The sequence below is a fragment of the Agrobacterium sp. RAC06 genome, assembly GCF_001713475.1.
Classification (GTDB): Bacteria; Pseudomonadota; Alphaproteobacteria; order Rhizobiales; family Rhizobiaceae; genus Allorhizobium.
In genome coordinates, this window is record NZ_CP016499.1 from 171,260 (window position 1) to 228,613 (window position 57,354).

A 57,354-nucleotide genomic window follows, 5' to 3' on the forward strand; every position below is an offset into this window, starting at 1 on the left:
AGCCTCGACGTTCCGACGCTGTTCTACGAATATGGTCTCGCCGAGATCTGGGATGAGGCCTATACGGAAGTCGGCGTGAAGTGGCTTTCGGCCGGGGCCTGGGATCCGTGCAACTTCGCCACCAACAAGCCGATCACCAAGCTCGATGATCTCAAGGGCCTGCGCGTCTTCACCTTCCCGACGGCCGGCCAGTTCCTGTCGCAGTTCGGCGTCGTGCCGGTCACCATTCCGTTCGAAGACGTACCGGTTGCCATGCAGACGGGCGAAATCGACGCGATCGCCTGGTCGGGGATCACGGAAGTCTTCACCTCGGGCTGGGTTGATGTCACCAAGTACTTCCTGACCAACAATGTCTCCGGCGGCTGGGCGGGCTCGTTCTTTGCCAATGCCGACCGCTGGAATGAGGTCCCGCCTCACCTGCAGACACTGTGGCAGATGTGCATGGATAGTTCCCACTACAAGCGCCTGCACTGGTACTGGGGCGGCGAAGCCCGTCTGCGTGCCGAGGGCGGTCGTCTCGAGCTCACCAGCATTCCGGATGCCGAATGGAAGACGGTTGAGGATGCGGCTCGCGTGTTCTGGGAAGAGGTTGCCAAGCAGACACCGCGCACCGGCAAGGTCGTCGAAATCCTGAAGAAGTATAATGGCGATATGGAAAAGGCCGGCAAGCCCTACCGTTACGGCTGATTGAACCGACATGGCGATCCGGCTTCGGCCGGGTCGCCTCCACAAAACAAGACGGCATAAGCCAATCGCTGCCCTGGGAACACCGAGATGACCACGTACACATTCGAAGAGTTGAAAAAAGACGTCGCAGAAGGGCGCATCGACACGGTTCTGGCGTGTCAGGTGGACATGCAGGGTCGTTTGATGGGCAAGCGCTTCCAGGCGGAGTTCTTCGTCGAAAGCGCCTGGAAGGAAACGCATAGCTGCAACTATCTGCTCGCCACCGACATGGAGATGGAAACCGTCTCCGGTTACAAGGCGACGAGCTGGGAGAAAGGCTACGGCGACTACACCATGAAGCCCGATCTTTCGACGCTGCGTCGGATCCCCTGGCTCGAAGGTACGGCTCTCGTTCTCTGCGACATGCTTGACCACGCCACCCATGCCGAAGTGCCGCATTCGCCGCGCGCCATCCTGAAGAAGCAGGTCGCCCGGCTTGAGGCCATGGGCATGAAGGCCTTCATGGCGACCGAACTCGAATTCTTCCTCTTCGACCAGACCTATGACGAGGCTCGGCTTTCGGGCTATCGCGACCTGAAAATGGTCTCGGGCTATAACGAGGACTATCACATCTTCCAGACGACCAAGGAAGAAGGCGTGATGCGCGCGATCCGCAAGGGTCTGCAGGGGGCGGGCATCCCTGTTGAGAATTCCAAGGGCGAGGCATCCGCCGGCCAGGAAGAGATCAATGTCCGTTATGCGGACGTGCTCACCATGGCCGACCGCCACGTGATCATCAAGAACGGCTGCAAAGAGATCGCCTGGTCGAAGGGCAAGGCCATCACCTTCCTTGCGAAGTGGCATTACAATGCCGCAGGCTCCTCATCGCATATCCATCAGTCGCTGTGGTCCGCCGACGGCAAGACGCCGCTGTTCTTCGACAAGGACGGCGAATACGGCATGTCCGAGACGATGCGCCACTACATGGCCGGGCTTCTCGCCCATGCCAGCGACTTCACCTATTTCCTCGCGCCCTATATCAACTCCTACAAGCGCTTTGTCGCCGGCACGTTTGCGCCGACCAAGGCGATCTGGTCGAAGGACAATCGCACCGCCGGCTACCGCTTGTGCGGCGAGGCGAGCAAGGGCATCCGCGTCGAGTGCCGCGTCGGTGGTTCCGACCTCAATCCCTATCTCGCCATGGCGGCTCTGCTCGCAGCTGGTATCGACGGGATCGAGAAAAAGATGGCGCTCGAACCGGAATTCTCGGGCGATGCCTATGGGGCAAAAGAGGCTCGTGAAATCCCGAGGACGCTGCGGGCGGCTGCGGAAACGCTTCGCGGCTCGGCCATGCTGCGGGCTGCTTTCGGCGATGACGTCGTCGATCACTACGTTCGCGCAGCGGAGTGGGAACAAGAGGAATACGATCGCCGGATCACGGATTGGGAGGTGGCTCGCGGTTTCGAGCGGGCGTGACCAAAGGCGGCCTTGAGCCCGCCACGATCCCCGGCGTATGGGTGGAAACAAGGACAGCGGCTGCGGCCGCTGTCATCTCGTTCTAGAACAACAGGAAGACGATCATGACCATGATCCAATGCATTTCGCCGATCGACGGATCGGTTTACGCGGAACGTCCGGCCATGTCGCTGGAAGCGGCGTCCGAGGCTGTCGGTCGTGCGCGCAAGGCGCAGAAGGCCTGGGCGCGCCGGCCGCTTGAGGACCGCGTTCAGCTGGTGCTGAAGGGCGTTGCCCGCCTCAACGAGATGGCGGACGAAGTGGTGCCGGAACTGGCCCATATGATGGGCCGTCCGGTGCGCTACGGCGGCGAATACAAGGGCTTCAACGAGCGCTCCAACTATGTCGCGGCGATTGCTGCCGACTCGCTTGCGCCACTGGTCGTGGAAGCAAGTGACACGTTCGAGCGTCGCATCGAGCGCGAGCCGCATGGCGTGGTCTTCGTCATCGCGCCGTGGAACTATCCTTACATGACCGCGATCAACACGATCGCGCCGGCGCTGATGGCGGGCAACACCGTCGTCATCAAGCATGCGACCCAGACGCTGCTGGTCGGCGAGCGCATGGTGCGCGCCTTTGTCGAGGCGGGTGTTCCCGATGATGTCTTCATCAACCTCTTCCTCGACCACGCTACGACCTCGGCGCTGATCGCGGCTGGCAATTTCAACTTCATCAACTTCACCGGTTCGGTCGAAGGCGGGCGTTCCATCGAACGGGCCGCTGCCGGCACCTTTGCCGGTCTCGGCCTGGAGCTCGGCGGCAAGGACCCCGGTTATGTCATGGAAGACGCCGACCTCGACGCTGCCGTCGATACGCTGATGGATGGCGCGACCTACAATTCCGGCCAGTGCTGCTGCGGCATCGAGCGCATCTATGTGCATGAGAGCCTCTACGACGCCTTCGTCGAGAAGTCGGTTGCCTGGGTGTCGAACTACAAGCTCGGCAATCCGCTGGATGCCGAAACAACGCTCGGGCCGATGGCCAACAAGCGCTTCGCCAAGGTGGTGCGCGAGCAGATCGCCGATGCCGTGTCGAAGGGTGCCAAGGCGATGGTCGATCCAAAGCTTTTCCCGGCCGATGACGGCGGCGCCTATATCATGCCGCAGATCCTCGTGAACGTTGATCATTCCATGGCCTTCATGAAGGACGAGACCTTTGGTCCGGCCGTCGGCATCATGAAGGTGAAGAGCGACGACGAGGCCCTCGGTCTGATGAACGACAGCCCCTATGGTCTGACCGCCTCGCTCTGGACGCAGGATCCGGAGCGCGCCGCCCGCATCGGCCGCGAGATCGAGACCGGCACCGTGTTCATGAACCGCGCCGATTACCTCGACCCGGCGCTTTGCTGGACCGGCGTCAAGGAAACCGGCAAGGGCGGCTCGCTCTCCGTGCTCGGCTTCCAGAACCTTACCCGTCCGAAATCCTACCACCTGAAGAAAGTCACGAAATGAACATCGTCGCCAATTGGAGCTATCCCACCGCCATCAAGATGGGACGTGGCCGCATCAAGGAACTGGCGGACGCCTGCAAATCGCTCGGCATGAAGAAGCCGTTGCTGATCACCGACCGGGGCCTCGCACCGATGGCGATCACCCAGACTGCGCTCGACGTGCTGGAAGAAGCCGGCCTCGGTCGCGCGCTCTTTGCCGATGTCGATCCGAACCCGAATGAGAAGAATCTCGAAGCCGGCATCAAGGCTTACAAGGATGGCGGTCACGACGGCGTTGTCGCCTTTGGCGGCGGCTCGGGCCTCGACCTTGGCAAGTGCGTGGCCTTCATGGCCGGCCAGACACGGCCGGTCTGGGACTTCGAGGATATCGGCGACTGGTGGACCCGTGCGAATTCCGATGCGATCGCCCCGATCGTCGCCGTGCCGACCACGGCCGGCACCGGTTCGGAAGTCGGTCGTGCCTCGGTCATCACCAATTCAGTGACGCATGTGAAGAAGATCATCTTCCATCCGAAGTTCCTGCCCGGCGTCGTCATCTGCGACCCGGAACTGACCGTCGGCATGCCGAAGATGATCACGGCCGGCACCGGCATGGACGCATTCGCGCATTGCCTGGAAGCCTATTCCTCGCCCTTCTATCATCCGATGAGCCAGGGCATCGCGCTCGAAGGCATGCGTCTGGTCAAGGAATTCCTGCCGCGTGCCTACAAGGACGGCACTGACCTCGAAGCCCGAACCAACATGATGTCGGCGGCTGCCATGGGCGCCGTCGCCTTCCAGAAGGGGCTCGGCGCAATCCATGCGCTGTCGCATCCGATCGGGGCCGTCTACAACACCCATCACGGAATGACGAACGCCGTTGTCATGCCGCCGGTCCTGAAGTTCAACCGTCACGTCATTGAGGAGCGGATTGAGCGGGCGGCTGCCTATCTCGGCATTGCGGGAGGGTTTGATGGCTTCTACGACTATGTGCTCGCCCTGCGCGCCGAACTCAACGTCCCGGCCAACCTGACGGCCATGGGCATTGCCAATGACCGGATCGATGAGCTCTCGGCCATGGCGATCGAGGATCCCAGCGCCGGCGGCAATCCGGTCAAGATGACGCTCGAAAACACCAAGCAGCTCTTCGCCGACTGCTTCTGATCTCACGCGTCGCTCGCTTGAAAGGCCCCGGCATGTCGTGCCGGGGCCTCTGCAGCCATGCTGTCGGGCCGAGCTTCTGCCTGCCCATTCCTATCAGCGAATATACTAGGCATTTCCGTCGCTTCTCCCCAATAAGGGGGAGGGGGAGCTCGCGCGCGTTTCCAGTTTGTTAACCATGTTTGCGCCATGATGACAGCATGTGGCACCGATGACGCAGGTTGCCAAAGAGCGATGAGCCGCTCGGATCTGACCTCCCAAGGAAACAGCATGCCAGTCATTTCTTTTGCCAATGCCAAGGGTGGTGCCGGCAAGACCACCGCAGCCCTTCTTCTCGCCACCGAACTGGCCCATCAGGGATACCGCGTCGCCATCCTTGATGCCGATCCGCAGCGCTGGATCACCCAGTGGCACGAGATCTCGGGTCCGCAGCGCAACATCGAGGTGGTCTCCGAGGTTACGGTCGCTTCCGTGCAAGGACATATCCGCGAGTTGTCGCGCAGCAACGACTACATCATCATGGATCTTGCCGGTGCGCGCGACGCCATGGTGACGACTGCGATCGGTCTCTCCGATCACGTGATGATCCCTGTCCAGGGTTGCGCCATGGACGCCAAGGGCGGCGCGCAGATCCTCGACCTCATCAAGCTGATGCAGGATGCCGGCAACCTCGTCATTCCACATTCGGTCGTGCTCACGCGCGTCACCTCGATGGTGACCACGCGCGCACTTCTGACGATCAAGGGGCTTCTGGCGGCTCGTGGCGTGAACGTCATCAACACGCCGATTGCCGAACGTAGCGCTTACCGCGAGATCTTCGACTGTGGTGGCACGCTGTATTCGATGGATACGGCGAAGATCAGCAATCTCGACAAGGCTCAGGACAATGCCAAGGCCTTCGCTTCCGAGGTCATGCGCCTGTTGCCGGTCAAGGTGATCCGCTCCAGCGAGCCGCGTCGCCTGTTCCGTCTGGTGCGCTCAGCCGCCTGATAACCCCAAATTCGACACTACAACCCGCGTTTGGCAAGCCAAGCGCGGGTTAACATTATGTCGCCACCTTCAGGGTCAAAGCCATGGCTGCATGCCAGCTCGTGCCATTCGACCGCAGCACCGGCGGCCCTCAGCTGGTCGACAAGCCCGACTGCGTCTAATCGTTCGCGCCTTTCGTCATCTTCTCCCGATACGAGAAGGAATGGTGTTCCGGCAAGATCGGGAAAGCAGTTCTGGGTGAAGGGCTTTTCTGGGCGAAGCAATACGGCGCCTGACACCAAGGCCGTGTGACGTGCAGTCAGGGCTGCTGCCATTATCGCGCCGCTCGAAAAGCCGATCAGCAGGGCCGGCTCTCCATGCCTCTGCCCGATGATCAAGAGCAGTTGCGACAGTTCTGCAGCCCTGTCGGTAAGGTTCACCTCATCAATCGACCTGTCCGTCCGTCTCCTGAAGAACGTGAACGACGCATCTGATGGCTCGCGACCCCGCGGACAGTACGTCGGATGAGCGGGTGCTACCTCCCTGGCAAAGTCCAGAAGTGAGAATTCATCCTGGTTGCTGCCATGCAGAAACACTAACGGTTGGTGACGGCTCTCGCCCTCGCGGAAGAGTGTCGGGAAGCCCGCAAACTCGCGAGCGCCTGAGCTGTCACTCGACAAATTCCACCGTCACGCCCGACTTGACCATCTTTGCCAGTTCCGTCGCATCCCAGTTGGTGAGGCGAATACAGCCGTGGCTCTGGGTGCGGCCGATCTTGGAGGGCTCGGGGGTTCCGTGGATGCCGTAGGTCGGCTTCGACAGCGCCAGCCAGACCGTGCCGACGGGGCCGTTCGGCCCTGGCGGGATCTGCAGGACTTGGGTGTTATTGCCCTGCTGGAAATTGATCTTCGGATTGTATGTGTAGCCCGGGTTGAGCGCGATGCGTTCGATCGTGACGGTGCCCGACGGGGAGGGTGTATCGGCCGAGCCGATGCTGGCCGGGTAAGCGGCGATCAGGCCGCCATCCTCGCCATAGGCGAAGACCTGCTTCAGACCCTTGTTGGCGACGATGCGTGCCACGTTACCCTTCTTGTAAGGGCCGGGCTCCACCACCTTGATCGTCGTGCCCGGGATCGAGAAGTCGACGCCGGGATTCAGTTCGCGCAGATAGCCCTCATCCATGTGGAAACGCTCGGCGAGCATCTCCGCCGTCGAGGTGTAGGACAGGGCCGGAAGCTGTGCCTTGTGTGCGTAGTCGTCGGGGATCGACGCGACAAAGGGGCCGGCGGCATCGCCGGCGGTGATCGTGTAGCTCTTGATCGCGAGGCCGCCGGAGAGACGCAGGCGCTCCAGGATGTCGTCGGCATTGTTCGGGTCGAGCGTTTCGCCGGTCATTTGCTCCCAGGCGACGATCGCCTTGTTGACGTTCTGGCCCATCTTGCCGTCGATGACGCCGGGCGAAATGCCTTCACGATCGAGGAAAGCCTGGAGGGCGGTGATCTCCAGGCGGGAGAGATTGCTCTTGACCGGGATTTCAGGCGTCACCGTGCGGGCAGGGGCCGTGTCGGCAGGTGCGGGCAGATCCGGGCCGCCATACGGCATGTCCTGGGGCAGGCCGTCGAGCGGCAGGCTGTCACGCGGGTCGACGTCGGGGATCGATGCGGTCGTGACGTCGTCGTCCCAGCCACGCGGCGCAGGTGCGGGTTCGGAATAGGGATCGTAGACGCCGGGCAGGCCTCGGTTTCCGCCACGCTGGCGGGGAGGATAATAGCTTTCCGCCGGAATCTCGGTTGCGACCAGATTGCCCATGCGGTCGATCAGCACCGTGCGGCCCATTCGGTCTCGGCTGATCATGACTTCGCCGGCTTCCGGCACATAGTCGAGGATATCGCCCTCCGGCGAGACGAGCAGCATCTGGGCGTTGCGACCGTCATAGACCGATTGTGCCGAGGCTAGGCTCACAGATGTGAGAGAGGCGGCGGCCAAAACCGCAAGTATCAAGCTAGATTTCCTGAAGTCGAACACGATTCGGTTTCCTCGTCTGAGCCGGCGACAAACGCGATAAATTTGACACTAATGTGGAAAAGGTGAATTCATAATGAATTGAGAGTTAACTCGCTGTGGGGGCGGAAGAGATAACCGGGCTGGATGCAGGGTCGCAGCGCCGGGTTGAGGGGGGACAATGCAGGATAGACTGAGGATGGAGGCATTTATGCCCTTTCGGCTTTTACGCGTGGCCGAAAGCGTTGACCACGGCTTCATGCAGTTCTGCGGCCCGGAAGACGAGTTGTCATGGTCCGAATGGCAGGTTCTCTGGTCGCTCGGCGAACACACGCCGACAACGGCGAAGGCCATCTCCTCCCATTCGGGTCTTTCCAAGACAAAAATCAGTCGTGCCGTGAAGGTCCTAGAGGACAAAGGATATCTCATTCGCAAGAAGGATCGATCGGACCGGCGCTTTGAACTTCTGTCTTTAACGCTCAAGGGGCAGCACAGGTTCGAACGGCTCGCGGACGAGGCTGGGGCTTTCCAGCAGTGGCTTGAGCGCAGTGTCAACATCGCCTATCTCTCCTCGCTCGACAGCGGGCTCATGGGCCTGGAGGATCTGATCTCCACCGGCCACCTCCGGGCTCCAAAACGGCAGGCCGAGGAACCTCTTGCATGATCACTTTTTCCGGTCCCAGGGGACCGCGTCTGGCACTGGACGAAAGCTCGGTATTCGATATCGGCTCGTGCATCGTCGAGGGCGTCGATCTGTCTCCCGGCCGGGCGATCCCCGATGACGGCGATCCGCGGATTGACCATTCGCTGGAAGGGTTCCTGTTCACCTGCGGACCCGACCATATCCGCCACCGAGAGCCGATCGCGGGCACGGACCGGCACTTTCCTCTGCATGGCTCCTTTTCAGCCAACCCGGCGCATTCGATCGAGATGGCGGTCGAGGGAGAGGATCTCGTGGCTCGGGCCGTGGTCGATGTGACACTCGCGGCTGGCGGCCACGCGCAGTTGCGGCGGCAGTGGCGCCTGAAGGCTGAGAGCGGCGAGGTGCAGCTTTCGGATACGGTCGCCAATGTCGGCGAAACCGCCTTTCCGACCTTTCTGATGTATCACATGAATCTGGGCGCGAAGCACTTCGACGACGAAACGCAGCTCGAAGGGGCGATGCTCGACGGCGTTGGTTTTCCCTGGACCTTCGGCGAAGCGGAGGGCGGCATCTTCTGTGTTCCAGCGGGTCATGGCGGCTGGGCGGAACTGCGTCTGGGGCCGATCGCGGTGATCGGCGGCAAGCGGCTGAAGGTCCGTTTCCGAACCGATACACTGCCGCATCTGCAGGTGTGGAGAAACCAGAGGCTGCCTGCCCATGTGCTCGGCATCGAGCCGGTCTCGCATCGCTGGAAGGGGCGTGCCGAGCTCGAGGCGGCGGGCGAATTCAATATCCTGCAGCCGGGCGAAAGCCGGGACTACGGACTTGCATTTTCCTTCGTCTGACGACCGATCGGTGCTCCCCTACGATTGACGCTCAGGGATGCCCGTCGTAGATGTTTGGCCCCAAGGAAATTGACGAGGAGCCCCGATGAACATCCGCCAGATCAACGAGGAATATTCGGTCAGCGGCCAGATCACGGTCGACGAGGTCGACGAGATCAAGGCGCTCGGCTTCAAGTCGATCGTCTGCCATCGCCCGGATGGTGAAGAATTCGGCCAGCCTGAATTTGCAGCCGTTGCCAAGCGCGCGGAAGAACTCGGCCTCAAGATCAAGCATGTGCCTGTCGGGCCGATGGGTGTCACGCCGGATGCCGTCGCCGACATGGTCGATGCGCTCGAAGAATTCGAACGCCCGATGCTCGGCTATTGCCGCTCCGGTGCCCGTTCGAACGCAACCTACGAACACGCACAGCGCCAGCGCGGCTGACGGGTCTTTTCCATTATCCTTGGCCGGACGTTCGCGTCCGGCCTGTCTGTTTTCTAAACCAGCCTCAAGCAGGAGTTATCCCATGAGCATCAAGCGTATCGAGCCCGGCAAGCGCATGAGCGGCGCCGTCGTCCACGGCAACACCGTTTACCTCGCCGGCCAGGTTGGCGAAGGCTCTACTGTGACCGAACAGTCGAAGTCGGCGCTCGCCGAAGTCGACCGCCTGCTGGCCGCCGCCGGTTCGGACAAGTCGAAGATCCTGCAGACGATCATCTACCTCTCTGACATGTCGACCTTCGGCGAAATGAATGCCGTCTGGGAGGCCTGGATCGATCCGGCCAACCCGCCGGCCCGCGCCACCAGCGGTGCGCCGCTCGCGACGCCGGACTATCTGGTCGAGTTCATCGTCACAGCTGCTGTCTGATTTTTCAGGGCAACGCACAGAATGCGAAAGGCCGGGAGCGATCCCGGCCTTTTTTTCGTTTTCTCCGCCGGTTGCTCAGGGCTCACGGGCTGGCGGACTTGTGTCTCCTGGCAAGGAGCCAGCGATATAGGCGCCCGTCGATGGAGAGCAATCCGAGCGCGATCAGGCCCATTCCAGCGAAATGGTTGGGTGCCAGCCTTTCGCCGAGGAACAGATAGCCGAGCAGGATGGCGCTGACGGGAATGAGCAGGGTGACGAGGGAACTGTTGATCGCGCCACCGACCGCGAGGATGTGGAAGAAGAGGATATAGGCGAGCGCCGTGGAGAGTAGCCCGAGGCCGAGAAGCGCAGCGATGGTCGTCATTCCCGGCATCGGCAGATGCCATGGGCTATCGACCAGCGCGACCACGGGTATCATCATCAGCGTTGTCGCCGATACCTGACCGAATGCACTGGTTGCCGGCGAGATGCCCATGCGCCGGAAGCGCCGGCCGAATACGCCAGCAAAGCCATAGGACAGGGCTGCGCCAAGGCAGGCGAGGAGGGGCAGGAGCGGAATGGCCTCTGTCTTCACGTGGTTTCCGGCCATCAGCACTGCGACACCCAAGAACCCAAGGGCGATGCCGACGAGCTTGTTGCGCGTGATGCCTTCGTCCGATGTCAGAACATGCGCGACGAGGATCGAGAAGATCGGAGTGGTCGCGTTGAGGATCGAGGCGAGACCGCTGGCGATCTGGGTCTGCCCCCAGAAGAGAAGCGTGAAGGGGATGAGATTGTTGAGGAGACCCATGCCCAGGAAAGCGGTCCAGATGGTGGCGTCTGCGGGGATGGGCTGGCGGCGTATGCGCAGATAGATAAACAGAGCCAATGCCGCGATCGCCACGCGGGCCAGAACCACCGTGAGCGGCGGAAGCTCGGAGAGGGCGACTTTGGAAAAGAAGAAGGAGCCGCCCCACAGCACGGACAGTGTCAGGAGGAGAGCCCAGTCTGTGAGGCCCATGGATTGGTTCGTCTGCATGCGATGGTTCCAGCTTTGATCTGATGGACATGAGTGGCGCGCCGAACCGCGATTTGCTCGCCGGATTCGGACTCTGTCCTTTTGAGGGGCCGAACGCTGATGTACTCTCTGATCATGAGCCTCGATATCCACCAATGTGAACAGGCATGGCTTGCGCGTGATCCCGAGTTTGACGGCCGGTTCTTCATCGGCGTTCGAACGACCGGGATCTATTGCCGTTGTGTCTGCCCGGTGCGCCAGCCTTATCGCTGCAATATCGAATTCCTGCCGAGTGCGGCGGCGGCCGAACTTGCGGGCTATCGCCCCTGCCTGCGCTGCCGGCCGGAAACGGCGCCGTTCAGCCCGGCGTGGAAGGGCAGTGCTGCCATCGTCGAAAGGGCAGCAAGACTGATCCGCGAGGAAGGCGCACTCGATGCACCCGGCGCGACCGTCGAGGTGCTTGCTGCCCGGGTTGGCGTCGGCGGGCGACATCTGACGCGGCTGTTTCAAAAGCATCTCGGCGCAAGCCCGCTGCAGGTGGCAAAAACGGCGCGTGTTCAGCGCGCCAAGCGCCTGCTGACCGGTACGGACATGACGATCACCGAGATTGCGCTGCAGGCGGGGTTTGGAAGCGTCAGGCGGTTCAATGCCGTCTTTCAGGAGGTGTACAAACGACCGCCGACGGCGATCAAACGGAGTTCGTCGCCACGCCCCTCGTGATCGCCTCTGTCGCGCCGTGACTTCTGGCCGAACAGAAAAATGGCCGGGGACGAGCCGGCCATCTTGTTTTGATTCAACCGCCTGTCAGGCTTTGTTGCGAATTTGAGTCAAGGTCCGTGTCGGCGTGATCGCCTCCGGGTCGAGCTTGATCTCGATGATCGAAGGCTTGCCGGAGGCGCGGGCGCGCAGGAAGGCGGGGGCGAAATCCTCCGTCTTCTCGACGGTTTCGCCGTGGCCGCCATAGGCCTTGGCCAGGGCTGCAAAATCGGGGTTGGTCAGGTCAGTGGCGCTGACGCGGCCCGGATATTCGCGCTCCTGGTGCATGCGGATCGTGCCGTACATGCTGTTGTTGATAACGAGCGTGATGATCGGCAGGTCGTAACGGATGGCGGTCGCGAATTCCTGGCCATGCATCATGAAGCAGCCGTCACCGGCAAAGCAGATGACCTCACGCTCCGGGAAGAGCTGCTTGGCAGCGACGGCTGCCGGCATGCCATAGCCCATGGAGCCGGAGGTCGGGGCGGCCTGGGTGTTGAAGGCCCGGAAACGGTGGAAGCGGTGCAGCCAGGTGGCATAGTTGCCGGCGCCATTGGTGAAGATCGCATCCTTCGGCGTGTTGGCCTCGATCCACTCCATGACCGGCCCCATCTGGACGGCGCCGGGGCCGGCCTTCGGCGGTGTCGACCAGGCGACATAAGCGGCGTGCATGGTAACTGTGCGCTCGGCCCATACAGGGGCGGCGGGTGCATCGAGCGATGCGAGTGCTGCGACGAATTCCTCAGGCGCGGCACAGATCGCCAGATCGGCGCGGTAGACCCGGCCAAGCTCGGACGGATCCGGATGGATGTGGACGAGCGTCTGCGCCGGGTAGGGGATGTCCATCAGGGTATAGGAGGAGGACGGCATTTCCGAGAAACGTCCGCCGAGCAGGATCAGGAGGTCTGCCTCCTTCACTTCCCTGGCGAGCGCCGGATTGATGCCGATGCCGACATCGCCGGCATAGGACGGATGCAGGTGATCAAACAACATCTGGCGGCGGAAGGAGCAGCCGACCGGCAGCTTGAACTTTTCCGCAAAGGCCTGGATGCCGGCAACGGATGCCTCACTCCAGCGCGTGCCGCCGAGAACCACCATCGGGCGCTTCGCGGTCTTCAGCATCTCGCCGAGGGCTGCGATCTGGCTTGGACCGGGATGGGCTTCTACGGGCGTGTAGGGCTTGGCTTCCGGGGCTTCGACTTCGTCGAGCAGCATGTCTTCCGGCAGCGTCAGCACGACGGGGCCGGGGCGGCCTGATGTGGCGACGGCGAAGGCGCGGGTGACGAATTCCGGGATACGGCGGGCGTCATCGATCTCGCCGACCCATTTGGCGAACTCGGTGAAGGCGCGACGGTATTCGACTTCCTGGAAGGCTTCGCGCTCCTTCATGTCGCGACCGATCTGACCGATGAAGAGGATCATCGGGATCGAATCCTGCTTGGCGACATGCAGTCCGGCAGACGCGTTGGTCGCGCCCGGACCACGGGTCACCATGCAGATGCCGGGTTTGCCGGTGAGGCGACCCCAGGTATCGGCCATCATCGCCGCGCCGCCTTCCTGGCGGCAGACCAGCGTCTCGATGCCGCTGTCCTTCAGCGCGTCGAGAACGGCCAGATAGCTTTCGCCGGGAACGCAGGACACGCGCTCGACGCCGTTGGCCTTCAAGGCTTCGACAACAAGGGCTCCGCCGGTTCTCTTCATTTGGTCTTCCTTTCCAGCTCGGCCAGTTCGGCCAGAATGTCTTCGCCGTGCTCGCCGACGCGCGGGCTCGGGCGCTCGTAGCGCAGGGGGGTCTCGGAGAGCACGATCGGCGTGCGCACGCTTGGGATGACCGTGCCCTTGTCGTCAGTGAGATCGATCTTCAGGCCGCGCGCCTGGACCTGCGGGTCAGCGAACATTTCCTCGATCGAGTTGATCGGCCCGGCCGGCACGGCATTTTGTTCGCAGGCCGAGAGCAGGTCGCGCTTCTGCCACTTGGCGGTCTCTGCCGTGACGATCCGGCGGACCTCGACCTTGTTGGCGACACGGGCCTTGTTGGTGGCGAAACGTTCGTCTTCAGTGACTGTGGGGATACCGAGGATGGTGCAAAGGCGCTTGAACTGGCCGTCATTGCCGACGGCGAGGATCAGGTGGCCGTCTGATGTCGGCACAACTTCATAAGGGCTGATGTTCGGATGGGCATTGCCGAGGCGTGTCGGCGGCTTGCCGGAGATCAGGTAGTTCATGTTCTGGTTGGCCAGCACTGCCGACATGACATCGAGCAGGGCCATGTCGACGAACTGGCCCTGACCTGTTTTCATAACGTGGATAAGGGCGGCCTGGATCGCGGTCACCGCATAGATTCCGGTGAAGATGTCGGCTATGGCCACACCCGCCTTCATCGGTTCGCCGTCCTTTTCGCCTGTTATCGACATGAAGCCGGACATGCCCTGGACGATGTAGTCATAGCCGGCGAAATCGGCATAGGGGCCGTTCTGGCCAAAGCCGGTGATCGAGCAGTAGACGAGCTTCGGGTTGATCGCTTTCAGGCTCGCGTAATCTAGACCGTATTTCTCAAGGCCGCCGCGCTTGAAGTTCTCGATGACGACATCGGCCGAGGCGCAGAGGCGGCGGACCGTTTCCTGGCCTTCGGGCGTCTTGAGGTCCACGGCAATCGAGCGCTTGTTTCGGTTGGTGGAGTGGTAATAGGCGGCCGAGAGGTTTTCGCCGTCGGCGCCCTCGACGAAGGGCGGACCCCAGGCGCGGGTGTCGTCGCCACCATCAGGGTTTTCGACCTTGATCACGTCGGCGCCGAGATCGGCGAGCATCTGGCCTGCCCATGGGCCTGCGAGTACGCGGGCCAGTTCGATCACGCGGATGCCGGTGAGCGGGGCAGGGGCTGATGGCTTGGGCGTCATTGCGCGATCCTGTGCGGCGTCGTCAGGTTCGGCGATCCGACAAAATTGGATCTCCTGCCATGACAAGAACTGCTATCGACAGAGCTATATCGCCCCATTTTGCCATTCGCACCTGATATTCTCTCATGGCATCATTCCGTTTCGGCAAGATCTGGCCAGATCAGGGTCCGAGATTGCCGAGCCAGGCGAGGAAATCGGCGATCGCCTTTTCGCGACCGATCTCGTTCAGCGTCTCATGGCGCATGCCGTCATAGACCGTGGTTTCGACATCCGTCATGCCGACATCGAGCATGCGTTGGCCGAGCCAGCGTATCTCGCGGCCCATATTGGTTGCGGGGTCCTCAGCGCCGCCGACCAGATAGACGGGGAGGCGTTGCGGCAGGCGCTCAAGACGTTCGGGGGCGGCGCCTGCGAAAGTCAGGCGAAAGATATCGCGCCACATGGAGACGCTGGCATCGAAGCCGCAGAGCGGATCGGCGATATAGGCGTCGACCTCGCGCGCGTCATGCGAGAGCCAGTCGAATGGCGTCCGATGGCCCTTGATTGCGCGGCCCCAGGCAACGAAGGTCGCCTTTGGCAGGACTAGTGACGGGACGTCGGAGCCCTTCAGCATCTGCTCAAGAGAAAGCACGGCTTGGGCGAAGCGTCCGGCAAGGCCGGGATTGAAGTTGGAATTCCAGATCGTCAGTCCATGGAAGGCTTGTGGATGTTCATTAGCGACGTTGAGCGCGATCAGGCCGCCCATGGAGTGACCGAAGAGGATGACCGGAAGCCCCGGATAGGTTTCAACGGCAAGCTCGCGCATGGCCATGACATCGGCGATCACCTTTTCGGCCCCGTTGCGGCGCGCGAATATCCCGAGTTGAGCGTCCGGTGCCGTCGTCTCGCCGTGTCCGCGGTGATCATGGGCAAAGACGTGGTAGCCATGGGCGGCCAGAGCCGAGGCGAACCCCTCGTAGCGCCGCGAATGTTCTGCCAGGCCATGGCAGATGAGGACGATACCGCGCGGCGCGATCGTCGATGGCTGGTGGTGGTAGGCAAGACGGGCGCCTGATGGCGATTGGTGAAAGGCAAGATCTGAAAACATTTGGTTCCCCCGATGGCGCGATAGGAGGTCATTTCTCTGCCATGCGCAATAGCGTCAGTGGCTTGACGCCGGATGCGCGAACAAGCCGGCGAGTAGCGACCCCGGCCGGCGAGGCGGGGATGTGGAATGATCTGAAACTTGCGAGAACTGCTGTATTTCTCGGCAGTTTTTTGTGCGCCGCATTGCCCCAAGGACGCAATTCGCCTACATAGCGGCAAATTCCCATTCCCGCCGGAGCAAGACCCCATGGCACGCCAGTTCATCTATCACATGTCGGGACTTAGCAAGTCCTACGGCGCAAAGAAGATTCTCGAGAACATCCACCTCTCGTTCTATCCCGATGCCAAGATCGGTATCCTCGGTCCGAACGGTGCGGGTAAGTCGACCGTGCTGCGCATCATCGCCGGTCAGGACAAGGAATACACCGGTGAAGCCTGGCTCGCCGAAGGTGCGACCGTCGGTTATCTCGAGCAGGAACCGCATCTCGATCCGGCGAAGAATGCGTTCGAGAACGTCATGGAAGGCGTGGCCGACAAGCAGGCCGTGCTCGACCGTTACAACGAACTGATGATGAACTATTCCGACGAGACCGCCGACGAAGGCGCGAAGCTCCAGGACATCATCGACAGCCAGAACCTCTGGGATCTCGAACAGCAGGTCGAAATGGCGATGGAAGCGCTGCGCTGCCCGCCAAAGGACGCCGACGTCACCTTGCTTTCCGGTGGTGAACGCCGCCGCATCGCGCTTTGCCGTCTGCTGCTCTCGCAGCCGGACCTGCTTTTGCTCGACGAACCGACCAACCACTTGGACGCCGAGACGATCGCCTGGCTTGAAAAGCACCTGCGCGACTACCCGGGCGCCGTGATGATGATCACCCACGATCGCTACTTCCTCGACAACGTCACCGGCTGGATCCTCGAACTCGACCGCGGCCGTGGCATTCCGTACGAAGGCAACTATTCGGCTTACCTGCAGGCGAAAGCCAAGCGCATGCTTCAGGAAAACCGCGAAGAGGCCGGCCGCCAGAAGGCGATCTCGCGCGAACAGGAATGGATTGCATCCAGCCCGAAGGCCCGTCAGGCCAAGTCCAAGGCCCGTATCAAGGCCTATGAACAGCTGGTTGATGCGGCTGAAGGCATTCGTCCCGGTGATGCGCAGATCATCATTCCGGTCTCCGAGCGTCTCGGCCAGGTCGTCATCGAACTCGACGGCATCACCAAGGGCTTTGAAGGCCGCACGTTGATCAACGACCTGTCGATCAAGCTGCCGCCGGGCGGCATCGTCGGCATCATCGGCCCGAACGGCGCCGGCAAGTCGACGCTGTTCAAGATGATCACCGGTCAGGAAAAGCCGGATGCCGGTTCGATCCGCGTCGGTGATACGGTCCATCTCGGTTATGTTGACCAGAGCCGCGATGCGCTGGATGGTTCGAAGACCGTCTGGGAAGAAATTTCGGGCGGTGCCGAAATCATCAAGCTCGGCAAGTTCGACATGAACTCCCGCGCTTACTGCGGCGCCTTCAACTTCAAGGGCGGCGATCAGCAGCAGAAGGTCGGCAACCTTTCCGGAGGTCAGCGCAACCGCGTGCATCTGGCCAAGATGTTGAAGGCCGGCGGCAACGTTCTTCTGCTCGACGAACCGACCAACGACCTCGACACGGAAACGCTGGGCGCGCTGGAAACGGCACTCGAGAACTTCGCCGGCTGCGCCATCATCATCAGCCACGATCGCATGTTCCTCGACCGTCTGGCGACGCATATCCTCGCCTTCGAAGGTGATGGCCATGTCGAATGGTTCGAGGGCAACTTCGAAGACTACGAGCAGGACAAGATCCGCCGCCTTGGCCCGGATGCGCTCAACCCGGGCAGCCAGGCTTACAAGCGCCTGACGCGCTAAATCGAGACAGGCTTTCCCTGTTGCTCGTCAAACTGGTTCAATGTGGCTCGCAATCTCTGCGGGCCACATTTCGTTTCGCCTGTCCATCGTCGCATCGAGTGCAAGACGTTCGTGTATCACGATAAACTGAATTTAAACAGTTTGTGTACCATACCAGTTCCGGGAGCCGCGCATCAGGCGCAGTGGGGAATTGGCAGAAGACGACATCAGGTCCGCCTTCTCTGTCTGGAGGGAACTGACAGGTGTCTATCCTGGGAAAAATTTCGTTTCAAAAAGCGCTGACCCTGATCGCTTTGGTGCCGTTGCTGGCCGTCACCGGTCTTGGTGGCGCGGCTGGCTATAACAGCTATCTGGAGTATCAGAAGCTCACACGCGCAGCGGCGCTCGCAGAGCTCGCCTATCAAGGCGGCGAGCTGATGATGATCATGCCGCTGGAGACGGCGCCGAATCGCATGGAGATCCGCAAACAATCGGATGCGATCTATCAGGCCATGATGGATCAGATGGCCGAGCTCGACCGGATGGGATACGGCGATCCGATCACCCTGCAGCTCCGGGCCAATCTGGAGAAGATGTATGCCCGGATGCCGGAGTATCGACAGAAACTCGATGCCGGCGACAAGGATCCGATCCTGCCGCTGCGTTACGCCCAGCCAGTCGCCGCAGCCGGACTTGAGCTGACGCTCAGAACGGCGAACCTCACCGAGGATCTGACGCTCTCGTCCGACATCCGTGCGCATCATGCGCTGATGAAGGTCAACGAAGCCTATCTCGGTCTCAATCGCATGGGCCAGTTCTACATCGAGAACGGCGCCTTCGGGAAAGCCGAGCTTGTCCGGTTCAGCGCGCTGCAGAGCCAGCTACGGACCTTCGACGGTCCCTTCCGTGAGCTTGCGCGCCCGGATGTGATCAGCCGCTTCTATTCCTTCTTCGATACGGCAGAGGGCAGGCAGATCAACGAAACGCTCCAGGCGATGGAAAGCCTCGAGGATTACGCTGGGGCGCGTGATCCGAAGCCTTTCACCGAAAGCATGGCGAAGCGCCGTGACTTTGCGGCCGCGATCATCCGCGACAACGCCACGGCGTTCCTCGAGGCGATCAATGATCGTCTGGCCGATGCGCGCTTCAGCATGATTTCCGTCATCGTCGGTCTTTCCAGCTTCATCCTGCTGGTCGTGGCCTTCAGCGTCTCCATCACCCGCACGTTGTCCCGTTCCATTGGGCGTGTCAGCGGTTCGATGATCGGACTCGCCAATGGCGATACGCTGCAGTCCATCCCCTTCACCGAGCGCACTGACGAGATCGGGGCGATGGCCCGGTCTGTCGAGGTCTTCCGTGAGGCTGCCATTCGCAATGCCGAGCTGGAAGCCGAAGCATCCGAAAGTCGGGTTCGCAGCGAGCGCGAGCGTGCCGAGATGCAGGCGCGTGCTGAGGCCGATGCCGAGGAACGCCTGACAAAGGCAACCGGCACGCTGGCCGCAGGTCTCAAGCGGCTGGCATCGGGCGATCTGCTTTGCGAGATCGAGGAGGAGTTTGCCCCTCAGTTCGAAGCTCTGCGTCACGACTTCAACACGTCGGTGCAACAGCTGCGTGGCGTTCTGGTCTCGGTCGGCCGCTCGGCCCATGCCGTCAGCGGTGGTTCCGGCGAGATCTCGCATGCGTCCGACGATCTGGCCAAGCGCACGGAACAGCAGGCGGCCTCGCTCGAGGAGACTGCAGCGGCGCTCGAAGAGATCACCTCCAACGTGACGGCCACGTCGCGGCGGACCGGGGAAGCGCGTGACATCGTGCGCAACACCCGCAGCCGTGCGGAACAGTCCGGTGTGGTGGTCGGAAACGCTGTCACTGCGATGGAGCGCATCGAGCATGCCTCCAAGCAGATCAGCCAGATCATCGGCGTGATCGATGAGATCGCCTTCCAGACGAACCTCCTGGCGCTCAATGCCGGCGTCGAGGCCGCGCGTGCGGGTGAGGCGGGCAAGGGCTTTGCGGTCGTGGCGCAGGAGGTTCGTGAACTTGCGCAACGCTCCGCGAATGCGGCGAAGGAAATCAAGGCCCTCATCGGGAATTCCGAAGTCGCTGTCAGCGAAGGCGTGAAACTGGTCAACGAGACCGGCGACGGCCTGACGGCGATCGCCGGCCTGGTTCAGGCGATCAACGAGCATATGGATGCCATCGCCTCTGCCGCGCAGGAACAGTCGATCGGTCTCGGCGAGGTCAATCAGGCAGTCAACCACATGGACCAGGCGACCCAGAAGAATGCGGCCATGGTGGAGGAGATGAACGCGGCGTCCGCGGGTCTCGCTCAGGAGGCCGCAAGCCTTGCGGAACTGTTGCAGCGTTTCCGGACGGAGCAGGGCGCGGCCTCGGCTACTCAGGCTTCGCGCCAGACGCGTTCGATGCCTCCGGTATCGCCGCAACCGGCACGCTCGGCTGTTCAGTCCGCTCAGCAGGCCGCTCCCCGTCGAGTGACACCCGCTGTGTCAGGCAATACCGCGCTCGCAAGCGAGAGCTGGGAAGAGTTCTGAGGCTTCCATCCGTCGCTTGACGGATGCCTCACTGAGATCGCGACGGCCGCCTGAAGGGGCGGCCGTTTTCCTTTTCATCGCCAAGCTGGCGGTGGCAGCGGATTAAGGCTTGCATCACGTCAAAAACGGACATAAAGATATCTTTATGTCGTTATTGCGGTGGTGTGAATGAGACTCGGTGTCGATACTCTTGTGGAATTGCTGAAGGCGGCGGGTGAGCCAACCCGCCTGCGTCTCCTCACGCTTCTGTCTGCGGGCGATCTCACGGTCACCGATCTTACCGAAATTCTCGGTCAGTCGCAGCCACGAATCTCCCGTCATCTGAAGTTGCTTGCGGAAGCCGATCTGATTGATCGCTATCAGGAGGGCGCGTGGGCCTATTTTCGGCTGAAGCAGGAAGGCTCGGGCGCGGCGCTGGTTCGACTGCTGCTGGATGCCGCCGAGGAGAGCGATCCTGTCCTCCAGCGTGACCGGGATCGCCTGGCCAGCGTCAAGCGGGCGAGGGCTGAGAAGGCGCAGGCCTATTTCAGTCGCAACGCTTCCGAATGGGATGAGCTTCGCCGGCTGCATGTTAATGATGCCGATGTGGAAGCGGCTTTGCTGCGGATCGTCGGAACCGACGCGGTCGAATCCATGCTCGACCTCGGCACAGGCACTGGCCGTATCCTGCAACTGCTTTCGCCACGCTACCGCCGCGCAATCGGGATCGATGCCAGCCGCGATATGCTGGCGGTCGCACGCTCCAACCTCGACAAAGAAGGCATCCTGTCCGCCAGCGTGCGTCATGGTGACATCCTGAACCTGCCGCTCGATGCCGGCGACTACGACCTCGTCACGATCCATCAGGTTTTGCACTTCCTTGAGGAGCCGGAACTGGCTCTCGCCGAGGCTGCGCGCATGCTGAAGCCGGGTGGTCGGCTCGCGATCATCGATCTCGCACCCCATGCCCATGAATATCTCCGGGACGAGCACGCCCATGTGCGCCTCGGCTTCTCCCATGGCGTCATGGCCGAATGGCTCGACCGCCAGGGTTTGGCCGTAGAGGACGTCATCGATCTGCCGCCGGAAACTGCGGCCGGGCGCGGGCTGACCGTGACCATCTGGCTTGCCCGGCGCGGGAGCGCTGCGGGCAGGGCCACTTCAGTACAACCCCTTGCCTTGACCGGGAGCAGATAGATGACCATGCCCGAACGGCCGATCGCCAAGACCCCTGATGCGCGGATCTCCTTCGAGTTCTTCCCGCCCAAGTCGCCCGATATGGAGGATCAGCTCTGGCAGGCGGTGAAGGCCCTGCAGCCTTACCAGCCCGATTTCGTTTCGGTGACCTATGGTGCCGGCGGTACAACGCGCGAGCCGACCCTTGCGACCGTCAAGCGGTTGATTGCCGAGACCCCGCTTGCCACTGCTTCGCATCTCACCTGTGTGGGTGCGACGCGTGACGAGGTGCGCGCGGTCGTCGAAGAGTTTCAGGCCGCCGGCGTTCGCCACTTCGTGGCGCTGCGTGGCGACCCACAAGGGGGCGTCGGCAGCCGCTATGCGCCGCATCCGGGTGGCTTCGTCAATGCTGCCGACCTCGTCTCCGGTCTGCGTGACCTCGGCGATTTCGAGATCTCCGTCTCCGCCTATCCCGAACGCCATCCGGAAAGCGAAAACGACGACGTTGATCTCGACATGCTCAAGCAGAAGGTGGATGCGGGAGCAACGCGCGCGCTGACGCAGTTCTTCTTCGACAACGATATCTTCGAGCGCTACCTGGAACGTGTCCGCGCGGCGGGGATCACCATCCCGATCGTGCCCGGCATCATGCCTATCCAGAACCTGACGCAGCTGAAGCGTTTCGCTTCTATGTGTGGCGCCAGCACCCCGTCGTTTCTCGACGAGCGCTTCGAGGGGACCGAGGGCGATGCTCAGGCGCGTGCCGCCGTTGCGGCCGACATTGCGGCGGAACAGATCGCCGATCTCGCGCGTCGCGGTATCGAGGAGTTTCACATCTACACGATGAACCGGGCGCCGCTGACCATTGCGACCCTGGACCGGCTCGGCATCACGGCGAAGGCCGCCAAGGTTTCCAGCGCTGCTGCTTGATCTGAGGTCGCCGTCGGCATGAGAAAAGGCGCATGACGGTCCGTGTCATGCGCCTTTTATTCGTTTTGAAATCATATCTGCTGGAGAGGCCTAACCAGGCCAACTCATGGGTTTCAGTTACTCAGACCCGTGTCAGATAAACAGCATCGTTGCGATGAAAACAAACGCTGCACCGACGATCAGGACATTAATTGAATTAGTCAGTCCCATGTGTGCCTCCTTGCGTTGACCGTTAGATATTATGTCTGATTTGTGTCGGCGCAAGGGCAAATCTGTGCTGCGCTGCGTCATTCTGCAGTGGATAAAGTATGCCTAAAGTTAGATAATCTATTCGTTTCAATGGCTTGCTTCAGGTCTCGCGCTATTAATGAAGTTTAATTTCCGTGAGCGTTTGTAGGGCCGACTCAAGGCGCTGAAATCCTCAGCATCACCAGATCGACAGTTGCTCGAAACAAAAAAGCCGGGGCGTGGAGGCGCCCCGGCTCGATCATGTGGTCTTTGATGCGGATATCAGAGTGCGGCCAGCAGTGCCGGTGTCGGCCAGCCATCGGCGGGTAGGCCGACTCGCTGCTGCTCCTTCTGCACCGCGACGCGCGTGCCGGCGCCGAGGATGCCGTCGATCTTGCCGACGTCGTGGCCAAGGCCCTGCAGCTTGGTTTGCAGCGCCATCATCTGGTCGGTGTCGAGGCCCGGTTCCGGATTGCCCTTCTGATAGACAGGCGCGCCGCCAAAGCGGGTGGCAAAATAGGCCGCCGAAGTCGTGTAGATGAAGGACTGGTTCCATTCGAGATAGATGTTGAAGTTGGGATAGGTGATGAAGGCCGGCCCCTTGCGGCCCTGCGGCAGGATCAGCGAGGCTGGCAGGGCAGAGAAAGCTGTCTCGCCATCGCGAGGCTGAACGCCGAGCGCAAACCACTCACCTGCCGTCATCGTGCCGCCAAGGCCCGACTTCTCGAAGGGCAGGTTTTCCGGAATGCTGACTTCCTGGATCCAGGGTTCGCCGCGCTTGAAGCCGAGATGCTGAATGAAGCGCGCAGCCGTGAGAAGGGCGTCAGGGCTGCTCTGCTTGACGTTCACATGGTTGTCGCCATCGCCATCCACGCCAAAGGCGATGATGTCTTCAGGGAGCATTTGCACCTGGCCAATTTCGCCGGCCCAGGCTCCTGTGTTGGTCGCAGGGTCGAGATCGCCGTGCTCGACCATCTTGATGAGCGCCAGTAGTTGCGGGCGGAAAAGTTCCGGACGGCGGCAGTCATGGGCGAGCGTGACCAGCGCATTGCGGGTGTTGAAGTCGCCCTGCACGGCGCCAAAGTCTGTCTCTTTGGCCCAGAAGGCGGTGATGACGCCGGCCGGTACGCCATATTCCTGTTCGGCGCGTGCGAAGACATCGGCGTATTCCCTGATCTTCTTAAGGCCGGTGTCGAGGCGCGCCTGACTGCCGGTGCGGCTCGAGAATTCCAGGAAGGTCTGGCGGAAAACGCCCTGCGAACGGTCGCGCGAGAGAACCTTCTGGTCGATGGCCGCACCCGCGAGCGCCTTGTCGGCAATCTCTGGAGGCGAGCCCGCGGCAATGGCTTCCGCCTTCACGCCTTCGAGGAAGGTCGCGAGATCGCCGCCGCATTGCTGCTGCGCCTGGGCGAAACCGGCTGAGGCAAGAATGAGGGCGATAGGGAGCGCATGACGCAGGGCTTTGTTCATCGATCAGTCCTTCGGGTTGCGTGCCGCCGCAGGCCGCGTTTGCACCGGCATGCGATGGCATGGGTTTGTTTCTCAGAGCCTCTAGGCTCCGTTTGCGATCATTTCGAGACGGCGGCGACCCAGTTCTGCCAGTTCTTCTGGGTGCCTGCGAAAACGTTGATATCGGTTTCGCCGCGGATGCCGGGAATGACGCCTGTCGACGTGTATTGCCAGAAGGACCAACGCCGTTCCGGATAAATCACGCTTGGATGCTGCGCCACGGCCCGGACCCAGAAGTGATGGTCCCTGAATGCGCCCTCGAGGTTGTCGCGGTGGAAGTCGACGGAGGTGTAGATGATCGGACGCTTGCCGAAATGGGCCTCTATGCGCTGCATGAAGCGCTGCATTTCGCTGCGCACCGTTGCGGGATCCGGCCGCAGGCGACAGGTCGGGGAGGTCGGGTTCCACTCGACGTCGAGCACCGGTGGCAGAAGGTTGGCATCGCGCGGCACGTTCTTGATGAACCAGTCGGCCTGCTCGTCGGCCGTCGAACAGAAATAGTAGAAGTGGTAAGCAGCGTGCGGGATCCCGGCATCGCTCGCGCCCTTCCAGTATTCGTGGAAGCGTGGATCAAGCATGTCCTTGCCTTCCGTCGCCTTGATGAAGACGAAGGATACGCCCGACTTTTTCACCTGGCGCCAGTCGACGTCGCCGTTCCATTTGGAGACGTCGATGCCATGTACCTCATGACGATGCGGTGTCTTGCCCTCGAAATGCTGGGGATCGGTGTCCTGGAAACGCGGAGAGAGGGAGGCTGTTGCCAACAGGTCGTAAGAGCTCGCGGTGCAGCCTGAAACTGCAAGGCAGAGCGGGAGAAGAAGTGTGGGAAGCCACCGCATCGAGCGTCCGTGATCTCATCATTAAGGGAAGTTGCCCCACAAGGTGCAACAACGACACGCGTGGGAGCCGACCGTCGTCGCCCATCATCGTCAAATCCGGAATAGATGCAATCTTGCTTGCGCGAGGCCGTCAGCGGGTGAGGACGGCGTGCCAGGCATAGCCACGCCAGAGGGGCTCGAATCGCAACTGCAAGCCCTTTGCCGCCGCCCGCTCTTCGAGAACGCTTTTCAGATCCGGGCGGGGGCTGACGTGGAAGCGGGCGAGCCAGGCCTGCAGACCCTTCTGAAACCACTGGGGCAGGCGCTCCTGCTGGCCGAAGTCGACGATGTGCAGGGATCCCTCTGAACCAAGCGCTTCGATACCCCGGTCAATGGCCCCCTGCCAGTCGGGAATCATCGACAGGGCATAGGAGATCATCACCCGGTCAAAATGCGGCTGTCCGAAATCGGCGGCGCAAAATGTCGTGGCATCGGCGACCTCAAGCCTTGGGCGTGATGCCTTGCCCTCGAACTTAGCCTGGGCTGTTGCGAGCATCTCTGCCGATATGTCGAGGCCAAAGAGGTTTGCATGCGGAAAGTGCCGCCGGGCAAGGGCAAGGTTGCGACCCGTGCCGCAGCCGATTTCCAGGAGTGAGCCGCCGTTTTGCAGATCGAGACCTGCGATCATGTGGTCTCGACCGAGCAGGTAGTATTTCCGCGTCAGGTCGTAGATATGCCGCTGATAGCGATACATGCGGTCCATGCGGTCCGCGTGGTCCTGGCTGGTGGTGGCAGCGAGGGCGGCAGGGCTCTCGCTCATGCGGGCCGCTTCTCATAGATGTGGAAGCCACCATAGATGGCGGAGCGGTCCTGAGTGTTCAGGGTATGCGAGCGTTCGGGCTCATAATGCCACTGGTCGAGAAGGGCGGGTGCGAGCTTTCCGTTCAGGATGCTGTCTTCCGCCGCGGTGCGGAAGATGACGCGGGCGCCTTCAGAGGCGGTACGCGTGATTTCGGTCCACAGCTCGTTCAGCTGTCGCTCGTTCATCCAGTCCTGTGCGTCGAGCAGCACGTAGCGATCGACGCTGCCGGCTGGCTTTTTCGCCAGGAGTTCGGTGAAATTGGCGTGGTGAACGGTCACGCGATCCGCTGTGTCCCGGATGGCGCGGTAGTGCTGTTCCTGCAGATAGGTGGGCAGAACGCCTTCCTCCGGCTTCGGATAGCGGCGGAGAAATGCCTGCCAGGCGAAATAGTTGTCGCGCAGCAGAAAATGGCAGCAGAGCTTTTCCAGGCGGTGGCGCAGCACGGGAGCGATCGTCCCGTCGTTGGCCAGCGATGCGAGCTCGTCATATTGCTGCGGTGGGATGCCAAGGCCGAAGAGCGAACTCTTGCGGCGGGTCAGCCAGCGAATGAGCGGCTTGTCGAACAGCGGTGCGATGCGGCTGTCGAAAAACATCCGCTGTTCGCGCAAGGAGCGGGTTTCGGCAAGTTCTTCCAGGCGAACGCCATGGCTGCGGGCGATCAGGTGGCCGACGGTGATGAACCGCCCAAGAAGGCCGGTGCGGTAGATGTTGCGGTTGAAGACGGAAATTCGTTTGCGACCCGTCAAGCCGCGCGCTTCCCAGTGGCGCCGAGTCGCTGTGTCCAGGTTGGGCGCGATGTGGCGGTCATACATCCGGACATTGGTGCTGACGCCCTTTTCGCCAAGCAGGCGACGGACGGAGGCGTGGTCGGGCAGGTGGCGGAAGGCGGCAAGCTTCAGACGGTTGAGGGCGATATGGTTCGGGTTCAGGTCGACCACATCGATCGAGGCCGGGCGACGGCTGAGATAGGCGAGCATGTTGCAGCCGCCCGAGCCGATGGTGACGATGCGATGGCCTTCGGAAAGATCCATGGCCTGCATGTCGACCTCCGGATCCTCCCAGATCTGCGCATAGACGAGGCCGGAAAACAGCAGGCCGAAAAGCCGTTCCGAAAGGCCCGCCGGCGAAAGGGCGGCATGTTGCAGCAATGCACCCTTCAGCTTCTCGTTTCCGCGAAATCCGGCATCGGGTGCAAGCTCAGTCATGTCGATCCGCCCTCTTGTTGGGTTTCACGGCGTGTAGCGCCCGGGTGCTACAGTTTGATGACGTCGTTGACGGCGCGGCGGTAACCGAATTTCAATGCATTTTATACAAATTGTCCTCAGTTATTTTAGGGGTGTTTAACATGATGTTAAGTGAAATCCCGTTTGGGAGGCGACTGCGCTACGGTCTTGCGGGGTTTCTGGGCGGCGCTGCGGCTCCGGCAGCCATGGCTCTACCCGTTGTGGTGCAGTCCGGTTTTGTCGGTCTTTCCACAGCTTTTCTGAGTGAATGGTCCTCACTTGCGGCCATCAGCCTGCCGCTTGTCGGCGCCGCAGTCGGTTGGCGAATCGCCTCCTGGGAGGCCATGCTGCATGAGCGCATCAGTCGCCTCGAAGGTGGTGCGACGGCGCTTGAGGCTGCCTCACGTTTCGATCGTCTAACCGGGCTTGGAAACCGCCAGGCGCTGAATGAGGCACTCGAAGCCCTGCTGGCGGCACGTGGTCCTTCCGGCGGTACGCTTCTGCTCATCGATCTCGACCGCTTCAAATATGTCAACGACACGCTGGGACATGCGGCTGGCGACGCACTGTTGGTCGTCGTGGCCGAGCGTCTGCGCCAGGCTTCGGGCGAGGGCGCGCAGTTGTTTCGTTTCGGGGCCGACGAGTTCGCGGCCATCCTGCCGCAAGCACTGCGCCGCCCGGTGGCAGAGTTCGTCTGCCTGGCGATCGAAGACGCGCTCGCCCGCCCCTTCGAACTGGAGCAGGGCCGCGTCATGGCCGGGCTTAGCATCGGGGCGACGCTCATCTCGCCCGAGGACCGGAACGTCACGGCCTTGTTGCAGCGAGCGGACCTTGCCCTCTATCGCGCCAAGGAGGTCTTCGGCCCCGCCCATGCCTTCTACGATGAAAGTCTCGCCCGTGAAGTGCGGGAAGGCCTCGAGCTCGAGCGCGACCTTTCGCGCGGCTTCGTCGACGGGGAATTCTATCTTGAATACCAGCCGATTGTTGCCGTGGAGAATGGCGACGTGCGATCGCTGGAGGCGCTTCTGCGCTGGCGCCATCCGACGAGAGGATTGATCACGCCTGACATCTTCATCCCTCTCGCAGAGAAGACCGGCATCATTCAGGTGATCGGCAAATGGGTCGTGCAACAGGCTTGCGCCGCAGCCGTAACCTGGCCGGAACCGACGGGCGTCAGCGTCAACGTGTCGGGCGACCAGTTCAAGGATCCGAACTTCGTGACGCATATCCTCGATTGTCTGGTGGATACCGGGCTGGCGCCCGAGCGGCTGACGATCGAAGTGACAGAGGCGGTCTTTTCCGTCGATATCGATCTTGTTTGCCGCAGTCTCGCCGAGCTTCGCTCGAGCGGCGTGCGCATCGCGCTCGACGATTTCGGCACCGGCTTCTCGTCGATCAACAATCTGCGGCTCTTCCCGCTCGACGAACTGAAGATCGACCGCTCGTTTGCGAAACAGATGCTCGAGACCAGCCAGGGTGCGGAACTCGTTGACCTGATGCACAAGCTGTCGGAGACCTTCCAGATCCGGACCACCATCGAGGGCATCGAGACGAACAGCCAGTTGGATTTCGTCAAGCGCCTCGGCATCGGCGAGGCTCAAGGGTTCCTGTTTTCAAGACCCGTTGCAGCTGCGGAGGCGCTCAACTACCTGCAGGCCCGGCTCGCGCAACGCGCAGCGCCCGTCGGTTGAAAGGCGCGGGATAACTTCAGGCACGCGGCCTGCTCATCTTTCGCCTGTCATCCATTCCTGCTTCGATAGCGGCAACAGGAGGAGAGGCTGATGCGGAGACTGATGAAGTGGGGCGCACGGGTGGCGGTGGCCCTCGTAGGCATCGTTGCTGTGGGCGCAGCCTGGATTGTCGCATTTCCTCCCGAACTTCTGAGGGTCGGTACCGGTTATGCCGCCAAGATCGTCTGCTCGAACGTGTTCATCGCCGGTCGCGACGCCGACGAAGTGCTGCGCGACGATGTGCAGGCCCCCGGGCACCCCTTGCTCAAACTCGTGCGCGCCGAGGTCGATCTCGAACAGGGCCTGGTGAAAACAGCCTTGCTCGGTGTCGTCGCACCATCGGCCGCACTGCATCGCACCGGCCTGGGCTGTGCTGCAGTCGACGAATCCGAGATCGAGGCGGCAAGGGGTCTGTCTGCTCCGCCGGCCGAAGCGGGCTCAGTCGACACGGCCCGGGCCTGGCCGGATGGTGACGCAGTGGCGCAGAACGATCCGCGGCTCCAGGCCGTGCTTTCCGATCCCGACCTCCTCGGACCAAGCGCCCGCGCAGTCGTCGTCGTGAAGGACGGCCGGATCGTCGGTGAAGCCTATGGTCCGGGTTTCAATGCGGAAACACCGCTTCTGGGTTGGTCCATGACGAAGACGGTGACGGCCGCGCTGGTCGGCATCCTCAAGGGGGAGGGACGGATCGACGAGAATGCGACGAACCTCTTTGGCGAATGGAACGGTGACAGCCGCGCCGAGATCTCGCTTTCGGATCTACTCGCCATGCAAAGCGGTCTCAGTTTCAATGAGAGCTATGGCGACGTGACCGACGTGACGCGCATGCTCTATCTCGAACGCGATATGGGTGCCTATGCGGCGTCGCTGCTTCCGGCGGCTGGGCCGGGCACGCGGTTCAATTACTCCTCCGGAGAAACGGTGCTGATCTCGCGTTACTGGATGTCGCGGTTTTCGAACCGGGAGGCGGCGCTCGCCTACCCGCGGGAGGCTTTGTTCGATGTGATCGGTATGCGCAGCGCCGTGCTCGAAGCGGATGCGACCGGTACTTTTGTCGGAGGTTCCTATCTGTACGCGACTGCCCGAGATTGGGCACGGTTCGGTCTCTTGATTGCGGAGAACGGACGCTGGTCCGGCCGTCAGCTCGTCGATCCGTCCGTCATGGCACGCGTCTATGAACCGGCTGCTGCGTCCAACGGCGCCTATACGAGAGGGCAGGCCTGGCAAAATGGTCCTGGAGACAAGGACAGCAATTTTTCGCTGCCCGAGGAAACGCTCTGGATGCTTGGCCATGACGGACAGTCGATTGCCGTCATTCCGTCTGATAAACTGGTGGTCGTCCGGCTTGGGCTTACGCCGCGCCGCCTGGACTACAGACCACAGAGGCTCCTGCAGGCCATACGTGATGTCCTAGGCTAATGAGACGAGTTACTGCATCAGATGCAGCAGGCCCTTACGCTTGGCATCGTAGTAGTAGCCACGGGAGTAGAGGCGGACAGCCTGGTCGTGATCATTGTCGGCGACGACCCAGGCGCCCTTCAGATACTTGACCGCATATTTGATGTTGGTTTCGGCGTCAAACAGGCCATCAGCAGGGCCGTCATAACCCATGGCCTTGGCCGTGTTGTAGCGGATCTGCATCAGGCCGTAATTGCCCTTGCTGTAGGCGGCCGGATTGTAGCGGCTTTCGCGGTGCACGACGCGATGCACCAGATCAACCGGGATCTCGTGGAGCCGTGAGTATTTCTCGATAAGCGCGTTCAGACGCGTCGGGCCAACCGTATCCGGCTTCCGACCCGCATTGGGCACCTGCGGCTCGCCCGGAGGCGACACGTCGAAGGGGTCGCCGAAGCTGGTGAGCGCCGTCGCGCGCAGGGGGGCTGCATAAGCCAGGACGACGGGAGCCTGTACCGCTGCTGGCGCTGTCGCAGATGCCGGTGCAGGTGTTGCACTTGCGCCAACGCCAGGAGGGGTGAGCGTCGCTTCGGTCGAAGCTGCCGCAGCCGTCATCTGCTGGCTCCCTGTGGTAACAGGCGTTGTTACCATGGCCAGTGCATCGGTGGCCGCTGTCTGCGGCGTGGTGGGGGAGAGAGCCGAGGCCTTCAAGGCCGGGATCGGCGCTGCGGTTTCCGTGCCGGGAATGAGTGGTGCAGGGCCCGGGTTTGCGGCTGCGAGCTCGGCCTGCGTCATCAACGACGCCTGGGCCCCGGCTGTGCCATTCGTGGCGGCCTCGGCAGCCATGGCAGCCTGCATTTCCGGAGACTTCGGATTGGCGACCGGTGCGGCAGCGAGATCTGCCTTCACGCTTTCATCGATCGCGGTGCATCCACCCAGTCCAGCCAACAGTGAGGCAGCCATGCAGAGAGCGATGCCGCGGTCAGTTCTGACGTTCATGCCACTATCCGTTACGAGATGCACGCGAGGTCACCGGCAAATAAGCCGACTGTTCGTTTCCGTTTCTTAATCTATGCCCAGCATTGCGGCAAGCTTGCGACCTCGGGGGCATTTCGCAGACGCGTTCCGCGGCTCAGGCCGCGATCTTTCGATAGCCGGCCGTAACCGCCTTTGCCGCAATCAGGACGGTGCGGCCGGAACGGTTCACAGTACGGCGAACTGCATGTTTCCTAACGATTTTTCGGACGCGTTCGGGAAACAGTGCATAGACGATGCAGGACAAGGCCGAGAGGGCAACGAAGGTGGCGCCAAACGCGATCGCCTGGGGAATGAACGGAGCGTCCGGCGTCAGGAATTGCGGCAGAAGTGCGGCAACGAGCAGGCTGCTGCGCGGGTCGCGGGATTCGCTTTCGAAGCAATGCGCGATGACGCGAAGCGGTTTTTCCTCCGGCAGATTGTCGTTGTCGGCTACCGGTTCGATGCCGGCAGGCGCACGCGCGAGGCCAAGCCCGAAGAGCATAAGCCAGAACAGGCCGACCCACTGGAAGATCGAAAATGTCAGCGTCGACAGGGCGATCAGGCCCCACGAGATGGCGAGTGTCGCTGCGACCGACACGGCGGTGCCGAGTGCAACGCCCGTTCCCGTGGCGAAGACGCTCTTGCGGCCATGGGCCAGCGCATAGGACAGAACCATGCGCTTGGACCGGCCGGGCACGACCAGAAGGGCCGCGGCGACGACTGCGAACAGGATCCAGGTAGAATGGGGCATGACACTCACTCCTCCAGGAGAGGAAGCCAGCTTTCGGCGGTCAGGTCAATGGATGGGGCGGTACTTCTGCCCGAGATAGTCCATCACTTCTTTGAACCACGGCGTGCCGAGGTCGAAAGGCTTGCCACCCTTGATCCGCGGGAACTCTATGGTCCGTAGGCGTCCGCCCTTGTCTTCATCATGACCGGTCACGCCCGACACCTTGTTCAGACCGCTTTCGACCGCGAGATCGACCATGCTCTGGATGAGGCGAAGGTCTTCGTAGTTGGCGGGGGCAGAGCGGGCGTAGTAGCCTGATTTCTGCACCATCGAGCGATCGGCATCGAGCAGCTTGGCAAAGTGCTTCTGGAACCAGTTGCCGACATTGATCGTGTCGAGCTTCACATGGCCGAAGGCGTCACGCTTGATTTCCTCGCCGGCCGCCTCCCGGTCGGCGACGATCTCGTCCATGCAGGCGCCTTCCGACACGAAGAGCGTGACGAAGCCGGTCCGGTCCATGATGTCCTTCAGGCGGGCGGCTTCGCCCTCCATGTCGAAATGGGTCTCGGGAAGATAGAGGCCGTCGATGTTCTTCAGCTCCTGGTTCATCAGGAAGCCTTCGATGTATTCATTGTGCTGCGTGCGCTGCATGTAGGCGCGGGCGGTGGCTGCTGTCAGCCAGCCGCAGTGGCGGCCCATGACCTCATGAATGACCAGCGTGCGTGGCGAAGCGCTCTGTTCGTTGGAAACATGGTCGAAGAATCGGGCGCCGACTTCGGCGGCCGTCCAGGCGCCGAGCGTCTGCTTGATCGGGTAGACGTCGTTGTCGACGGTCTTGGGCATGCCGACGACCGTCAGGTCGTAGCCGTTGGCGCCGAGATAGGCGGCGAGGTCGGCAGCGGTTGTGTTGGTATCGTCACCGCCAATGGTGTGAAGGATCGTGACGCCATCTGCCGCGAGCCGTTCGGCTGCGACGCGGAGCGGATTCTGGTCTTCCCTGACCAGGCCGCGCTTCACGCAATCGGCGACATTGGTGAGCTTGACGCGGCTGTTGCCGATCGGCGATCCACCATAGCGATGCAGCACATGCGCCTTCTCGCGCATTTCCTTGGTTATCTCGATCTTGTAGTCCATCAGCAGGCCGCGAAAGCCGGACTTGTAGGCGATGAGCTCGATTTCGGGTGCGATGTCGGTGTAGCGCTCGATCAATCCGCCGACAGCGGACGAGAGACAGGGCGCGAGGCCCCCGGCGGTCAACATCGCGACTTTCTGCTTGGCCATCGATCCTCCTCGGACGCTTCATCGCCCGTGCAACTTGGGTGTTCAGGTGGCAAATGGATGCGATAGGCGCGGCGGCCTGTAAAGCCAAAAAATCAAGGAAATCGGGCATTTCGCAACCATGCGAGCTTCAAATCCGAATATAATCGTTTCAATCGCGGCCGGGTGACGGGATGGCTTCTGTGGATAATCGATTGGAGCCCATGCCGGGCGTCGGGACAGCGCGAGTTCAGCGAAACGGATTCAAGATGAAGAAACTTTAATCCTCGCTATTGGGCCCGGCTCCTTGCTTTTTCTGGGTATATTTGGTCAAGCTTTCAACATGATCTTCGATTTTGCCTGCGAACAAATATCGTCATTCTGGGACCGGTTGCTCGGCGCGATCGGTGATGCGGCTGGCAATGTGATCGGCAGTATCGTCGAGGCCGTGCGTACGGCCTTCGAAGGCGATCCGGAAACGCGCCGTCGCGTGTCCTTCTCGGTTGCCATCATCGCGCTCTCCGCGAAGATGGCGAAGGCCGATGGCGTCGTCTCGAATGCCGAAGTCGAAGCATTCCGCAAGATCTTCGAGTTTCCGCCGGAAGAGGCCCGCAATGTGGCCCGGCTTTACAATCTCGCCCGCCAGGACGTCGCGGGTTTCGAGACCTATGCGAAGAACCTCGCAGGCATGTGCCGGACCTGTGACGAGTTTTGCCCGGTGCTCGAGGATATCATCGACGCCCTGTTCCACATCGCCAAGGCGGACGGCCTCGTGCATGAGAAGGAACTCGCCTTCCTGTCGCGCATCGCCGAGATCTTCTCAATCTCGGAAGACCGGTTCGCGATGATCACCGAACGGCATATCCATCTCGACGGCGATCCTTATGGGGTCCTCGGCGTGCAGCCGTCCGACGATTTTGCGACGATCCGCAAGAAGTACAGGGCGCTGGCTGCCGAACATCATCCCGACCGACTGCATGCGCGCGGCATTCCGACGGAATTCCACAGCGTCGCCAACCATCGCATGGCCAAGTTCAACGAGGCCTATTCGGCGATCGAGAAGGCGCGCCGGGCGGCATGAGTTCGTTCACCGGGGATTTCAAGCGCGCGGAGGTCTGTCCTTCGCCCAATCACGGCGAACGCGTCGGCGTCGATCGGCCGGATATTCTCCTTTTGCACTATACGGGCATGCCTTCCGCCGAGGGCGCGCAGGCTTGGCTTTGTGCGCCGGAAAGCCAGGTCTCCAGCCATTATCTGGTGCATGAGGACGGCCGCGTGGTTCAGATGGTGCCGGAAGAGCGGCGTGCCTGGCATGCGGGCAAAAGCATTTGGGGCGGCGAGACCGATATCAACTCCCGCTCGATCGGCATCGAAATCGCCAATGCCGGACACCCGGGCGGCCTTCCGGACTTTCCCGAACAGCAGATCGAATCCGTCATCGAATTGTGTCTCGAATGCGTCAAACGGCATGGTATTGCCCCTGAAAGGGTGCTTGCCCACTCCGATGTGGCCCCCATTCGCAAGGTCGATCCGGGTGAAAATTTCCCCTGGGATCGGCTGCATCGGGCAGGGGTCGGACACTGGGTTGAGCCTGGTCCGATCGGCGGTGGTCGCTTCTTCCAACGCGGTGACCGGGGGCAACCCGTCGAGGCGCTGCAGTCGATGTTGTCGCTCTATGGGTATGGTCTTGAGATTACAGGCGAATTCTGCGCTCAGACGGAAGGCGTGGTCGCCGCATTCCAACGACATTTCCGGCAAGCCAAGGTTGACGGGGTTGCCGACAGCTCGACCATCGAGACCCTGCACCGGCTGCTGACCAGCCTGCCGCGTTTCGGCTGATCCAATCCCATCCCAAGGTGTTTTCGGACCAAGGAAATCAACGCCTCTGGCGACGATTTGTTGCGGTGCCACAGGAATTCCTCATTGGGCGGCTCTAAAGGACGGGCTGAACAGCGCCGATGGTTCGCAGACGGACCTGGCGCAAACATCAACTTGAGAGACCCGGAACTGGCGGCCTGACAGGGGCTCGCGGCGCTTAACTGCGCCCGCTTTGACGCGCGTGGATACCGGTGGCTCGACTGGAGACTGAACCTTCTCATGACACGACGACTTGTTGCTGCCGCGGCATGCATTGCAATGCTTTTGACCAACGCCCAGTCCGCGCTTGCCGGCAGCGAGGAGCGCCGCTTCAAAAAGCCCCTCAAGACGATCACTCGCGACGCCGGTTATCCGGCGGCGCCTTCCTTCTCGAAAAGCCCCTACAGCGCGATCATCACCAAATATGCGAAGAGCTACGGCGTCCCGGTTGATCTGGCCCATGCCGTCGTTCGCGTCGAGAGCAATTTCAATCCCAAGGCGCGTGGCAGTGCCGGCGAAGTGGGGCTGATGCAGATCAAGCCGGCGACGGCGCGAGCCATGGGCTATCGCGGCAAGACCAAGGGGCTCTACGATCCGGAGACCAACATCCGCTACGGCATGAAGTATCTCTCGATGGCCCATGAACTGGGGGGCGGCGAGACCTGTGGCACCATCCTGCGCTACAATGCCGGCCATGGCGCCAAGCGCATGAACCCGATCTCCAAGCGCTATTGCGGCAAGGTTATCGCCTTGATCGGAAACTGAGAAAGAGCTGTGCCCTTGCCGTTCCTGTCACTGGACACGGGGACTTGCCATGCTATCACCGGACGCAACGTAAGGATGGTGACGCATGATTGAGCGGTTCAAGTCGATAGTCGTTGGTCGAGGCATGATGGGTGCTGCGGCGGCCCGGTACCTGGCACTTTCGGGAGAGGGCGTCGCCGTCATCGGTCCCGACGAGCCGAAGGACTGGTCGAGCCATCACGGTGTTTTTGCGAGCCACTACGACGAGGCCCGGATTACCCGGACGATCGATTCGAACCCCATCTGGGCCCGGCTCGCCAATCGCTCGATCGCGCGCTACGGCCAGATCGCCGCGGAAAGCGGCATCGCGTTTTATGATGAGGTCGGATGCCTGATCGTCGGGCCGAAGCGAGGCGGGCGCGATCCCTATGTCGGCCAGGTCGAGGCTGCCGCACGAGAGCTCGGGGTGTCCGTCGAGATGCTGTCTGACGCTGCACTCAAGTCGCGGTTTCGCTATTTCGATTTCGGCTCCGATTGCGAGGGTGTCTACGAGCAGCGCAATGCGGGTTACGTCAACCCGCGTCGGCTCGTCGAGGCGCAGAGCCTGCTTGCGGAGAAAGCCGGTGCCAGGGTGATTCGTCAGACGGTGGTTTCCGTCCGGGAGGAGGGCGGTCTTGCCATCGTCACCACCGATGATGGCGCGGTCTACTCGGCCGAGCGCGTGCTGATCGCGGCCGGCGGCTTCTCGATCAACGAAAACCTGTTGCCGCGTCCCGTCGACCTTAAGGTCTATGCGCGTACTGTCGCCTTCTTCGAGGTCCCGGATGAGGATCTTGCCGCCTATTTCGGCATGCCGTCACTCATCCATCAGCCGGCTGATCCCACCGACCACATCTATCTTCTGCCGCCGGTGCGCTATCCCGACGGCAAGACCTATCTCAAGATCGGCGGGGATCCCGACGATCTGCAGCTCGAGACGGAGCCGGAGATTCGGGCCTGGTTCAGGCGGGGTGGTCGACTGACCACGCGCGATCACCTGCATCGGATCATCACCGGCCTCGTGCCGACCCTGGCCGATGCGCCGATTTCAATGGCGGCCTGTGTGACCTCGTTCACCCCGGAGAACTATCCGTCGATCGGTTTTGCGAGTGAGCATATTGCAGTACTCACGGGCGGCTGTGGCGCGGCGGCCAAGAGCTCCGACGAGATCGGGCGGCTGGGTGCAGAGCTTCTCCAGCACGGCCGAATCATCGACGAGGCCTATGGCGACGTGTTCCGGCCGGTCTTCAGAGACTGATTCACCAAAAGCGCCCAAGTGGTCCTCGATGCTCGCTTTTCGATGGCAATCGGGCAAAGGGTCGGTTAAGGACGCCTTGCCAGTTGGCTGGGCAGCCGCGCTTTACCAATGCCGAAAGGCGGTAAGGTGAGGAAAGTCCGGGCTCCACGGAAACACGGTGCCGGATAACGTCCGGCGAGGGCGACCTCAGGGAAAGTGCCACAGAAAGCAAACCGCCTCGCATGCGAGGTCAGGGTGAAAGGGTGGGGTAAGAGCCCACCGCGTCGCTGGCAACAGGGACGGCACGGCAAACCCCACCGGGAGCAAGACCGAATAGGGATGACGCGGGTGGTGCGAAAGCACCGCTACAGCCTGTTTCCGGGCCAGTCATCCGGGTGGGTTGCGCGAGGCAGCGTGTAAACGCTGTCCCAGATGAATGGCTGCCACGTTCCGGGAAACCGGGGCCATACAGAACCCGGCTTACAGGCCAACTGGCAAATTTCCCCTTTTTCGACTTTTCGGCGAACCACCTGAAATTTCAGGTGGAACGGCCTCGGGTTCGGCGAATCACATTTGCGGCAACGATTGTCGAATTGCGCACCGAAAACAGCAGTTTCTAACCATTCGTTAAGCTTAACCGCCTATCAATGTTTGAATCGCGGAAGAGGTTCATCCCGGCCGTTCCCATTGACGCCCATATTGTCCCATGGTATCCCAATTGCATGCCGTTGCGGGGGTCGTTTCATCCCCGAAATCTCGTGAAGCAGGTGCTTCCTCTCGCATTTCAGGCGGGTGTGTTGCGGGTTCGGCGGTTGGCGTAATCAGGTGTGTTCCGGGGTCTCTGATTGACCCTGCATCCAAGGGGAGGCCGGTTGTCAGTGATGAGCCGCTTCCTGTCCAACGCGACAAACAGGATCGATGCGAAGGGGCGGGTTTCCGTCCCGGCGGCGTTTCGTGCCGTGCTGGTGCAGCGCGGAATTCAGGAGCTTTATTGTCTCCAGGATTTCGTCTATCCGGCGGTCAACATCGGTGGTCCGGATCTGCTCGAGCGGTACGAGCGGAAGATGGCGGCCGAGGATCCCTTCGCGTTGGAGGCAAACGAGATGTCGCTGCTGCTTCATGGTGGCGGCGTCTTTGCGCGACTCGATGCCGAAGGGCGATTGGCGGTGACGGATTTCATCCGGGATTTCACGGGGATTTCCTCGGAGGTCTGTTTCGTCGGTCGGTCGGATCATTTTCAAGTGTGGCAACCGCAGGCGTTTCACGAGGCGCAGGCGAGAGCCAGAGAGGTGGTCAGGCAGCGAGGCCTGCGCACCTAGAAAGACGGAGAAACGGAATGGCGGCGAACTTTGGCGAAGGTTTTTCCGATGCCGATGGCGGACCAGTTCGCCACATTCCGGTTCTTCTTTCCGAAGTCCTGAAGGCTCTCGAGCCCGAGGCTGGCAAAGTCGTCCTTGATGGGACCTTCGGCGCCGGTGGTTACACCTCCGCCATCCTGGTCAAGGGCGCCGACGTCATTGCGCTCGACCGCGACCCGAACGCCATTGCCGGCGGCAAGGCGCTCGTCGAGGCCAGCGGTGAGCGGCTGACCCTTCATCATACGGAATTCTCCAATCTTGCTGAGTTTGCTCCCGACGAGGGTCTCGACGGCGTGGTGCTCGATATCGGCGTCTCCTCCATGCAGATCGACGAGGCCGATCGCGGCTTCTCGTTCCAGCGCAACGGGCCGCTCGACATGCGCATGGCGGTCTCCGGTGTTTCGGCCGCCGATGTCGTCAATCGTGCCAAGGTGTCTGATCTGATCCGCATCTTCGGCTTCCTCGGCGAAGAGAAGCATGCAGGGCGTATTGCGCGCGCCATCGAAAAGCGCCGCGCGATCGAGCCTTTCCAGACGACGCGTGATCTCGCCAACCTCATCGAGACAGTCAATCCGCGCAAGGCCAAGGACAAGATCCATCCGGCGACGCGCGTTTTCCAGGCGCTGCGCATCTACGTCAATGACGAACTCGGCGAGTTGGCGCAGGCGCTGTTTGCCGCCGAGCGTTCGCTGAAACCGGGCGGTCGCCTGGTGGTGGTAACCTTCCATTCGCTGGAGGACCGGATCGTCAAGAAGTTCTTCTCCGAGCGGTCCGGCAAGGCGTCAGGTTCGCGCCATCTTCCCATGGTGGAAGCGCGGCCGGCAACCTTCGAGCCGGTCGGCAAGGGCATGGTGGCGGCGAGCGAGGAGGAGGCGGAGATCAATCCCCGCGCCCGTTCCGCGAAGCTGCGCGCCGGCATCCGCACCTCGGCGCCCGCCGAGCGGGCCGACATGTCGATCTTCGATCTGCCCGACCTCGCCACACTCGAAAAGATCGGAGGCTGACAGTGCTAAGAACCTTCGACTTCCTGATGATCGGAGCCATGCTGGCCGCAGCCACCGTGACCTACCAGATCAAGCACAACACGGATAACAAGGCAGCGGAAGTCCGTCGCCTCGAGGCCGAGATCAAGCTGGAGAAGGACACCATCGACCTGCTCAAGGCCGATAGGGCACTGCTCACCCAGCCGAACAGGCTTGAACGCCTGGTTCAGGCCTATGCCGCCGAGTTGCAGCTTGTGCCAACCGAGCCGAGCCAGCTGGCGCGGCCGATGGAGCTTCCCATGCTCAAGGATTTGGTGCCTGTGCCGGAAGGCGAAGAGGGAACCGTGAGTGCGACAGCACCCTCCGATCCCATCAAGGACCTCATCACGACAGGATCGGTGGACCGCTGATGACCTTTCTTTCGCGAATCATGCTGTTGAAGAGCCAGGCGCATTTCTCGACCGATGTGCAGCGTGGCGGTGCCGTCGTGAGCGGAGCGACCTTCAAGGGGACCGGCAAGCGCAAGTCGGAAATGGCCAAGACCCGCGTCGGGCTGATGATCGCGACCTTTTGTGTCGCCTATGCCGTGATCGGTGGGCGTCTCGTGCAATACGGTCATGCGCAGCCTGAGACCGTGTCCAGCATCCTGCCGGCCGACCGGCTGATGGCCTCGCGCCCCGACATTCTCGATCGCAATGGTGAAGTGCTCGCCACCGATATCCGCACCGTCTCGCTGTTTGCCGAGCCCCACAAGATCGTCGATGCGGACGAGGCGGTCGAACGCCTGTCGACCGTCCTGAAGGACCTTGATGTCCGGGATACGTATCGCAAGCTTTCGTCGAATTCGCGTTTCCAGTGGTTGCGCCGGCAACTGACCCCGAAGCAGCAGAGCCAGATCCTGGCGCTCGGTATTCCCGGCATCGGCTTCCGGCCGGAAAAGCGGCGCTTCTATCCGGGCGGTGCGACTGCCTCGCATATCGTCGGCTACGTCAATATCGACAATCGCGGCATGGCCGGGATGGAACGCTATATCGACAATCAGGGCATGGCGGATCTGAGAGCGCTTGGCATGACCAGCGATGCGCCGTTGGAACCGGTCCGGCTGTCGGTAGACATCCGCGTCCAGAACATCTTGCGTGATGCTCTCGTCAACGCTGTTGCAAAATACGAAGCGATCGCCGCCGGAGCCGTGGTTCTCGACGTTCACACCGGTGAAGTGGTCGCTATGTCGTCGATTCCCGATTTCGACCCGAATCGGCCTCAGGAAGGGGCCGAAGAAGGCTGGATGAACCGCATGACGAACGGCACCTTCGAGATGGGGTCGACCTTCAAGACGTTCACGACGGCCATGGCGCTCGATTCGGGCAAAGTGACCATGAATGACAGTTTCGATGCCCGTTATCCGATCCGCATCGGCCGGTTCACCATCAAGGATTTCCATGGAAAGCATCGAGTGCTGACCGTGCCTGAGATATTCCAGTATTCATCGAACATCGGAACGGCCCGCATGGCCGAAGCCGTCGGGACCGCCGGCCATCAGGAATTCCTGACACGCTTGGGTCTCCTGACCAGACTGGAAACCGAACTGCCGGAAGTGAAGGCACCGTCGCAGCCTCGGGAATGGAAGCAGATCAACTCGATCACCATCTCCTTCGGCCACGGCGTCTCGACCACGCCGCTGCAGACTGCGGTTGGAGCCGCGGCGCTGGTCAACGGTGGAAAGCTTCTGCCGCCCACCTTCCTGACCCGCGACCGCGAGCAGGCCGATCAGATTGCCCAAGTCGTGGTGAAGAAACAGACCAGCGATGATATCCGGCATCTGTTCTGGATGAACGGCAAGGCTGGTTCCGGCAAGTATGCGCTTGTTGATGGCTTCAATGTCGGCGGCAAGACCGGCACGGCCGAGAAAGTCATCAATGGCCGCTATTCCGACGATCAGAATTTCAACTCGTATGTCGGCGCCTTCCCGATGGATGATCCGAAATATCTGGTGCTGAGCTTCATCGACGCGCCGAAGACGGGCGAGGGTGGTGGTCGGACCGCGGGTCTTACCGCCGCACCCATCGTCGGCGAGATCATCCGCAGAAGCGCCGCAATTCTTGGTGTAGAACCCAAATACGGGGAAGACGGCTCAGCATTGCTCGTCTCTTATTGATCAGATCGACTACAGGCGGGGCGATTCGCGTAACTTGCCCCTCAAGGATGGACTGCAAAATGCTTTTGGGTGCACTGGCTGGCGAGGAGTTTGGGGAACAGGTGGCAGCCAGTGGTGCTGCAGGCGTCGAGGTTCGTGGACTTTCAGCCGATAGCCGCAAGGTCGAACCGGGCACCGTGTTCTTCGCTCTGTCCGGCTCCAGGGAGGACGGTTCGGCCTATGTAGCCCAGGCGGTCGAAAAGGGTGCCGTGGCTGTTGTTGCATCGCATGCGCTCGACGCCACTGTACCCGTCGTCATCGTCGATAATCCTCGCCGGTTCCTCGCGCTTGCCGCAGCCCGCCTCGTCGGGCGCCAGCCTGAGACGATGGTCGCGGTGACCGGCACGGCGGGAAAGACTTCCGTCGCCTCCTTTACCCGTCAGATCTGGGCCGAGGCCGGCCATGCCGCCGCCCAGATCGGCACGACCGGCGTCATCTCGCCGAAACGCAACGACTACGGCTCGCTGACCACGCCCGATCCGCTCGCACTCCACACGCTTCTCGGCGAACTCGTCGATGAGGGCGTCACGCATGCCGCGATGGAAGCGTCCAGCCACGGCCTCGATCAGAGCCGTCTCGACGGCGTGGTGCTGTCGGCCGCGGGTTTCACCAATCTTGGCCGTGACCACATGGACTACCATCCGACCATGGAAGATTACATGGCGGCGAAGATGCGGCTCTTCGAAACGCTGCTGCCGAAGGGCGCCCCTGCAGTCATCTTCGCTGATGATGCCTGGTCTGACGAGGCGATCCGGGTCGCCAAGGCCTGCGGTCACGATGTGCGCACGGTTGGCCGCAAGGGTGATTTCCTCAGCCTGAAGCGGGTCGAGCATTTTCGCCACAAGCAGGTCGCCGAAGTGCATCATGGCGGTGACATCTTCGAAGTCCACATTCCTTTGGCTGGCGATTTCCAGATCGCCAACGCGCTGGTTTCAGCCGGTCTTGCCATTTCGACCGGCGTTGCCCCGGCCGTGGCGCTGAAGGCGCTGGAGCATCTCAAGGGGGCCTCCGGCCGTCTCGAACTGGTCGGTCAGACCAAGGCTGGCGCGCTCGCTTATGTCGACTATGCGCACAAGCCGGAAGCGTTGGAAAACGTGCTGACCTCGGTGCGTCCCTTTACGACCGGTCGTGTGATCGTCGTATTCGGCTGCGGCGGAGATCGCGACAAGGGCAAGCGGCCGATCATGGGCGAGATCGCCTCGCGGCTTGCCGACATCGCCATCGTCACCGACGACAATCCGCGCTCGGAAGTGCCCGCGACCATCCGCGCCGAGATCATGGCGGCAACGCCCAGGGGGATCGAGATCGGTGATCGCGCCCAGGCCATTCGCGCCGGTGTGGCTATGCTCTCCACGGGCGATACGCTGATCGTGGCGGGCAAGGGGCATGAGGAAGGACAGACCGTCGGTTCCGAGACGCATCCGTTCTCGGACCACCAGGAAGTCCGCAAAGCCTTGGGGGAGTTCGACCGTTGACATTGCTTTGGACCGCGCGTGAAATGGTTGTCGCCATGGGCGGCCGGCCTTTCGGCAATCTGCCGGAAGGTGTGACCGGCATTTCAATCGACAGTCGGACGATTACGCCTGGCGAAGCATTCTTCGCCATCAAGGGCGACCGCGTCGATGGTCATAACTATGCCAGTATCGCCATCGCCAACGGGGCTGCCCTCCTCGTCGTCAGCGAGGCCAAGCTGCCGGCGCTCGGTCGGCTGACTATCCCGATGATCGTGGTCGAAGACGTTCTCGTCGGCCTGCAGAAGCTCGGCATGGCCGCCCGCGATCGCACGCCTGCGACCGTCATTGCTGTCACCGGCTCCGTGGGCAAGACGACGACCAAGGAGATGCTGCGCGCAACACTTGCGCCATCCGGCAAGGTGCATGCCTCCGTCGCGTCCTTCAACAACCATTGGGGCGTGCCGCTGACGCTCGCCCGCATGCCGATCGACACCCGTTACGGCGTGTTCGAGCTGGGCATGAATCATTCCGGCGAGATCGGGCCGCTGTCGCGCATGGTGCGTCCGGACGTGGCGGTCATCACGACGATCGCACCGGCACATCTCGGCAATTTCGCCAGCGTCGACGAGATCGCGGACGCCAAGGCCGAGATCTTCGAGGGTGTCGTCAATGGTGGGGATGCGATCCTCAACCGCGACAATCCCTACTACGAACGCCTTGAGCAGGCGGCGCTCGCCCAGGGTGTCGAAAACATCCACAGCTTCGGTCAGCATGCCAAGGCCGAGTTCCGGCTGGCGGAATTCGATGGTGCTGCCGAGCTTTCCACCGTCTGGGTGTCCTTCGGTGGCGAGACGCGTGAAGTGACGATCGGAGCGCCGGGCCGGCATCTCGCGGAGAATGCCATGGCAGTTCTTGCGGCCGTATCGCTGGTTGGTGCGGACATTGATGCCGCAATCGAAGCCCTGGAAAACCTCGCTCCGGTCAAGGGGCGCGGTGAACGCCACAGGCTGCAGTTGCCCGATGGCATCCTGACGCTGATCGACGAGAGCTACAATGCCAACCCCGCGTCGATGCGGGCCGCCATTGCCGTGCTTGCCTCTTCCCAGCCGACAGGCGAGGGGCGGCGGATCGCCGTGCTCGGCGACATGTTGGAGATGGGCGAATTCGCGCCTTCCGTTCATGCGGAGCTCGCAGGTCCTCTGCTGGCCGCCGGGATCGAACATGTCTGGCTCGCTGGCCCGGAAATGGTGGCGCTGCGCGACGCCCTGCCGGAAACGGTTCACGTCGTCTATCTCGAAACCACGCAGGAGCTCGCGAATTTCGTCAGCGCCGAGGTCCGCGCGGGCGATGTCGTGATGGTCAAATCTTCTCTCGGCATCGGTTTCGGCAAGATCGTTTCGGCTCTGCTTGACAAGCATCCGGCATTCACCGACACGGAGCGCCACTTTTAATCCGGGCTTTTGGAAAGGGCTCCAATGCTGATCTGGCTTGTGGAACTGGCGGATAACCTTCAGTTTTTCAATCTCTTCCGTTACATCACCTTCCGCACCGGGGCTGCTCTCTTCACCTCGGCGCTGGTGGTTTTCCTGTTCGGCCCGGCCATCATCTCGTCCCTGCGCGTGCGCCAGGGTAAGGGACAGCCTATCCGCGCCGACGGACCACAAACCCATTTCAAGAAGGCGGGAACGCCGACGATGGGCGGGTTGATGATCCTGGCCGGCATCGTGGTGTCGTCATTGCTCTGGGCTGATCTCTCCAACGTCTATGTCGTCGCCACGCTGCTGGTGACGCTCGGCTTTGGCGCAATCGGCTTCTATGACGACTATCTCAAAGTCACGAAGCAGACGGAGAAGGGCTTCTCCGGCAAGGCGCGCCTCGGCATCGAATTCGTGATTGCGGGCATCGCCGTCTACTTCATGATGTCGACGGCGCTGAGTTCCGGGCCTCAAGGCTCAACCTTCGGATCCTCGATCGCCTTTCCCTTCTTCAAGGACTTCCTGATCGATCTCGGGATCTTCTTCGTGCTGTTCGGCGGTTTCGTCATCGTCGGCGCCGGCAATGCGGTCAACCTGACGGACGGTCTCGACGGTCTTGCCATCGTGCCTGTGATGATCGCTGCTGCCTCCTTCGGCGTGATCGCATATCTCGCCGGCAATGCGGTGTTCTCCAACTATCTGCAGATCAATTTCACGCCGGGCACGGGCGAACTTGCGGTGGTGCTCGGTGCCGTGATCGGTGCAGGGCTCGGTTTCCTGTGGTTCAACGCCCCGCCGGCTGCCATTTTCATGGGCGATACGGGGTCGCTTGCCCTTGGTGGCCTGATCGGCTCCGTGGCTGTTGCCACCAAGCATGAGATCGTCATGGCGATCATCGGCGGCCTCTTCGTCATGGAAACGCTTTCGGTGATCATCCAGGTCGGTTACTTCAAGCTGACGGGCAGGCGCGTCTTCCTGATGGCGCCGATCCACCACCATTTCGAAAAGCTCGGCTGGACCGAGAGCCAGGTGGTCATCCGCTTCTGGATCATCGCGGTTGGCCTTGCCATGCTCGGCCTTTCCACCCTGAAGCTGCGGTGAGGCGGCGATGATCGCGGCCAACACCTTCAAGGGCAAGACCGTCGCGCTGTTCGGGCTCGGCGGTTCGGGTCTCGCCACGGCGAAGGCTCTTCAGGCCGGTGGCGCAAATGTCATTGCCTGGGACGACAATCCCGACAGCGTTGCGCGGGCTGAAGCCGAAGGCGTACCGACCCGGGACTTGCGCGAGATCGACTGGTCGTCGGTCGCATCCTTTGTGCTCTCGCCCGGCGTGCCGCTCACCCATCCGAAGCCACACTGGACGGTTGGTTTTGCCCGCAATGCCGGCGTGGAGATCATCGGCGATGTCGAGATCTTCGTGCGCGAGCGGCGGGCGCAGGCACCGGATTGCCCGTTCATCGCGATCACCGGGACCAACGGCAAGTCGACGACCACCGCTCTCATCGCCCATATTCTTCAGGCGAGTGGCCGCGACACCCAGCTTGGCGGTAATATCGGCCGTGCGGTTCTGACGCTCGATCCACCGAAGGACGGCCGTTTCTTCGTCGTTGAGTGCTCGTCCTATCAGATCGACCTTGCCCCGACGCTGAACCCGACTGCCGGCATCCTGCTCAACCTGACGCCCGATCATCTCGATCGCCACGGCACGATGCAGCATTATGCCGAGGTGAAAGAGCGTCTTGTCGCCGGAGCGAAGACTGCGATCGTCGGGACCGATGACAGCTATTGCGAGCTGATCGGCGACCGTGTCGAACGTGCCGGGACCAAGGTCATCCGGATCTCGAAGCGGCAGCCGCTCGCCGATGGCCTCTATGCCGACGGCTCGCGCATCATGCGGGCCGAGAACGGAGCATCTGCTCCTCTGGTCGATCTCGATGGGATCCAGACGCTGCGCGGCAGCCACAATGCCCAGAATGCCTGCGCCGCGATTGCCGCCTGCCTGGCAGCAGGCGTCTCGGAAGACGAGATCCGCAAGGGCCTTCAGAGCTTCCCCGGCCTCAAGCATCGCATGCAGCCGGTCGGGCGGCGACGTCACGTAGTTTTCGTCAACGACAGCAAGGCGACCAATGCGGATGCTGCAGCACCCGCCCTTTCCAGCTATGAGCGGATCTACTGGATTGCCGGCGGTCTGCCCAAGGAAGGCGGCATCGCAAGCCTCGCACCACTCTTCCCGCGCATCGTGAAGGCCTATCTGATCGGCGAGGCTGCTTCCGCCTTTGCGGCACAGCTCGGCGACCGCGTGGCCTACGAGATCTCGGACCACCTCGAGCGCGCCGTGGCGCATGCCGCTGATGATGCCGATCGGGATGGCGAAGCTTCGGCCGTGATGCTCTCACCGGCTTGCGCAAGCTTCGACCAGTACAAGAATTTCGAGGTCCGCGGCGACGCCTTTGTTTCGCATGTCGCAGATCTGGACGGAGTGACGATGCTGATCGACCTGCCGACAGGAGGCAAATGAGATGGTAAGCCGCGTAGAGAGAGGACCTGTCGCAGACTGGTTCTGGACGATCGACCGTCTGTTCCTGATCACCTTCGTTCTCCTGATGGGGATCGGGTTGATGCTCTCTTTCGCAGCCTCGCCGGCGGTTGCCGAACGTCTCAATCTCGACAGCTTCCACTTCGTCAAGCGTCATGCCTTTTTCATGCTGCCGGCACTCGGGGTGATGATCGGACTGTCCTTCCTGTCGCCACGACAGGTCAGGCGGATGGCCATGCTGATCCTTGCGGCCTCGCTCATCATGATGGTGCTGGTGCTTTTCATCGGTCTCGAGGTCAAGGGCGGCCGCCGCTGGCTGTCTTTGGGCTCCATGTCGATCCAGCCGTCGGAATTCATGAAGCCGGCCTTTGTCGTGATCTGCGCCTGGTTGTTTGCCGAACATGCGCGCCAGCCTGAGATCCCGGGCAATCTCTTTGCCATTCTGCTCTTCGGAATTGCCGCAGCCCTCCTGATCGCCCAGCCTGACCTCGGGCAGACCATCCTGATTGGCAGCGTATGGGGGGCGATGTTCTTCATGGCCGGCATGCCCTGGCTCTGGATCGTCGTGCTCGGCGTACTCGGCGGTGCAGGCTTCTTCGGGGCCTATCTGACGCTGCCGCACGTCGCCGGACGAATAGACCGGTTTCTGACCGGCGAGGGCGATACCTTCCAGGTCGATACCGCCCGCGAAGCGATCATTCGTGGCGACTGGTTTGGCCAGGGGCCGGGCGAGGGTATCGTCAAGCGCATCATTCCCGACAGCCATACCGACTTCATCTTCTCGGTCGCTGCGGAAGAATTCGGCATCGTCTTCTGCATGGCGCTGGTCGCGATCTTCGCCTTTCTTGTTCTGCGCGGCCTCAGCCATGCCTACAAGGAGCGCAACGACTTCAACCGTCTCGCCGTGTCCGGTCTCGTTCTGCTCCTCGGCGTCCAGTCGATGATCAATATCGGCGTCAATCTCGAACTTCTGCCGGCCAAGGGCATGACGCTGCCGCTCATCTCCTATGGCGGATCGTCGATGACGGCGATCTGTGTCACGGCCGGCTTCATCCTGGCGCTGACCCGCCGCCGTCCGGAAAAGCGCGCCCAGGAGCGCAGCCTGTTCCGTTCGGTCGCGGGCGTGCCTGCGGAGTAAAGCGTAATGACCAAGGGTATCGTCTTTCTCGCCGCCGGGGGAACCGGCGGCCATCTCTTTCCGGCCGAAGCGCTGGCGCATGAATTGAAGGCGCGCGGCTATGGCGTGCATCTGGTGACCGACCGGCGTGCCGAACGTTACGCCGGAAGCTTCCCGGCCGATGAGATCCACACCGTTTCGTCTGCGACGATCGCTTCGAAGAACCCGGTCGCCGTGGTCAAGGCGTTTCTCTCGCTGTGGCGCGGTTATCGCGAGGCGCGAGCTCTGGTGTCACGCCTGAAGCCGAAGGCCGTTATCGGCTTCGGCGGATACCCGACCGTGCCGCCACTTTTCGCGGCCTCCGGTCTCGGCGTTCCGACGGCGGTGCATGAGCAGAATGCCGTGATGGGACGGGCAAACAAGCTGCTTGCCTCGCGAGTGCGGGCGATCGCTGGTGGTTTTCTGTCACCTGACGGCGAACACAAGGCCAAGATGGTGCTGACCGGCAATCCGGTACGCCCGGCCGTCATCGGGGCCGCCGCCCAGCCCTATGTCGCGTCCGGCGCCGGCGAAACCTTCAACCTCGTGGTCTTCGGTGGAAGCCAGGGCGCGCAGTTCTTCTCCGACGCTATTCCGGGCGCCATCCGGCTTCTCCCCGACGCGCTGCGTCAGCGCCTCGTGGTGACCCAGCAGGCCAGGCCCGAAGACCGCCAGAAGGTCATCGATAGCTATGCGACGCTTGGCATTCGCGCTGATGTCGCGCCCTTTTTCACCGACATGGCGGAGCGTATGGCGACGGCCCATCTCGTGATCTGCCGCTCTGGCGCGTCTACGGTCTCCGAACTCGCGGTGATCGGTCGCCCGAGCGTGCTTGTTCCCTATCCGCATGCACTCGACCACGACCAGGCGGCGAATGCCGCAGCACTCGCGGCGCAGGGCGGCGCGCAGGTGATCGCCCAGTCGGCGCTTTCTGCCGAGCGCATTGCTGACCTTCTGACGACGGCGATGGAGGGCCCGGAGCGGCTCGCAACCATGGCGGCGGCCGCGAAAAGCACGGGCAAGCCCGACGCTGCCGGCTTGCTCGCAGACCTCGTAGAGGCTATTGCCGCCGGCAAGGGCATTGCCCAGTCGAAGGGAGCCACACAATGAAAATGCCGAAAACCATCGGCCTCGTCCATTTCATCGGGATCGGCGGCATCGGGATGAGCGGGATTGCCGAGGTGCTGCACAATCTCGGACACAAGGTGCAAGGGTCTGACCAGGCCGAGAGCGCCAATGTTCAGCGTCTCCGCGCCAAGGGCATCGAAGTCTTTGTCGGCCACAAGGCCGAGAACCTCGGTGATGCCGAAGTCGTCGTCGTCTCGACCGCGATCAAGAAGAACAATCCGGAACTGATTGCCGCCCGCGAGAAGCTCTTGCCGATTGTCCGGCGTGCCGAAATGCTCGCCGAGCTCATGCGCTTCCGCAACGCGATCGCAATCGGCGGCACGCATGGCAAGACGACGACGACCTCGATGGTTGCCGCTCTCTTGGAAGCTGGCAATCTCGACCCGACCGTCATCAATGGCGGCATCATCAATGCCTATGGCACCAATGCCCGCATGGGTGAGGGTGAGTGGATGGTGGTCGAGGCTGATGAGTCCGACGGTACCTTCCTGAAGCTTCCGGCCGATGTCGCTGTTGTCACCAATATCGACCCTGAACATCTCGACCATTACGGCACCTTCGACAATGCGCGGGCGGCTTTCCGCCAGTTTGTCGAGAACGTCCCGTTCTATGGCTTCGGGGTGATGTGCCTCGACCATCCGGAAGTTCAGGCGCTGGTGAGCAAGATCGAGGACCGCAAGGTCATCACTTATGGCGAGAACCCGCAGGCCGATGTGCGGTTCTCGAATGTGCGCCTCGATGGCATCCGTTCTATCTTCGATGTGGAGATCCGCCGTCGTCGTACCGGCCGGGTTTTCAATTTCAAGGATCTGGTGCTGCCAATGCCGGGCCGGCACAATATCTCCAATGCCTGCGCCGCAATTGCTGTCGCGAACCGGCTCGACATTTCGGAAGAGAGTATTCGCAAGGGACTTGCCGGCTTCGGCGGCGTCAAGCGGCGCTTCACGCTGACGGGCGTATCGAATGGCGTGCAGGTGTTCGACGATTACGGCCACCACCCGGTGGAGATCAAGGCGGTGCTCAGAGCGGCCCGCGAAGCCTGCCAGGGACGGATCATTGCGGTGCATCAGCCGCATCGCTATTCGCGCCTTGCCAGCCTCTTCGATGATTTCGCCAACTGCTTCAACGATGCCGACACGATCTTTCTCTCGCCGGTCTATGCGGCCGGTGAGGATCCGATTGAGGGTATCGATTCAGAAACGCTGGTATCGCGCATCAAGTCAGGCGGTCATCGCGACGCGCGTTACTTGGCCGCGCCGGATCAGCTCGCCTCTCTCGTTGCAGGCATTGCACAACCGGGTGATTTCGTGGTCCTGTTGGGGGCCGGCAACATTACCCAGTGGGCTGCTGCCTTGCCGACGGAACTAGATGCAATTGCGGGAAAGTCTTGAATGAAACAGGTGGATGGGGAAAAGCTTCTGGCGTCGCTCGGCCCGGGGGTCAACGATCTCAAGGGGCGGTTGACGCCTGATGCGCCAATGGACCGGGTGACCTGGTTCCAGGCCGGTGGGCTGGCGGAGCTGATGTTCCAGCCGCATGACGTCGAGGACCTCACCAGTTTCCTGAAGCTTTTGCCCGAAGAGGTGCCGCTGACCGTAATCGGCGTCGGATCGAACCTTTTGGTGCGCGACGGGGGCATTCCCGGTGTCGTCATTCGTCTGTCCGCCAAGGGGTTCGGACAGGTGGAGCTTGCCGGCGAGAACCGCATCCGTGCCGGAGCGATCTGCCCGGACAAGCACATCGCCGCCATGGCGATGGACAACAATATCGGCGGATTCCACTTCTACTACGGTATTCCCGGTTCGATCGGCGGCGCGATCCGCATGAATGCGGGCGCCAATGGCGGTGACACGGCCGGCCGGTTGATGGAGGTCGAGGCCGTCGATCGCAAGGGCAATGTGCATGTGCTGTCGAATGCCGACATGGGCTACAGCTATCGCCATTCGGCCGCGTCCGAAGGCCTGATCTTTACCAGCGCGCTCTTCGAAGGCTATCCGGAAGAGAAGGCGAAGATCCGCGCAGACATGGATGCGGTTCGTCACCATCGCGAGACGGTACAGCCGGTCAAGGAAAAGACCGGTGGCTCGACGTTCAAGAACCCCGAGGGCCATTCGGCCTGGGAGTTGATCGACGAGGCAGGCTGCCGCGGTCTGATGATCGGCGGGGCGCAGATGTCGTCGCTCCACTGCAATTTCATGATCAATGTCGGCCATGCGACGGGCTACGATCTCGAATATCTCGGCGAGACCGTTCGCCAGCGGGTCTTCGAAACCTCCGGCATCAAGCTTGAATGGGAAATCAAACGCCTCGGCATTTTCATGCCCGGTCGCGAAGTGAAGCCGTTCATGGGCGTCGCCGAGGCCTAAGCCTTCGGCCTCTTTCCTACGAAGTTTTAACGTCGCTCGGTTAAGCTCCCCGAAGGTTCGGGGAGTTTCATGTTTGATCTGGTGCATGTCTGGGTAATCCGGCAGCTCACGCTTGGCGAGTTTTCCTCGCGGCAGGCGGTGCTGTGGAAGGCCGTGGCCATGGCAGCCAAGATTGCCGTGTTTGCCTATGGCCTCAACGTCTTCAGTCACTTCATCCTCGTCGGTCTCGGGCTTCTGCCATATCCTCTGGGGCCGGCGCTTGTCGTCGCGACAATGCTGACGCCGCCCGTCTCCTTCATCGTCGCCGTGATTGCCTATTCGGTCGTCGGCCTTGCGATCTACGACCTTGGCGTATCGCGCCAGCGTTTCGAGACATTGAGCCGAACCGACATGCTGTCCGGTCTGATGAACCGCCGGGCATTCCTCGACACGTTCGAGGCCGCGCGTGGGCCGGTGGCTCTGATCCTGCTCGATATCGATCGTTTCAAGTTGGTCAATGACACTCTCGGTCACAAAGCGGGTGACGACGTCATCGTGCAAACGGCGAACTGCCTGACGAATGTCCTCGGCCCGGATGAGGCCATTGCCCGCATCGGCGGCGAGGAGTTTGCCGTCCTCTTGACCGGGCAGGGGACGGAGCGAGCGATGGAGATCGCCGAAGCGATCCGCGCATCTGTCGAAGGCATGGGTTTGGAAATTTCAGGGCGGCCTGTTTCGATTTCCGTGTCTGCCGGGGTCTCCGACGGCGTCGCCGAACTCGGCTTCAGCGAGCTGTTTTCAGGCGCCGACCGCGCCCTTTATCTCGCCAAGGCCAGCGGGCGGAACCGAATCGTGCATGCGAAAGATGTCCCTGTGGCACCTTTCGCGGCTCCGGTTTCTGACGATGGTCAATCCGCCGTGAACCTGTCGCGGCTCAGCGCCTGATTAATCTCATCCGTTAACTTTCTCTGTCTTTTCATCGGCTTCGTCCGATAACCTCAAGTCTTTGTTTGGCTTGCAGGGCAGGCGCTTTCGCGACCAAATTAACGAAAGTAAACGGTTCATTAACCTTAATGTTGTTCAACTGATCTGACAAAGCCGGATCAGTCGGTGCGATTGCCGGTCGAATTTTAGATTTTGCGAGGCGTAGATGAGTGGCAAGCATGTCGCGGTTTTGATGGGTGGATTGTCCTCCGAGCGGCCTGTGAGCTTGTCCTCTGGCAACGCCTGCGCTTCGGCTCTCGAGGGTGAGGGCTTCAAGGTCACGCGCGTTGATGTCGGTCGCGATATCGGTCGTGTCCTCGAAGATCTGAAGCCGGATGTCGCCTTCAATGCGCTGCATGGTCCCTATGGCGAAGATGGCACCATTCAGGGCGTGCTTGAATATCTCGAGATCCCCTACACCCATTCCGGCGTGCTTGCGTCGGCACTTGCCATGGACAAGAAACAGGCGAAGATCGTGGCCGCCCAGGCCGGCATTCCTGTCGCCGAAGCCATGGTCATCAATCGCTTCGACGTCGGCAACATGCATCCAATGGCGCCGCCCTATGTCGTGAAGCCGGTTCGTGAGGGGTCGAGCTTCGGTGTAGTCATCGTCCGCGAGGATATGGCGCACCCGCCGCAGATCCTGACGTCAAGTGAATGGCGTTACGGCGATCTCGTGATGGTCGAGCGTTATGTGGCGGGTCGCGAACTGACGTGCGGCGTGATGGATGGCAAGGTGCTCGGCGTCACCGAGATCGTGCCGCTCGGCAACAGCTTCTACGATTACGACTCCAAGTATGCGGCGGGTGGTTCGGAGCACGTGCTTCCTGCGCAAATTTCACCGAAAATTTACCAAAAAATACAATCATTAGCGCTGAAGGCACATCAGGCGCTCGGGTGTCGCGGAGTGAGTCGGTCCGACTTCCGCTATGACGATCGCTTCTCCGAGGATGGTGATCTGATTTGGCTGGAGCTTAACAACCAGCCGGGCATGACCCCCACTTCGTTGCTGCCTGAAATGGCTGCCCTTGCGGGCTACAGCTTTGGTGAATTCGTACGTTGGATGGTGGAGGACGCTTCTTGTTCTCGTTGAGCGGCAACAAATTGGTGGGTGGGTCCGGCGTGTATCCGGCTGCGCCGATTGCGTCGGGTGAGACGAAGGTGCTGCCGCGTCCGCTGCGCCGCCTGGTGCGATTTGTGCTTGCCTTGTGCTCGGGCCGTATCGCGCTGCCGCGCCATCTCGGCAAGGTCAGTCTGGTGGCGTTCTATGGTTTGGTCAGTCTGCATGGAACTGTGGTCGGTGGCCACGGCCCGATCGTCATGCAGACCGTTACGGCGTCGGCTGGTTTTGCGGTCGAAGATGTTCGGGTCTCCGGCAATCAGCATACGTCGGAAATCGATATCCTGCAGCTGCTCGGTCTTGATGGATCGACCAGCCTGCTCGGCCTCGACATTGCTGCTGCGCGCCAGGCGCTCTCCGAGCTCCCCTGGGTCGAATCGGCCGAGGTCCGCAAGGTCTATCCGTCTACCGTCGAAGTTGTTCTGCGTGAGCGTCAGGCCTATGGCATCTGGCAGCACGGTAATGATCTTTCGCTTATCGAGCGGTCCGGTTCGGTGATCGCGCCGCTGCGTGACAACAAGTTCGCATCGCTGCCGCTCTTCGTCGGTCGCGATGCCGAAACCGCAGCTGCAGCCATCGATGAGGAGTTCTCCCGGTGGCCGGCAATTGCTTCGCGGGTGAAGGCATTCGTGCGTGTTGGTGGCCGTCGCTGGGATGTTCACCTGGAAAACGGAATTGTCGTTCGCCTGCCGGAAGAGAACGTCCCGGGTGCCCTCGCACTGCTCAACCGTTTTGACGTCGAGCAGCAGGTTCTGTCGCGCGACATCGCAGTCGTTGATCTGCGGCTGCCCGATCGTGTCGCCGTTCGGCTGACCGTCGGCGCGCAGGAGCGCCGTACGGTTGCCCTCGAAGAGCGTCGCAAGGCTCTGAAGAAACTGGAGCAGAAGATATGAGCATCTTCGGTGGCTCTTCCTTTGGTTTTCCGCGCACCAAGCCGCTTTCGTCGAAGCGGGCGCATGTCGTGTCGGTGCTCGATATCGGCTCGACCAAGGTGGTCTGCATCATCGCGCGCCTCACACCGCGCCGCGAGTCTGCTGTACTGCCGGGTCGTACGCACAATGTTGAGGTCATCGGTCTCGGTCATCAGCGCTCGCACGGCATCAAGTCCGGCGTGATTGCCGATCTGGACGCCGTTGAAAATGTCGTGCGCTTGGCCGTCGATGCTGCCGAGCGCATGGCAGGCCTCACCGTGGAGAGCCTGATTGTCAACGTTTCTGCCGGTCGCATCGGTTCCGACGTCTACACCGCGTCCATCGATCTCGGTGGGCAGGAAGTCGAATCCGGCGATCTGCGCAAGGTGCTGATCGCTGCCGGTCAGCAGTCCCAGGGCAATGACCGTGCCGTCCTGCATTCGCTGCCGACAGGCTTTTCTCTTGACGGAGAGCGGGGAATCCGTGATCCACTTGGAATGTATGGTGACGTTCTCGGCGTCGACATGCATGTGGTCACGGCCGAACGTGCAGCGCTTCGCAATCTGGAGCTTTGCATCAACAGGGCCCATCTGACCGTCGAGGGTGTGGTCGCCACGCCTTATGCCAGCGGCCTTGCGGCCCTGGTCGACGACGAAGTGGAGCTCGGTTGCGCGGCGATCGACATGGGCGGTGGCATGACCACCATCTCTGTCTTCGCCGAAGGCAAGCTGATCCATACGGACGCCATCGGGATTGGTGGTCACCATGTGACGACCGATCTGGCGCGCGGGCTTTCGACCCGTATCGAGGATGCAGAACGTCTGAAGGTCGTTCACGGTTCGGCTGTCGCCAACGGCGCCGATGATCGTGAGGTCGTGTCCGTTCCACCGATCGGCGAAGACGATCGTGATCAGCCGACCCAGGTATCGAAGGCACTTGTGACCCGGATCATCAGCGCGCGGATCGAGGAAACCCTCGAGATGCTGCGCGACCGGATTCAGAAGTCGGGCTTCTCGCCGGTGGTTGGCAAGCGCGTGGTTCTGACCGGTGGTGCCTGCCAGCTCACCGGCATGCCGGAAGCGGCCCGCCGCATTCTGGCCCGGAACGTGCGTATCGGTCGTCCGATGGGTGTGTCCGGCCTCCCGGCCGCGGCCAAGGGACCGGCCTTCTCGACGGCCGTCGGGCTGACGATCTATCCGCAGATGGCGGATCAGGAAACACATGCCGGGCAGGGCGGGTTGTTCTCGCCCTTCGGCAACGGAAACAGCCGCTTCGCCCGCATGGGCCAATGGCTGAAAGAGAGTTTTTGAGTTTACCCGGCCGAACACAAGGTTCGGCCAAGGGAAATCTGTTGAAATGACATGGCCGGCTTGGCGATGCGGCCGGAAAAAGAAGGAACGGGTACCATGACCATCAAGCTGCAGAAGCCAGATATTACTGAGCTGAAGCCCCGCATCACCGTCTTCGGTGTCGGTGGCGGTGGCGGCAACGCCGTCAACAACATGATCACCGCTGGTCTGCAGGGCGTCGATTTCGTCGTTGCCAACACGGATGCCCAGGCGCTGACCATGACCAAGGCCGAGCGCATCATCCAGCTCGGCGTCAATGTCACCGAGGGTCTCGGCGCAGGATCGCAGCCGGAAGTCGGTCGCGCTGCCGCTGAAGAATGCATCGACGAGATCATCGACCATCTCAATGGTACCCATATGTGCTTCGTCACCGCCGGCATGGGCGGTGGTACCGGTACCGGTGCCGCTCCGGTTGTCGCCCAGGCTGCCCGCAACAAGGGTATCCTGACCGTTGGTGTCGTCACCAAGCCGTTCCACTTCGAAGGTGCGCGCCGCATGCGGCTTGCCGAATCCGGCATCGAGGAACTGCAGAAGTCGGTCGACACGCTGATCGTCATCCCGAACCAGAACCTCTTCCGCATTGCCAACGACCGCACCACCTTCGCCGACGCCTTCGCGATGGCCGACCAGGTGCTCTATTCCGGCGTTGCCTGCATCACCGACCTGATGGTCAAGGAAGGCCTGATCAACCTCGACTTCGCGGACGTTCGCTCAGTGATGCGCGAGATGGGCCGTGCGATGATGGGCACCGGCGAAGCATCGGGCGAAGGCCGCGCAATGCAGGCTGCCGAAGCCGCAATTGCCAATCCGCTGCTCGACGAAACCTCGATGAAGGGCGCTCAGGGCCTGTTGATCTCGATCACCGGCGGTCGTGACCTGACCCTGTTCGAAGTCGACGAAGCTGCGACCCGTATTCGCGAAGAAGTCGACCCGGACGCCAACATCATCCTTGGTGCCACCTTCGACGAAGCGCTCGAAGGCATCATCCGCGTGTCTGTCGTTGCCACCGGTATCGACCGTGCAGCACTTGCCTCCAAGGGCTTCGAAGCCGCTCCGCTGGCAAAGCCCGCTATGCGTCCCTCCGCGGCCGTTGCTCCGGCACCGGCCGCATATCAGCCTGCAATGACGCAGGCCCCCAAGCCGACCATGGATCCGGTCGCAGACACCATTCGTTCGGCTGAAGCAGCCATGGAACGGGAACTCGAGATCGCAACTGCCCGCCAGCCGATCATGAGCCAGCCGCAGCCCGCTTCGCAGGAGGAATTCCGTCCGGCAAGCCGCCTGTTCGCTTCGCCGGCTCCGGAAGCAGCTCCCGCTCCGCAGATGGTCCAGCCGGTTGCTCCGGCTCCCGTCATGAGCCAGCCGGCACCGGTGATGCAGCAGCCCGCTGCG

Annotated in this window: 50 protein-coding genes and 1 other RNA gene (2 of these 51 only partly in view); 38 read left to right on the forward strand and 13 right to left on the reverse strand. The window is 61.7% G+C overall.

Features of this window, described 5'->3' with window-relative positions; all coding sequences use genetic code 11:
- From BSY240_RS00810 to BSY240_RS00830, 5 genes are all read left to right on the forward strand, one after another.
- Positions 1-687: the 3' portion of a TRAP transporter substrate-binding protein gene (locus BSY240_RS00810; RefSeq protein ID WP_054151639.1), read on the forward strand. The gene continues 354 nt to the left of window position 1, outside the view; 687 of the gene's 1,041 nt are visible here — the last part of the coding sequence; its start codon lies beyond the left edge, outside the window; its stop codon occupies positions 685-687.
- A gap of 87 nt (positions 688-774) precedes the next feature.
- The gene (locus BSY240_RS00815) at positions 775-2,142 is read left to right on the forward strand and encodes a glutamine synthetase family protein (protein ID WP_054151640.1); all 1,368 of its coding nucleotides are present in this window, start codon (positions 775-777) and stop codon (positions 2,140-2,142) included.
- A 104-nt stretch (positions 2,143-2,246) separates the two neighbouring features.
- Positions 2,247-3,632: an aldehyde dehydrogenase family protein gene (locus BSY240_RS00820; RefSeq protein ID WP_069041094.1), complete on the forward strand. Its 1,386-nt coding sequence runs from the start codon at positions 2,247-2,249 to the stop codon at positions 3,630-3,632.
- Positions 3,629-4,774: an iron-containing alcohol dehydrogenase gene (locus BSY240_RS00825; RefSeq protein ID WP_054151642.1), complete on the forward strand. Its 1,146-nt coding sequence runs from the start codon at positions 3,629-3,631 to the stop codon at positions 4,772-4,774. Before BSY240_RS00820 ends, BSY240_RS00825 begins: the two co-directional genes overlap by 4 nt.
- Positions 4,775-5,041: 267 nt before the next feature.
- Positions 5,042-5,761 carry a ParA family protein gene (locus BSY240_RS00830; protein ID WP_054151643.1) on the forward strand — a complete coding sequence of 240 codons (720 nt, stop codon included), beginning with the start codon at positions 5,042-5,044 and terminating at the stop codon, positions 5,759-5,761.
- A 17-nt stretch (positions 5,762-5,778) separates the two neighbouring features.
- Here BSY240_RS00830 and BSY240_RS24570 read toward each other — a convergent pair whose 3' ends face one another.
- Positions 5,779-6,336 carry an alpha/beta hydrolase gene (locus BSY240_RS24570; protein WP_442856021.1) on the reverse strand — a complete coding sequence of 186 codons (558 nt, stop codon included), beginning with the start codon at positions 6,334-6,336 and terminating at the stop codon, positions 5,779-5,781.
- A 73-nt stretch (positions 6,337-6,409) separates the two neighbouring features.
- Positions 6,410-7,765 (reverse strand): L,D-transpeptidase, encoded by a 1,356-nt coding sequence (locus tag BSY240_RS00840; RefSeq protein WP_069041095.1) that lies wholly within the window; start codon positions 7,763-7,765, stop codon positions 6,410-6,412.
- A 187-nt stretch (positions 7,766-7,952) separates the two neighbouring features.
- On the opposite strand from BSY240_RS00840, the gene BSY240_RS00845 reads away from it, so the two are divergent.
- The 4 genes from BSY240_RS00845 to BSY240_RS00860 all read left to right on the forward strand — a co-directional run bounded on the left by BSY240_RS00845 (position 7,953) and on the right by BSY240_RS00860 (position 10,077).
- Positions 7,953-8,405 (forward strand): MarR family winged helix-turn-helix transcriptional regulator, encoded by a 453-nt coding sequence (locus BSY240_RS00845; RefSeq protein ID WP_236759299.1) that lies wholly within the window; start codon positions 7,953-7,955, stop codon positions 8,403-8,405.
- Complete coding sequence (locus BSY240_RS00850) at positions 8,402-9,229, forward strand: DUF4432 family protein (RefSeq protein WP_069041097.1); 828 nt, start codon at positions 8,402-8,404, stop codon at positions 9,227-9,229. Before BSY240_RS00845 ends, BSY240_RS00850 begins: the two co-directional genes overlap by 4 nt.
- A gap of 85 nt (positions 9,230-9,314) precedes the next feature.
- Positions 9,315-9,653: a TIGR01244 family sulfur transferase gene (locus BSY240_RS00855; protein WP_054151647.1), complete on the forward strand. Its 339-nt coding sequence runs from the start codon at positions 9,315-9,317 to the stop codon at positions 9,651-9,653.
- A gap of 82 nt (positions 9,654-9,735) precedes the next feature.
- Positions 9,736-10,077, forward strand: coding sequence for a RidA family protein (locus BSY240_RS00860; RefSeq protein ID WP_006728347.1), 342 nt, complete (start codon positions 9,736-9,738; stop codon positions 10,075-10,077).
- 82 nt (positions 10,078-10,159) lie between these two features.
- Here BSY240_RS00860 and BSY240_RS00865 read toward each other — a convergent pair whose 3' ends face one another.
- Entirely contained in the window at positions 10,160-11,095 is a 936-nt protein-coding gene (locus BSY240_RS00865; protein WP_069041098.1) for a DMT family transporter, read from the reverse strand.
- Positions 11,096-11,209: 114 nt separating this feature from the next.
- Between BSY240_RS00865 and BSY240_RS00870 the strand changes: the two genes are divergently transcribed.
- Entirely contained in the window at positions 11,210-11,794 is a 585-nt protein-coding gene (locus BSY240_RS00870) for a bifunctional transcriptional activator/DNA repair enzyme AdaA (protein ID WP_069043768.1), read from the forward strand.
- A gap of 84 nt (positions 11,795-11,878) precedes the next feature.
- On the opposite strand, the gene BSY240_RS00875 is transcribed toward BSY240_RS00870, so the two are convergent.
- From BSY240_RS00875 to BSY240_RS00885, 3 genes are all read right to left on the reverse strand, one after another.
- Entirely contained in the window at positions 11,879-13,531 is a 1,653-nt protein-coding gene (locus tag BSY240_RS00875; protein WP_069041099.1) for a thiamine pyrophosphate-binding protein, read from the reverse strand.
- Positions 13,528-14,727, reverse strand: coding sequence for a CaiB/BaiF CoA transferase family protein (locus BSY240_RS00880; RefSeq protein WP_069041100.1), 1,200 nt, complete (start codon positions 14,725-14,727; stop codon positions 13,528-13,530). Before BSY240_RS00880 ends, BSY240_RS00875 begins: the two co-directional genes overlap by 4 nt.
- A gap of 160 nt (positions 14,728-14,887) precedes the next feature.
- Positions 14,888-15,814, reverse strand: coding sequence for an alpha/beta hydrolase (locus BSY240_RS00885; RefSeq protein ID WP_069041101.1), 927 nt, complete (start codon positions 15,812-15,814; stop codon positions 14,888-14,890).
- A gap of 246 nt (positions 15,815-16,060) precedes the next feature.
- On the opposite strand from BSY240_RS00885, the gene ettA reads away from it, so the two are divergent.
- The 4 genes from ettA to metF all read left to right on the forward strand — a co-directional run bounded on the left by ettA (position 16,061) and on the right by metF (position 22,323).
- Positions 16,061-17,710, forward strand: coding sequence for an energy-dependent translational throttle protein EttA (gene ettA, locus BSY240_RS00890; protein ID WP_054151653.1), 1,650 nt, complete (start codon positions 16,061-16,063; stop codon positions 17,708-17,710).
- 242 nt (positions 17,711-17,952) lie between these two features.
- Positions 17,953-20,238, forward strand: a complete 2,286-nt coding sequence (locus BSY240_RS00895; RefSeq protein ID WP_236759300.1) for a methyl-accepting chemotaxis protein — start codon at positions 17,953-17,955, stop codon at positions 20,236-20,238.
- A gap of 168 nt (positions 20,239-20,406) precedes the next feature.
- Positions 20,407-21,414, forward strand: coding sequence for an ArsR/SmtB family transcription factor (locus tag BSY240_RS00900; protein ID WP_069041102.1), 1,008 nt, complete (start codon positions 20,407-20,409; stop codon positions 21,412-21,414).
- Entirely contained in the window at positions 21,415-22,323 is a 909-nt protein-coding gene (gene metF / locus BSY240_RS00905) for a methylenetetrahydrofolate reductase [NAD(P)H] (protein ID WP_171901538.1), read from the forward strand.
- A gap of 510 nt (positions 22,324-22,833) precedes the next feature.
- Here metF and BSY240_RS00910 read toward each other — a convergent pair.
- From BSY240_RS00910 to BSY240_RS00925, 4 genes are all read right to left on the reverse strand, one after another.
- Positions 22,834-24,021 carry a lytic murein transglycosylase gene (locus BSY240_RS00910; protein ID WP_069041103.1) on the reverse strand — a complete coding sequence of 396 codons (1,188 nt, stop codon included), beginning with the start codon at positions 24,019-24,021 and terminating at the stop codon, positions 22,834-22,836.
- Between the two features lie 98 nt (positions 24,022-24,119).
- On the reverse strand, positions 24,120-24,899 hold the full coding sequence (locus BSY240_RS00915) for a glycoside hydrolase family 25 protein (RefSeq protein WP_069041104.1): 780 nt from the start codon (positions 24,897-24,899) through the stop codon (positions 24,120-24,122).
- Between the two features lie 130 nt (positions 24,900-25,029).
- On the reverse strand, positions 25,030-25,698 hold the full coding sequence (locus BSY240_RS00920; RefSeq protein WP_069041105.1) for a class I SAM-dependent methyltransferase: 669 nt from the start codon (positions 25,696-25,698) through the stop codon (positions 25,030-25,032).
- On the reverse strand, positions 25,695-26,945 hold the full coding sequence (locus BSY240_RS00925; protein WP_069041106.1) for a DUF3419 family protein: 1,251 nt from the start codon (positions 26,943-26,945) through the stop codon (positions 25,695-25,697). The genes BSY240_RS00920 and BSY240_RS00925 overlap by 4 nt, the downstream gene beginning before the upstream one ends.
- 140 nt (positions 26,946-27,085) lie before the next feature.
- Here BSY240_RS00925 and BSY240_RS23875 point away from each other — a divergent pair, with 140 nt between their 5' ends.
- Together BSY240_RS23875 and BSY240_RS00935 are read left to right on the forward strand one after the other, a co-directional pair.
- On the forward strand, positions 27,086-28,654 hold the full coding sequence (locus BSY240_RS23875; protein ID WP_171901539.1) for a putative bifunctional diguanylate cyclase/phosphodiesterase: 1,569 nt from the start codon (positions 27,086-27,088) through the stop codon (positions 28,652-28,654).
- Between the two features lie 90 nt (positions 28,655-28,744).
- Positions 28,745-30,112, forward strand: a complete 1,368-nt coding sequence (locus BSY240_RS00935; protein WP_069041108.1) for a serine hydrolase domain-containing protein — start codon at positions 28,745-28,747, stop codon at positions 30,110-30,112.
- A 9-nt stretch (positions 30,113-30,121) separates the two neighbouring features.
- Here BSY240_RS00935 and BSY240_RS00940 read toward each other — a convergent pair whose 3' ends face one another.
- From BSY240_RS00940 to BSY240_RS00950, 3 genes are all read right to left on the reverse strand, one after another.
- Positions 30,122-31,087, reverse strand: a complete 966-nt coding sequence (locus tag BSY240_RS00940) for a lytic transglycosylase domain-containing protein (protein ID WP_083229529.1) — start codon at positions 31,085-31,087, stop codon at positions 30,122-30,124.
- A 133-nt stretch (positions 31,088-31,220) separates the two neighbouring features.
- Positions 31,221-31,856 (reverse strand): LysE family translocator, encoded by a 636-nt coding sequence (locus BSY240_RS00945; protein ID WP_069041109.1) that lies wholly within the window; start codon positions 31,854-31,856, stop codon positions 31,221-31,223.
- Positions 31,857-31,901: 45 nt separating this feature from the next.
- A complete protein-coding gene (locus BSY240_RS00950; RefSeq protein ID WP_069041110.1) occupies positions 31,902-33,116 on the reverse strand; it encodes a pyrophosphate--fructose-6-phosphate 1-phosphotransferase in 1,215 nt (404 codons plus the stop codon).
- Positions 33,117-33,435: 319 nt separating this feature from the next.
- Here BSY240_RS00950 and BSY240_RS00955 point away from each other — a divergent pair, with 319 nt between their 5' ends.
- The 22 genes from BSY240_RS00955 to ftsZ all read left to right on the forward strand — a co-directional run.
- Positions 33,436-34,173, forward strand: coding sequence for a J domain-containing protein (locus BSY240_RS00955; protein WP_069043771.1), 738 nt, complete (start codon positions 33,436-33,438; stop codon positions 34,171-34,173).
- Positions 34,170-34,931 (forward strand): N-acetylmuramoyl-L-alanine amidase, encoded by a 762-nt coding sequence (locus tag BSY240_RS00960; protein ID WP_069041111.1) that lies wholly within the window; start codon positions 34,170-34,172, stop codon positions 34,929-34,931. Before BSY240_RS00955 ends, BSY240_RS00960 begins: the two co-directional genes overlap by 4 nt.
- 258 nt (positions 34,932-35,189) lie before the next feature.
- Positions 35,190-35,714, forward strand: a complete 525-nt coding sequence (locus BSY240_RS00965) for a lytic transglycosylase domain-containing protein (protein ID WP_054151667.1) — start codon at positions 35,190-35,192, stop codon at positions 35,712-35,714.
- An 85-nt stretch (positions 35,715-35,799) separates the two neighbouring features.
- Positions 35,800-36,990 (forward strand): NAD(P)/FAD-dependent oxidoreductase, encoded by a 1,191-nt coding sequence (locus tag BSY240_RS00970; RefSeq protein ID WP_069041112.1) that lies wholly within the window; start codon positions 35,800-35,802, stop codon positions 36,988-36,990.
- A gap of 79 nt (positions 36,991-37,069) precedes the next feature.
- An RNA gene (rnpB, locus tag BSY240_RS00975) (RNase P RNA component class A) lies at positions 37,070-37,468 on the forward strand.
- Positions 37,469-37,850: 382 nt separating this feature from the next.
- Positions 37,851-38,288 (forward strand): division/cell wall cluster transcriptional repressor MraZ, encoded by a 438-nt coding sequence (mraZ, locus tag BSY240_RS00980; RefSeq protein ID WP_006725930.1) that lies wholly within the window; start codon positions 37,851-37,853, stop codon positions 38,286-38,288.
- 17 nt (positions 38,289-38,305) lie between these two features.
- A complete protein-coding gene (gene rsmH / locus BSY240_RS00985; protein ID WP_069041113.1) occupies positions 38,306-39,331 on the forward strand; it encodes a 16S rRNA (cytosine(1402)-N(4))-methyltransferase RsmH in 1,026 nt (341 codons plus the stop codon).
- A gap of 2 nt (positions 39,332-39,333) precedes the next feature.
- Positions 39,334-39,720, forward strand: a complete 387-nt coding sequence (gene ftsL, locus BSY240_RS00990) for a cell division protein FtsL (RefSeq protein WP_054151671.1) — start codon at positions 39,334-39,336, stop codon at positions 39,718-39,720.
- A complete protein-coding gene (locus BSY240_RS00995; RefSeq protein ID WP_069041114.1) occupies positions 39,720-41,465 on the forward strand; it encodes a peptidoglycan D,D-transpeptidase FtsI family protein in 1,746 nt (581 codons plus the stop codon). Before ftsL ends, BSY240_RS00995 begins: the two co-directional genes overlap by 1 nt.
- Before the next feature lie 59 nt (positions 41,466-41,524).
- Positions 41,525-42,979 carry a UDP-N-acetylmuramoyl-L-alanyl-D-glutamate--2,6-diaminopimelate ligase gene (locus BSY240_RS01000; RefSeq protein WP_069041115.1) on the forward strand — a complete coding sequence of 485 codons (1,455 nt, stop codon included), beginning with the start codon at positions 41,525-41,527 and terminating at the stop codon, positions 42,977-42,979.
- Positions 42,976-44,409, forward strand: coding sequence for a UDP-N-acetylmuramoylalanyl-D-glutamyl-2,6-diaminopimelate--D-alanyl-D-alanine ligase (locus tag BSY240_RS01005; RefSeq protein ID WP_069041116.1), 1,434 nt, complete (start codon positions 42,976-42,978; stop codon positions 44,407-44,409). Before BSY240_RS01000 ends, BSY240_RS01005 begins: the two co-directional genes overlap by 4 nt.
- A gap of 24 nt (positions 44,410-44,433) precedes the next feature.
- Entirely contained in the window at positions 44,434-45,534 is a 1,101-nt protein-coding gene (gene mraY, locus BSY240_RS01010) for a phospho-N-acetylmuramoyl-pentapeptide-transferase (RefSeq protein WP_006725936.1), read from the forward strand.
- 7 nt (positions 45,535-45,541) lie between these two features.
- On the forward strand, positions 45,542-46,951 hold the full coding sequence (murD, locus tag BSY240_RS01015) for a UDP-N-acetylmuramoyl-L-alanine--D-glutamate ligase (RefSeq protein ID WP_069041117.1): 1,410 nt from the start codon (positions 45,542-45,544) through the stop codon (positions 46,949-46,951).
- A gap of 1 nt (position 46,952) precedes the next feature.
- Positions 46,953-48,107 carry a putative lipid II flippase FtsW gene (gene ftsW / locus BSY240_RS01020; protein WP_054151676.1) on the forward strand — a complete coding sequence of 385 codons (1,155 nt, stop codon included), beginning with the start codon at positions 46,953-46,955 and terminating at the stop codon, positions 48,105-48,107.
- 6 nt (positions 48,108-48,113) lie between these two features.
- Positions 48,114-49,235 (forward strand): undecaprenyldiphospho-muramoylpentapeptide beta-N-acetylglucosaminyltransferase, encoded by a 1,122-nt coding sequence (gene murG, locus BSY240_RS01025; RefSeq protein ID WP_069041118.1) that lies wholly within the window; start codon positions 48,114-48,116, stop codon positions 49,233-49,235.
- Positions 49,232-50,644: a UDP-N-acetylmuramate--L-alanine ligase gene (murC, locus tag BSY240_RS01030; RefSeq protein WP_069041119.1), complete on the forward strand. Its 1,413-nt coding sequence runs from the start codon at positions 49,232-49,234 to the stop codon at positions 50,642-50,644. Before murG ends, murC begins: the two co-directional genes overlap by 4 nt.
- A complete protein-coding gene (murB, locus tag BSY240_RS01035; protein WP_069041120.1) occupies positions 50,645-51,619 on the forward strand; it encodes a UDP-N-acetylmuramate dehydrogenase in 975 nt (324 codons plus the stop codon). It abuts the gene before it with no gap.
- A gap of 69 nt (positions 51,620-51,688) precedes the next feature.
- On the forward strand, positions 51,689-52,543 hold the full coding sequence (locus BSY240_RS01040; protein ID WP_069041121.1) for a GGDEF domain-containing protein: 855 nt from the start codon (positions 51,689-51,691) through the stop codon (positions 52,541-52,543).
- Between the two features lie 205 nt (positions 52,544-52,748).
- A complete protein-coding gene (locus BSY240_RS01045) occupies positions 52,749-53,675 on the forward strand; it encodes a D-alanine--D-alanine ligase (RefSeq protein ID WP_069041122.1) in 927 nt (308 codons plus the stop codon).
- Entirely contained in the window at positions 53,663-54,595 is a 933-nt protein-coding gene (locus BSY240_RS01050) for a cell division protein FtsQ/DivIB (protein WP_069041123.1), read from the forward strand. The genes BSY240_RS01045 and BSY240_RS01050 overlap by 13 nt, the downstream gene beginning before the upstream one ends.
- Entirely contained in the window at positions 54,592-55,923 is a 1,332-nt protein-coding gene (ftsA, locus tag BSY240_RS01055; protein WP_054151683.1) for a cell division protein FtsA, read from the forward strand. Before BSY240_RS01050 ends, ftsA begins: the two co-directional genes overlap by 4 nt.
- A 96-nt stretch (positions 55,924-56,019) precedes the next feature.
- A protein-coding gene (ftsZ, locus tag BSY240_RS01060; protein WP_069043772.1) for a cell division protein FtsZ crosses the window boundary here: on the forward strand, positions 56,020-57,354 show its 5' portion. It continues 414 nt past the right edge of the window; 1,335 of the gene's 1,749 nt are visible here — the first part of the coding sequence; its start codon is at positions 56,020-56,022; the stop codon falls past the right edge of the window.

What these genes read in the sequence shown, in the direction of transcription:
- BSY240_RS01045 (WP_069041122.1), top strand. Translation starts at nt 52,749, where the DNA reads ATGAGTGGCAAGCATGTCGCGGTTTTGATGGGTGGATTGTCCTCCGAG.
- BSY240_RS00815 (WP_054151640.1), top strand. Translation starts at nt 775, where the DNA reads ATGACCACGTACACATTCGAAGAGTTGAAAAAAGACGTCGCAGAAGGG.
- mraZ (WP_006725930.1), top strand. Translation starts at nt 37,851, where the DNA reads ATGAGCCGCTTCCTGTCCAACGCGACAAACAGGATCGATGCGAAGGGG.
- BSY240_RS00960 (WP_069041111.1), top strand. Translation starts at nt 34,170, where the DNA reads ATGAGTTCGTTCACCGGGGATTTCAAGCGCGCGGAGGTCTGTCCTTCG.
- metF (WP_171901538.1), top strand. Translation starts at nt 21,415, where the DNA reads ATGACCATGCCCGAACGGCCGATCGCCAAGACCCCTGATGCGCGGATC.
- BSY240_RS00855 (WP_054151647.1), top strand. Translation starts at nt 9,315, where the DNA reads ATGAACATCCGCCAGATCAACGAGGAATATTCGGTCAGCGGCCAGATC.
- BSY240_RS00970 (WP_069041112.1), top strand. Translation starts at nt 35,800, where the DNA reads ATGATTGAGCGGTTCAAGTCGATAGTCGTTGGTCGAGGCATGATGGGT.
- BSY240_RS00915 (WP_069041104.1), bottom strand. Translation starts at nt 24,899, where the DNA reads ATGCGGTGGCTTCCCACACTTCTTCTCCCGCTCTGCCTTGCAGTTTCA.
- murC (WP_069041119.1), top strand. Translation starts at nt 49,232, where the DNA reads ATGAAAATGCCGAAAACCATCGGCCTCGTCCATTTCATCGGGATCGGC.
- BSY240_RS00875 (WP_069041099.1), bottom strand. Translation starts at nt 13,531, where the DNA reads ATGAAGAGAACCGGCGGAGCCCTTGTTGTCGAAGCCTTGAAGGCCAAC.
- mraY (WP_006725936.1), top strand. Translation starts at nt 44,434, where the DNA reads ATGCTGATCTGGCTTGTGGAACTGGCGGATAACCTTCAGTTTTTCAAT.
- BSY240_RS00865 (WP_069041098.1), bottom strand. Translation starts at nt 11,095, where the DNA reads ATGCAGACGAACCAATCCATGGGCCTCACAGACTGGGCTCTCCTCCTG.
- BSY240_RS00935 (WP_069041108.1), top strand. Translation starts at nt 28,745, where the DNA reads ATGCGGAGACTGATGAAGTGGGGCGCACGGGTGGCGGTGGCCCTCGTA.
- BSY240_RS00920 (WP_069041105.1), bottom strand. Translation starts at nt 25,698, where the DNA reads ATGAGCGAGAGCCCTGCCGCCCTCGCTGCCACCACCAGCCAGGACCAC.
- ftsW (WP_054151676.1), top strand. Translation starts at nt 46,953, where the DNA reads ATGGTAAGCCGCGTAGAGAGAGGACCTGTCGCAGACTGGTTCTGGACG.
- BSY240_RS00950 (WP_069041110.1), bottom strand. Translation starts at nt 33,116, where the DNA reads ATGGCCAAGCAGAAAGTCGCGATGTTGACCGCCGGGGGCCTCGCGCCC.
- BSY240_RS00830 (WP_054151643.1), top strand. Translation starts at nt 5,042, where the DNA reads ATGCCAGTCATTTCTTTTGCCAATGCCAAGGGTGGTGCCGGCAAGACC.
- BSY240_RS00965 (WP_054151667.1), top strand. Translation starts at nt 35,190, where the DNA reads ATGACACGACGACTTGTTGCTGCCGCGGCATGCATTGCAATGCTTTTG.
- BSY240_RS00995 (WP_069041114.1), top strand. Translation starts at nt 39,720, where the DNA reads ATGACCTTTCTTTCGCGAATCATGCTGTTGAAGAGCCAGGCGCATTTC.
- BSY240_RS23875 (WP_171901539.1), top strand. Translation starts at nt 27,086, where the DNA reads ATGATGTTAAGTGAAATCCCGTTTGGGAGGCGACTGCGCTACGGTCTT.
- ftsA (WP_054151683.1), top strand. Translation starts at nt 54,592, where the DNA reads ATGAGCATCTTCGGTGGCTCTTCCTTTGGTTTTCCGCGCACCAAGCCG.
- BSY240_RS00825 (WP_054151642.1), top strand. Translation starts at nt 3,629, where the DNA reads ATGAACATCGTCGCCAATTGGAGCTATCCCACCGCCATCAAGATGGGA.
- BSY240_RS00900 (WP_069041102.1), top strand. Translation starts at nt 20,407, where the DNA reads ATGAGACTCGGTGTCGATACTCTTGTGGAATTGCTGAAGGCGGCGGGT.
- BSY240_RS00845 (WP_236759299.1), top strand. Translation starts at nt 7,953, where the DNA reads ATGCCCTTTCGGCTTTTACGCGTGGCCGAAAGCGTTGACCACGGCTTC.
- BSY240_RS00910 (WP_069041103.1), bottom strand. Translation starts at nt 24,021, where the DNA reads ATGAACAAAGCCCTGCGTCATGCGCTCCCTATCGCCCTCATTCTTGCC.
- murB (WP_069041120.1), top strand. Translation starts at nt 50,645, where the DNA reads ATGAAACAGGTGGATGGGGAAAAGCTTCTGGCGTCGCTCGGCCCGGGG.
- murG (WP_069041118.1), top strand. Translation starts at nt 48,114, where the DNA reads ATGACCAAGGGTATCGTCTTTCTCGCCGCCGGGGGAACCGGCGGCCAT.
- BSY240_RS00940 (WP_083229529.1), bottom strand. Translation starts at nt 31,087, where the DNA reads ATGAACGTCAGAACTGACCGCGGCATCGCTCTCTGCATGGCTGCCTCA.
- ettA (WP_054151653.1), top strand. Translation starts at nt 16,061, where the DNA reads ATGGCACGCCAGTTCATCTATCACATGTCGGGACTTAGCAAGTCCTAC.
- rsmH (WP_069041113.1), top strand. Translation starts at nt 38,306, where the DNA reads ATGGCGGCGAACTTTGGCGAAGGTTTTTCCGATGCCGATGGCGGACCA.
- BSY240_RS00820 (WP_069041094.1), top strand. Translation starts at nt 2,247, where the DNA reads ATGACCATGATCCAATGCATTTCGCCGATCGACGGATCGGTTTACGCG.
- BSY240_RS00945 (WP_069041109.1), bottom strand. Translation starts at nt 31,856, where the DNA reads ATGCCCCATTCTACCTGGATCCTGTTCGCAGTCGTCGCCGCGGCCCTT.
- BSY240_RS00850 (WP_069041097.1), top strand. Translation starts at nt 8,402, where the DNA reads ATGATCACTTTTTCCGGTCCCAGGGGACCGCGTCTGGCACTGGACGAA.
- BSY240_RS00870 (WP_069043768.1), top strand. Translation starts at nt 11,210, where the DNA reads ATGAGCCTCGATATCCACCAATGTGAACAGGCATGGCTTGCGCGTGAT.
- BSY240_RS00885 (WP_069041101.1), bottom strand. Translation starts at nt 15,814, where the DNA reads ATGTTTTCAGATCTTGCCTTTCACCAATCGCCATCAGGCGCCCGTCTT.
- BSY240_RS01000 (WP_069041115.1), top strand. Translation starts at nt 41,525, where the DNA reads ATGCTTTTGGGTGCACTGGCTGGCGAGGAGTTTGGGGAACAGGTGGCA.
- BSY240_RS01040 (WP_069041121.1), top strand. Translation starts at nt 51,689, where the DNA reads ATGTTTGATCTGGTGCATGTCTGGGTAATCCGGCAGCTCACGCTTGGC.
- BSY240_RS00860 (WP_006728347.1), top strand. Translation starts at nt 9,736, where the DNA reads ATGAGCATCAAGCGTATCGAGCCCGGCAAGCGCATGAGCGGCGCCGTC.
- BSY240_RS00955 (WP_069043771.1), top strand. Translation starts at nt 33,436, where the DNA reads ATGATCTTCGATTTTGCCTGCGAACAAATATCGTCATTCTGGGACCGG.
- murD (WP_069041117.1), top strand. Translation starts at nt 45,542, where the DNA reads ATGATCGCGGCCAACACCTTCAAGGGCAAGACCGTCGCGCTGTTCGGG.
- BSY240_RS00925 (WP_069041106.1), bottom strand. Translation starts at nt 26,945, where the DNA reads ATGACTGAGCTTGCACCCGATGCCGGATTTCGCGGAAACGAGAAGCTG.
- BSY240_RS00880 (WP_069041100.1), bottom strand. Translation starts at nt 14,727, where the DNA reads ATGACGCCCAAGCCATCAGCCCCTGCCCCGCTCACCGGCATCCGCGTG.